The organism is Aeromonas sp. EERV15 (assembly GCF_900079845.1).
Lineage (GTDB): Bacteria > Pseudomonadota > Gammaproteobacteria > Enterobacterales > Aeromonadaceae > Aeromonas > Aeromonas sobria.
The window spans coordinates 1-56950 of record NZ_FKKY02000025.1; the positions used below are offsets into that span (position 1 = coordinate 1).

48 protein-coding genes, 6 tRNA genes and 1 other RNA gene are annotated in these 56950 nt (G+C 57.7%); 35 read left to right on the plus strand and 20 right to left on the minus strand.

Annotated features, from left to right (window positions below; translation table 11 throughout):
* Window positions 1–189: 189 nt before the first annotated feature.
* Window positions 190–567 carry a hypothetical protein gene (locus tag BN4575_RS21910; protein WP_141689869.1) on the minus strand — a complete coding sequence of 126 codons (378 nt, stop codon included), beginning with the start codon at window positions 565–567 and terminating at the stop codon, window positions 190–192.
* A gap of 378 nt (window positions 568–945) precedes the next feature.
* On the opposite strand from BN4575_RS21910, the gene radC reads away from it, so the two are divergent.
* The 6 genes from radC (at window position 946) to BN4575_RS18510 (ending at window position 3690) form a co-directional block, all read left to right on the plus strand.
* Complete coding sequence (radC, locus tag BN4575_RS18495) at window positions 946–1413, plus strand: RadC family protein (protein WP_060389230.1); 468 nt, start codon at window positions 946–948, stop codon at window positions 1411–1413.
* Window positions 1410–1778 carry a DUF2787 family protein gene (locus tag BN4575_RS18500; RefSeq protein WP_005345165.1) on the plus strand — a complete coding sequence of 123 codons (369 nt, stop codon included), beginning with the start codon at window positions 1410–1412 and terminating at the stop codon, window positions 1776–1778. The genes radC and BN4575_RS18500 overlap by 4 nt, the downstream gene beginning before the upstream one ends.
* 5 nt (window positions 1779–1783) lie before the next feature.
* Window positions 1784–1924 (plus strand): hypothetical protein, encoded by a 141-nt coding sequence (locus BN4575_RS22115; RefSeq protein WP_021230273.1) that lies wholly within the window; start codon window positions 1784–1786, stop codon window positions 1922–1924.
* Entirely contained in the window at window positions 1921–2064 is a 144-nt protein-coding gene (locus tag BN4575_RS22120) for a hypothetical protein (protein WP_005345168.1), read from the plus strand. The genes BN4575_RS22115 and BN4575_RS22120 overlap by 4 nt, the downstream gene beginning before the upstream one ends.
* A 241-nt stretch (window positions 2065–2305) precedes the next feature.
* Window positions 2306–2857, plus strand: a complete 552-nt coding sequence (locus tag BN4575_RS18505) for a recombinase family protein (protein ID WP_042650354.1) — start codon at window positions 2306–2308, stop codon at window positions 2855–2857.
* A 26-nt stretch (window positions 2858–2883) separates the two neighbouring features.
* Complete coding sequence (locus BN4575_RS18510; protein ID WP_068979289.1) at window positions 2884–3690, plus strand: hypothetical protein; 807 nt, start codon at window positions 2884–2886, stop codon at window positions 3688–3690.
* Window positions 3691–3968: 278 nt separating this feature from the next.
* Here the strand turns inward: BN4575_RS18510 and BN4575_RS18515 are convergent, their stop codons facing one another.
* Complete coding sequence (locus tag BN4575_RS18515) at window positions 3969–4151, minus strand: hypothetical protein (protein WP_021230269.1); 183 nt, start codon at window positions 4149–4151, stop codon at window positions 3969–3971.
* 269 nt (window positions 4152–4420) lie between these two features.
* Here BN4575_RS18515 and ffs point away from each other — a divergent pair.
* The 3 genes from ffs to BN4575_RS18530 all read left to right on the plus strand — a co-directional run bounded on the left by ffs (window position 4421) and on the right by BN4575_RS18530 (window position 7225).
* Window positions 4421–4514: signal recognition particle sRNA small type (ffs, locus tag BN4575_RS18520), an RNA gene on the plus strand.
* A gap of 84 nt (window positions 4515–4598) precedes the next feature.
* Window positions 4599–5738 carry a site-specific integrase gene (locus tag BN4575_RS18525; protein WP_068979290.1) on the plus strand — a complete coding sequence of 380 codons (1140 nt, stop codon included), beginning with the start codon at window positions 4599–4601 and terminating at the stop codon, window positions 5736–5738.
* Window positions 5739–6133: 395 nt separating this feature from the next.
* On the plus strand, window positions 6134–7225 hold the full coding sequence (locus BN4575_RS18530; RefSeq protein WP_218060779.1) for a M14 family metallopeptidase: 1092 nt from the start codon (window positions 6134–6136) through the stop codon (window positions 7223–7225).
* Window positions 7226–7433: 208 nt separating this feature from the next.
* Here the strand turns inward: BN4575_RS18530 and BN4575_RS18535 are convergent, their stop codons facing one another.
* Together BN4575_RS18535 and BN4575_RS18540 are read right to left on the minus strand one after the other, a co-directional pair.
* Window positions 7434–9257 (minus strand): response regulator, encoded by a 1824-nt coding sequence (locus BN4575_RS18535; RefSeq protein ID WP_068979291.1) that lies wholly within the window; start codon window positions 9255–9257, stop codon window positions 7434–7436.
* Between the two features lie 8 nt (window positions 9258–9265).
* Window positions 9266–9757 carry a molybdopterin-dependent oxidoreductase gene (locus BN4575_RS18540; RefSeq protein ID WP_042020835.1) on the minus strand — a complete coding sequence of 164 codons (492 nt, stop codon included), beginning with the start codon at window positions 9755–9757 and terminating at the stop codon, window positions 9266–9268.
* A gap of 377 nt (window positions 9758–10134) precedes the next feature.
* On the opposite strand from BN4575_RS18540, the gene BN4575_RS18545 reads away from it, so the two are divergent.
* From BN4575_RS18545 to BN4575_RS18565, 6 genes are all read left to right on the plus strand, one after another.
* Window positions 10135–10485: an STAS domain-containing protein gene (locus BN4575_RS18545; RefSeq protein ID WP_042020833.1), complete on the plus strand. Its 351-nt coding sequence runs from the start codon at window positions 10135–10137 to the stop codon at window positions 10483–10485.
* On the plus strand, window positions 10482–10898 hold the full coding sequence (locus tag BN4575_RS21365) for a hypothetical protein (protein WP_083221077.1): 417 nt from the start codon (window positions 10482–10484) through the stop codon (window positions 10896–10898). Before BN4575_RS18545 ends, BN4575_RS21365 begins: the two co-directional genes overlap by 4 nt.
* A gap of 18 nt (window positions 10899–10916) precedes the next feature.
* Window positions 10917–13022: an SLBB domain-containing protein gene (locus BN4575_RS18550; protein WP_083221078.1), complete on the plus strand. Its 2106-nt coding sequence runs from the start codon at window positions 10917–10919 to the stop codon at window positions 13020–13022.
* Between the two features lies 1 nt (window position 13023).
* Window positions 13024–13692 (plus strand): tyrosine-protein kinase family protein, encoded by a 669-nt coding sequence (locus tag BN4575_RS18555; RefSeq protein ID WP_068979293.1) that lies wholly within the window; start codon window positions 13024–13026, stop codon window positions 13690–13692.
* Between the two features lie 58 nt (window positions 13693–13750).
* Complete coding sequence (locus BN4575_RS18560; RefSeq protein ID WP_068979294.1) at window positions 13751–15241, plus strand: SpoIIE family protein phosphatase; 1491 nt, start codon at window positions 13751–13753, stop codon at window positions 15239–15241.
* 101 nt (window positions 15242–15342) lie between these two features.
* Window positions 15343–16344: a glycosyltransferase family 4 protein gene (locus tag BN4575_RS18565; RefSeq protein ID WP_068979295.1), complete on the plus strand. Its 1002-nt coding sequence runs from the start codon at window positions 15343–15345 to the stop codon at window positions 16342–16344.
* Between the two features lie 522 nt (window positions 16345–16866).
* Here the strand turns inward: BN4575_RS18565 and BN4575_RS18570 are convergent.
* Genes BN4575_RS18570 through BN4575_RS18580 form a run of 3 tightly spaced genes read right to left on the minus strand, consistent with a single transcriptional unit; the run spans window position 16867 to window position 19839 of the window.
* Window positions 16867–17502 (minus strand): sugar transferase, encoded by a 636-nt coding sequence (locus BN4575_RS18570; RefSeq protein WP_042020824.1) that lies wholly within the window; start codon window positions 17500–17502, stop codon window positions 16867–16869.
* Entirely contained in the window at window positions 17499–18692 is a 1194-nt protein-coding gene (locus BN4575_RS18575) for a glycosyltransferase family 2 protein (RefSeq protein WP_068979296.1), read from the minus strand. The genes BN4575_RS18570 and BN4575_RS18575 overlap by 4 nt, the downstream gene beginning before the upstream one ends.
* Before the next feature lie 31 nt (window positions 18693–18723).
* The gene (locus tag BN4575_RS18580; RefSeq protein WP_068979297.1) at window positions 18724–19839 is read right to left on the minus strand and encodes a glycosyltransferase; all 1116 of its coding nucleotides are present in this window, start codon (window positions 19837–19839) and stop codon (window positions 18724–18726) included.
* A gap of 191 nt (window positions 19840–20030) precedes the next feature.
* Between BN4575_RS18580 and BN4575_RS18585 the strand changes: the two genes are divergently transcribed.
* From BN4575_RS18585 to BN4575_RS18595, 3 genes are all read left to right on the plus strand, one after another.
* On the plus strand, window positions 20031–21446 hold the full coding sequence (locus BN4575_RS18585) for a GumC family protein (RefSeq protein WP_068979298.1): 1416 nt from the start codon (window positions 20031–20033) through the stop codon (window positions 21444–21446).
* A 385-nt stretch (window positions 21447–21831) separates the two neighbouring features.
* On the plus strand, window positions 21832–23043 hold the full coding sequence (locus tag BN4575_RS18590; RefSeq protein ID WP_218060780.1) for a DUF4365 domain-containing protein: 1212 nt from the start codon (window positions 21832–21834) through the stop codon (window positions 23041–23043).
* Between the two features lie 240 nt (window positions 23044–23283).
* The gene (locus BN4575_RS18595) at window positions 23284–24192 is read left to right on the plus strand and encodes a hypothetical protein (RefSeq protein ID WP_068979299.1); all 909 of its coding nucleotides are present in this window, start codon (window positions 23284–23286) and stop codon (window positions 24190–24192) included.
* A 180-nt stretch (window positions 24193–24372) separates the two neighbouring features.
* Here BN4575_RS18595 and BN4575_RS18600 read toward each other — a convergent pair whose 3' ends face one another.
* The gene (locus BN4575_RS18600) at window positions 24373–25218 is read right to left on the minus strand and encodes a DUF1194 domain-containing protein (protein ID WP_068979300.1); all 846 of its coding nucleotides are present in this window, start codon (window positions 25216–25218) and stop codon (window positions 24373–24375) included.
* A gap of 156 nt (window positions 25219–25374) precedes the next feature.
* Between BN4575_RS18600 and BN4575_RS18605 the strand changes: the two genes are divergently transcribed.
* Both BN4575_RS18605 and BN4575_RS18610 read left to right on the plus strand, forming a co-directional pair.
* Window positions 25375–26142, plus strand: coding sequence for a hypothetical protein (locus BN4575_RS18605; protein ID WP_068979301.1), 768 nt, complete (start codon window positions 25375–25377; stop codon window positions 26140–26142).
* Window positions 26129–26575 (plus strand): hypothetical protein, encoded by a 447-nt coding sequence (locus BN4575_RS18610; protein ID WP_068979321.1) that lies wholly within the window; start codon window positions 26129–26131, stop codon window positions 26573–26575. The genes BN4575_RS18605 and BN4575_RS18610 overlap by 14 nt, the downstream gene beginning before the upstream one ends.
* Here the strand turns inward: BN4575_RS18610 and BN4575_RS18615 are convergent.
* The 4 genes from BN4575_RS18615 to BN4575_RS18630 all read right to left on the minus strand — a co-directional run bounded on the left by BN4575_RS18615 (window position 26553) and on the right by BN4575_RS18630 (window position 31640).
* Window positions 26553–27029, minus strand: coding sequence for a hypothetical protein (locus BN4575_RS18615; protein WP_068979302.1), 477 nt, complete (start codon window positions 27027–27029; stop codon window positions 26553–26555). The genes BN4575_RS18610 and BN4575_RS18615 overlap by 23 nt on opposite strands.
* 11 nt (window positions 27030–27040) lie before the next feature.
* On the minus strand, window positions 27041–29521 hold the full coding sequence (locus tag BN4575_RS18620) for a hypothetical protein (RefSeq protein ID WP_306345532.1): 2481 nt from the start codon (window positions 29519–29521) through the stop codon (window positions 27041–27043).
* Between the two features lie 122 nt (window positions 29522–29643).
* The gene (locus BN4575_RS18625; RefSeq protein WP_068979303.1) at window positions 29644–30882 is read right to left on the minus strand and encodes a glycosyltransferase; all 1239 of its coding nucleotides are present in this window, start codon (window positions 30880–30882) and stop codon (window positions 29644–29646) included.
* Window positions 30879–31640: an acyltransferase gene (locus BN4575_RS18630; RefSeq protein WP_068979304.1), complete on the minus strand. Its 762-nt coding sequence runs from the start codon at window positions 31638–31640 to the stop codon at window positions 30879–30881. Before BN4575_RS18630 ends, BN4575_RS18625 begins: the two co-directional genes overlap by 4 nt.
* A gap of 350 nt (window positions 31641–31990) precedes the next feature.
* On the opposite strand from BN4575_RS18630, the gene BN4575_RS18635 reads away from it, so the two are divergent.
* From BN4575_RS18635 to BN4575_RS18650, 4 genes are read left to right on the plus strand one after another with little or no spacing between them, the layout of a single operon-like run.
* The gene (locus BN4575_RS18635) at window positions 31991–33295 is read left to right on the plus strand and encodes a lipopolysaccharide biosynthesis protein (RefSeq protein WP_068979305.1); all 1305 of its coding nucleotides are present in this window, start codon (window positions 31991–31993) and stop codon (window positions 33293–33295) included.
* Complete coding sequence (locus tag BN4575_RS18640) at window positions 33283–34701, plus strand: O-antigen ligase family protein (protein WP_083221080.1); 1419 nt, start codon at window positions 33283–33285, stop codon at window positions 34699–34701. Before BN4575_RS18635 ends, BN4575_RS18640 begins: the two co-directional genes overlap by 13 nt.
* Window positions 34664–35929: a glycosyltransferase family 4 protein gene (locus tag BN4575_RS18645; protein ID WP_068979306.1), complete on the plus strand. Its 1266-nt coding sequence runs from the start codon at window positions 34664–34666 to the stop codon at window positions 35927–35929. Before BN4575_RS18640 ends, BN4575_RS18645 begins: the two co-directional genes overlap by 38 nt.
* Window positions 35926–37053, plus strand: a complete 1128-nt coding sequence (locus tag BN4575_RS18650) for a glycosyltransferase family 4 protein (protein WP_068979307.1) — start codon at window positions 35926–35928, stop codon at window positions 37051–37053. Before BN4575_RS18645 ends, BN4575_RS18650 begins: the two co-directional genes overlap by 4 nt.
* A gap of 89 nt (window positions 37054–37142) precedes the next feature.
* Here the strand turns inward: BN4575_RS18650 and BN4575_RS18655 are convergent.
* Both BN4575_RS18655 and BN4575_RS18660 read right to left on the minus strand, forming a co-directional pair.
* A tRNA-Asn gene (locus BN4575_RS18655) sits at window positions 37143–37218 on the minus strand.
* A gap of 2 nt (window positions 37219–37220) precedes the next feature.
* Window positions 37221–37296: transfer RNA gene (locus BN4575_RS18660), tRNA-Asn, on the minus strand.
* Window positions 37297–37782: 486 nt separating this feature from the next.
* Between BN4575_RS18660 and dauA the strand changes: the two genes are divergently transcribed.
* A complete protein-coding gene (gene dauA, locus BN4575_RS18665; RefSeq protein ID WP_068979308.1) occupies window positions 37783–39519 on the plus strand; it encodes a C4-dicarboxylic acid transporter DauA in 1737 nt (578 codons plus the stop codon).
* A 183-nt stretch (window positions 39520–39702) separates the two neighbouring features.
* Window positions 39703–39790 (plus strand) — tRNA-Ser (locus tag BN4575_RS18670).
* Window positions 39791–40078: 288 nt separating this feature from the next.
* Here the strand turns inward: BN4575_RS18670 and glpC are convergent.
* The 4 genes from glpC to BN4575_RS18690 all read right to left on the minus strand — a co-directional run bounded on the left by glpC (window position 40079) and on the right by BN4575_RS18690 (window position 45025).
* A complete protein-coding gene (glpC, locus tag BN4575_RS18675) occupies window positions 40079–41281 on the minus strand; it encodes an anaerobic glycerol-3-phosphate dehydrogenase subunit GlpC (protein ID WP_042023660.1) in 1203 nt (400 codons plus the stop codon).
* A gap of 103 nt (window positions 41282–41384) precedes the next feature.
* Entirely contained in the window at window positions 41385–42662 is a 1278-nt protein-coding gene (glpB, locus tag BN4575_RS18680; protein ID WP_068979309.1) for a glycerol-3-phosphate dehydrogenase subunit GlpB, read from the minus strand.
* Window positions 42652–44325 (minus strand): anaerobic glycerol-3-phosphate dehydrogenase subunit A, encoded by a 1674-nt coding sequence (glpA, locus tag BN4575_RS18685; protein WP_068979310.1) that lies wholly within the window; start codon window positions 44323–44325, stop codon window positions 42652–42654. The genes glpB and glpA overlap by 11 nt, the downstream gene beginning before the upstream one ends.
* A gap of 244 nt (window positions 44326–44569) precedes the next feature.
* A complete protein-coding gene (locus tag BN4575_RS18690) occupies window positions 44570–45025 on the minus strand; it encodes a YchJ family protein (RefSeq protein WP_083221081.1) in 456 nt (151 codons plus the stop codon).
* Between the two features lie 125 nt (window positions 45026–45150).
* On the opposite strand from BN4575_RS18690, the gene BN4575_RS18695 reads away from it, so the two are divergent.
* From BN4575_RS18695 to BN4575_RS18710, 4 genes are all read left to right on the plus strand, one after another.
* The gene (locus BN4575_RS18695) at window positions 45151–46818 is read left to right on the plus strand and encodes a methyl-accepting chemotaxis protein (RefSeq protein ID WP_068979312.1); all 1668 of its coding nucleotides are present in this window, start codon (window positions 45151–45153) and stop codon (window positions 46816–46818) included.
* A gap of 132 nt (window positions 46819–46950) precedes the next feature.
* Window positions 46951–48162, plus strand: a complete 1212-nt coding sequence (locus tag BN4575_RS18700; protein WP_068979313.1) for an ROK family transcriptional regulator — start codon at window positions 46951–46953, stop codon at window positions 48160–48162.
* A gap of 179 nt (window positions 48163–48341) precedes the next feature.
* Window positions 48342–49106 (plus strand): tRNA-uridine aminocarboxypropyltransferase, encoded by a 765-nt coding sequence (locus tag BN4575_RS18705; protein WP_068979314.1) that lies wholly within the window; start codon window positions 48342–48344, stop codon window positions 49104–49106.
* Between the two features lie 203 nt (window positions 49107–49309).
* Window positions 49310–50086, plus strand: coding sequence for a TSUP family transporter (locus tag BN4575_RS18710; protein WP_068979315.1), 777 nt, complete (start codon window positions 49310–49312; stop codon window positions 50084–50086).
* 76 nt (window positions 50087–50162) lie between these two features.
* Here BN4575_RS18710 and BN4575_RS18715 read toward each other — a convergent pair whose 3' ends face one another.
* On the minus strand, window positions 50163–51029 hold the full coding sequence (locus BN4575_RS18715) for a LysR family transcriptional regulator (protein WP_068979316.1): 867 nt from the start codon (window positions 51027–51029) through the stop codon (window positions 50163–50165).
* A gap of 597 nt (window positions 51030–51626) precedes the next feature.
* On the opposite strand from BN4575_RS18715, the gene BN4575_RS18720 reads away from it, so the two are divergent.
* Both BN4575_RS18720 and BN4575_RS18725 read left to right on the plus strand, forming a co-directional pair.
* Window positions 51627–53264 carry an ATP-dependent endonuclease gene (locus BN4575_RS18720; protein ID WP_068979317.1) on the plus strand — a complete coding sequence of 546 codons (1638 nt, stop codon included), beginning with the start codon at window positions 51627–51629 and terminating at the stop codon, window positions 53262–53264.
* 180 nt (window positions 53265–53444) lie between these two features.
* Entirely contained in the window at window positions 53445–54164 is a 720-nt protein-coding gene (locus BN4575_RS18725) for a hypothetical protein (RefSeq protein ID WP_068979318.1), read from the plus strand.
* Window positions 54165–54235: 71 nt separating this feature from the next.
* Here BN4575_RS18725 and glgX read toward each other — a convergent pair whose 3' ends face one another.
* The gene (gene glgX / locus BN4575_RS18730; protein WP_068979319.1) at window positions 54236–56299 is read right to left on the minus strand and encodes a glycogen debranching protein GlgX; all 2064 of its coding nucleotides are present in this window, start codon (window positions 56297–56299) and stop codon (window positions 54236–54238) included.
* 197 nt (window positions 56300–56496) lie between these two features.
* Here glgX and BN4575_RS18735 point away from each other — a divergent pair.
* The 3 genes from BN4575_RS18735 (at window position 56497) to BN4575_RS18745 (ending at window position 56908) form a co-directional block, all read left to right on the plus strand.
* Window positions 56497–56573, plus strand: a tRNA-Met gene (locus BN4575_RS18735).
* 93 nt (window positions 56574–56666) lie between these two features.
* Window positions 56667–56743: transfer RNA gene (locus tag BN4575_RS18740), tRNA-Met, on the plus strand.
* Between the two features lie 88 nt (window positions 56744–56831).
* A tRNA-Met gene (locus tag BN4575_RS18745) sits at window positions 56832–56908 on the plus strand.
* Window positions 56909–56950 lie beyond the last annotated feature (42 nt).

The following is a 56950-nucleotide window of genomic DNA, read 5'->3' on the forward strand; positions in this document are numbered from 1 at the left end:
ATCATCAATGCAGAGGGATGGCCAACCTGCTGGCTCGAGTGAAACACTTCATGGATACCGTGTCTCCTTTCCCCGGGAATGGCTATGGCACAGCGAAGGTGTAGCACTATTAGGATCAGTTATTTAGCTGAATAAAAAGCCCTTTCCTTTAAGTCACGGGGAAAGGGCCAGGTTAAAATTCAGCAGCTATTAGTTATGTGGATTCCGCAGGGGACGCCAGATATACATAGACAACTCTTTTGGATTGCTTGATGGTAGAACTCCTGGATCATTCGGCTCATAGCCATAATGATCCATCATTTCAACTAATGAATAGAATTGATGTTCTCCGTTGACGTCTGTGAATGTTCCGTCATATCGCTGAATGAACAACGGATCTCGATTTTCTCCGACTGAACAGACTGGTAAGCTGAATACCATTACCTCCTCATTTTTTGTCTCAGAGAGATATATACAATATCCAATGATAGGGGTTCTTGCGATAATTACTTCATGGTTAGAATTTGGCTTTCCAATTGTATAGCCAAATTCACCATGTTGAGCAGGACTAAAATGTGTAATTTCCATGACAGTTCTCCTAAGTATTAAATAAAGGGGAGCAGTCAAATGAATTTTTGTAAAGACGCTTTTCGTTTCAAAAAGCAGGGTAAATACATAAACCTCACTTGTTAATTAAGTGGGCATGTATTTATTAATTTTATAGTTATTATAACAATGTTCATGCATTCATTATGTTCTGCTTATTCTCTCGTGACGTTGTCGAGAGAGATCTAAAGTTATCACTTTGTATTAATAAAATTCGTGATTCAGATCGGAAATTTTTAAGAAGGTGCCTTAAATATATTTCATCACAGCTTAACTTATACCAGCTTCATTCGGGATCAATAACACGGAGATATATTGGCATAAGTAACTCGTGTACCCAAATGATGCGAGGTTACTGTTATGACACACCACTATGATGATCACCCCGGACAGGGCGATCACATCATCAATCAGGCATTGGCCATTCTGGAAAGCCGACAGCGGCATCTGGGCCATGCCTTCACTCAACCCAAAGCGGCAGCAGACTTCCTTCGGCTCAAGATGGGGGAGTACGAGCGGGAAGTGTTCGCCGTCATGCTGCTCGACAATCAGCATCGGTTACTCGATTTCCAGGAGCTGTTCTTTGGCACCATCAATGCGGGCACTATTCATCCCCGTGAGGTGGTCAAGGCGGCCCTAAACAGAAACGCCGCAGCGGTCATTCTGGCCCACAATCATCCCTCCGGTATGGTCGACCCTTCAGACGCAGACAAAGCGATTACTACTCGTCTCAAGGATCTGCTCGAGATGGTAGACGTGCGAGTACTCGACCACTTTGTGGTGGGACAGCACGACATCGTCTCGTTTGCCGACAGGGGGCTGCTATGACCCCATCCAAACCGCTACAGGCCCTGTTCGCCAAGTTAATCGACCTCCACCCCGATGCCACTGCCCTGACCCTCAACTTCCGCAGCCCCGATTATTCCGCCGACACTGGTGGTTACCGTCCGGTCGAAATTCGTCTGGAGAAACGGGCTGGGAGCTGGGGGATGGCCTATGTCACCGAGTTCACTTACCTCGGTGGCGAGCTGGTCAAGGATCTCGATTTTGACTTCAACGCCGGGCTGGCCTCACAGCTCTGGTGTGGAGAGCGGCCGCTGGCCACCACCATGGACCTCTACCGGCTCTGGGAGAGGAACTTTCTCGACTATCACCGGATGGAGGTCTACCGCCTGAAGATAACCCCTGAGTAATCGTTATGAATGACTTCATGAAAACTTTGCTGCTGGACGCCTTGAAGGCAGCCCTGACGGCGTTCGCGTCTGTCATCGTCAACGCGATGATGGCCCGCTACATGCCGCCACACTTCTACAACATGAACGAAGAGGACTACCCATGAACAAAATGATCCTGACCTCGGTGACTCTGGTTGCCATTGCAGGGGGAACCCTGATGATCCGCCTAATCGCCCGTGACAAGGCTCACGCTGAGGAGCTGGCCAAGGTATTACGGATGCCTGGCGGGGCGACGCGTCATTGAGATCCCCCGGTCGGCACACAGTATGACCATTAGATAAAGCAGCCAGAGTCATCTGGTTGGCTACCCTTGCGGGCCCTCCATCACGGAGCGGCCCGTTTTCATTTGTATCACTGGCACAGGTCAATAGACCAAGGCCATGTGACGCGAGCGAAAGTAGGACTTTTTGCCGGTCACATGGGTTCCTTTGGACCTTTTGACAGGTCGCGTCAGTGTACCTTGCCCTATTGACCAGGAGGAGACCATGGCACTGGTGGGATATGCACGTGTCAGCACTGTGGGGCAGAGCCTGGATGCCCAGCTTCAGGCTCTGGCCGAGTGCAGCAAGATATTCCAGGAGAAAGTGAGCGGGGCCAAGGATGACCGCCCTCAGCTCTCGTTGATGCTGGATTTTGTTCGTGAGGGAGACGTAGTGATGGTGACCAAGCTGGATCGCTTGGCTCGCAACACTCGCCACCTGTTGGAGATCTCGGAGTACCTGCACGCTAAGCGGGTTGCTCTGAGGATTTTGAATCTGGGTATCGATACCTCGACACCGACCGGAAAACTGATGCTGACCATGATCGGTGCCATCGCCACGTTTGAGCGGGAGCTGATGCTGGAGCGTCAGGCAGAAGGGATTGAGCTGGCTAGGAGACGTGGGGTCTACAAGGGCCGCAAGCCGACAGCCATGGCGAAGGGGGATGAGGTGCAGGCGCTCGCAGCAAGAGGGCTCGCCAAGGCTGAAATCGCACGTCGAACGGGGATCAGTCTCTCCAGCGTTCAGCGGATCTTGCGTGGGCTGTCTGGCGAATGAGTGGTTTTGACAACAAGGATAACGACATGGAACAAGAGAAGACGAAACAAGATTCTGGCCGGTTCTTCGAGCAGAGGGAAACTGCATCGACACAGGTCGCGGGCAAGTGGGCACGTTATCGCGATTGGCTAAAGCACTCTGTGCGATTAGAACTTCCATCCAATTCAACCGAGGTCAATAACAACCCCTATCTGCGGGGAGGGATCTGCAGTTATAACGCCTATCTCTCGGGCATGCTGAGGGCTCACCTGTGGGGATTGTGGCTGACGGCACTTCTCGTGCTCGCCTGGCAGTTTCTATTGCCTCGAATGGACCTTGTTATTAACCACGATGCGGGGCTCTGGATCATCATGGGCACGGTTGTAGTTGGGACATTGCACTGGGCCATTCTGGTCTTTATTGGCTATGAGAAACGCCTCCAGGCAGCCGCACTCACAGACCCATTGAGCCGCATGATTGGCGTTGCTATCGTTACGATTACTGCGGCGGGAGTGATTCTTGGCTGGTATCTCAGTATCGAACGGTCGGCATGGTTCGCTCGCTTTGCCGAACATTCGAGAATTAATGCTGAGGTCTATGGACGGGGCTTTGATGTTACGGCCAAGACGGCAGAGCAGTTGTCTTCAATGGGTTACGATTCATGGATATTGGCAGGCCAAGTGATGGTCTACGTTGGCTTGGCTCTACTCTTCTTGATCCCAAGTTACCGCAACAGCGATAACCTTGCAGAGGAGATGAAAGAGGAGATTGGGAAGGTGCAGGGATATCCTACCCAGATCTTGTTATTGTTCCATTTGCTTCTGCTGTTTCCGGCAGTGGCGATTCTGGCCTAGTAGACTTGAAGGAGCTCACATCAGAGCTCCTTTTCTTTAGCAGGTATGCAAGGCATCAAGCCGGTAGCGGTGCTTGGCTCGGCAACCACGGCACCATGATTGTATCCTGGTTACACCAGCCATCCGCCTGAATCCGAACTCTCCTGCTCGATAGAACACATGAACGCCAGCCTGTTCTGAACAGTTCGGGCAGCTTTTGAGTTTCTGCCCATTTTGATGGAACACAACAGAATGATTGAGGGGCTGGCCACAAGAGCACTGGTCGGTCATCGATGAACTCACTTACGGCGGTTGTCGGTTTCTTTGGCTACCCCTTTGAAGGGCTCCCCACCTTGTTTCTGCTCGATAAACTTGCCGCTATCCGTATCGCGTTTCGTCCAGTTCCCGTTAACCGGGTTCTGAACTTGGGTACGGTCGTTGACGGAACCTTGTCGATAGCCTTTGCCTGTGTTCGTAGCCATATGTCACCTCGGGTTTAAGTGAGACCCAAAGTTACCATTAGATTTCATTTTGCTCAATATTGGGTTGATTGTTGAGCTGTCGAGGGAGGGGATGGGGTCTGTAATGAGGTGCTTGCAGGGTACGGGGGAGGGCGGGTAGGATTGGCCTGTTTGTTACCAATTTAAGCATGTCCACTTGATGTGGATGACCGTACTTGCGGCGGATTCTCGCTTGTTGAGGTTTCAGAACACTGTGATGGCAATCAGTTCCATCCCCAAGTGCCTGATTTATTTGGGCTCGCATTGATAACCCGTCGACCTGGTCAGGACCGGAAGGTAGCAGCCAAGGTGGGGGACTCGAGTGCCGGGATGTGGCTGGTAGGGCCACCACTTGTTTCTGCAATTCAATAAGTTACCTTTCTAAAGCCCTTGGTCATCCACTTTGTGTGGACGACAAGGAGCTCATCAATGAATCTCTGGCTCAGTCCCCACGGCATCTGGTATTACCGGAAAGTCACCACGCTCCCCTGTGGTCGTCGTAAAGAGATCAAAAAACCCCTGCATACCCGAGATAAGCTTTGTGCACGCCACAAGGTGACTCAGCTGCTTGCCTGCGTACGTTCCAGACCCAAGCCCATTCAGTTGCCTGCAGACGTCAATGTTGCCCCACATGAGCAATCAGTAGCCCAGCCGATGACTCCGGCGGCCAAACCGCTTGCTCCGCTCCTGTCGGTCCTGAGTGACCGCTATCTGAAAGAGAAGGCCCTCTCTTGGGCACCGAAAGAACTCAGCAACCAGAAGAACTACATCGGCTGCTTCATCAAGGCGCTGGGTGATAGACCGGCTACTGACTATGCGAAAGCGGATGTGGTCAAGTTCAAGGAGGACCTGCTGAACTCCGGCAAGAGTCCGACCACCATCAACAAGTATCTCCAGAAGCTCTCCCTGCTGTTTAACTGGCTGGCTAACCATCAGGAGGGGGTCATCAACCACTTCGCCGGATTGAAGCTGCAGCGAGCCAAGGAGGTGAACTCACGGAGTGGGTACACAGCGGAAGAACGTCGCAAGTTTATCGGGTGGGCTAAGCAGCAAGAGCCCCACCGTAGGTGGATTGCTCTGCTGGGTCTGTTCACCGGAGCTCGTGCCAACGAAATCTGTCAGCTCTATGCCGATGATGTGCAACAGGTTGACGGTATATGGTGCCTGAATATTCGCAGTGGACGGCCAGACCAGAAACTCAAGACGGCCAACAGTGCTCGTCTCGTTCCTCTCCATCGACACCTCCTCCAGAGCGGTTTCATCGAGTTTGTGAAGGAGAGGCGAGGGGGACGCCTCTTCCCTGAACTTCCCCATCGACAGGACGGTTACAGCCACCTGTGGGGGCAGTGGTTTAGCCGCCATCGTCCTGTAGATAAGGACTTCCACAGCCTGCGGCATACCGTGGGGGCAGCACTCAAAGAGCACGGAGTGCCATTGCAGTATGCGGCGGCGATCTTGGGTCACACCAACGGGGCGATCAGCTATGACCGATACGGTGGGGATGTCTCGCTGGATAAGCTCCATGAGGTGATAGAGACCGCCCTCTCATCCTTTTCTGATGCCAGTTAAAAGGGGGAGCCTGCCTAACTGCTGAAATATCGGCAGATCTAAGAACTTTTTCTACGAGATTTCATACAGGAAAAGTTCTATAACTAGCTGAAATTTCAGCAGATTGGCTGCTTGGTTTGGGCCCTTTGCCTTTGTTGGCGGGCAAAACGGGAAAATCAAAAACGGCAGATGTGATTTGGTTTTGTGGTCTTGCATGTCAGCACAAGGGAGAGTGGATTCATTCGTCTTCAATGTGCCCAAGACTATGTCTTTGCATCACATTTCTTCTAACCCAAAGTAGATACTCGACATATCTCCTTGATAGCTTAGTCACCTCGACATGTTTTAGCCTTGGACTGCCTGCCAGCTTATCGAGTCGGGATTTACTAATCATATTGAGCATCATGGAGAGTCGTATGCGTTATGTTGCGTTTGCTGTTGGATTAGCACTTTTTGGTTCGGTTGCTCAGGCTGCAACCCAATACACCGGCGATAAGGTCCAAGGCGTGCCAGTGATCTCGGCCCTGGATGTAGCAGATCTTGCTACAGGTCAGCACCGCTTTATGTTTGAGGGCGTCGAGACCGGAACCGGTCAGCGTTGGTATGTGCCGATCATGGTGGCCAAAGGTGCTGCTGATGGTAAAAAAGTATTGCTGCAGGTAGGCGTACATGGTGACGAGCTCAATGGTGTCCGGATCGTGCAAAAGGCGATGGCACAACTTGATCCGGCCAAGATGAAAGGGAGTGTTATTGGTGTGATTGGCCCCAATCGTTCCGGGCTGGAGCGTGTGTCACGTACTTGGGCGATCTCGACCGATGGTGGCGATGTGATCGATTACAACCGGATCCATCCAGGTAAAGAGGCAGGTAATTCCCCCGAGCGTCAGGCGTGGTTGATGTGGAACAAGATCTACAAAGGGAATGTCGATTTGGCCATCGACTACCACACCCAGTCTACCGGAACTGCGTACCCACTCTTTATCTATGCCGACTATCGCAATGCGGATGTGAAGACCATTGCTGAACTGTTCCCCGCTGACCAAATCAAAAAAGATCCTGGTGAAACCGGCTCGATGGAAACGACGTTTGTTGAGAATGGTATCCCGGCGATAACCGCAGAAGTGGGCGAGCCGCGCGTGTATCAACAGGACATGATAGATCGTGGGTTGCAGGGGGCTTTAAACGTATTAACCCACTACAAGGTGATAGACGGCAAGCTGGGTGCAACCGCCGAGAGCCACAAGGCATATATCGGTAATGAAATGAGCTCGATCCGGGCAACAACGGGTGGTTTTGCCGAGATCCTCGTCAAGTTGGGGGACGATGTGAAACAGGGGCAGAAAGTTGCGTTGCAGCGTAATGCCTTTGGGGATGTGGTGGCTGAATACACAGCGAACATGGACGGCAAAGTGCTCGCAGTGGGCACTGATGCTGTTCGTGAACCTCGTGCGTTACTGGTTCGGATATTGGGGAACAATCCCGCTGAAACCTGCACCAACGGCTGCTGAGTCATAGCGACATCGAATGGGCATCTGGCACAAGTCTGTCGTAGATGAACCCGCAAATGATGCCTGTTGGGCATAACGTGAAAATTAACCAATGAGGGGCCTGCGGGCCCCTCGTTCGGTTAGAGGGGGACGGGTCCAGGTGGAGGCAATCCGCCATCCACCCAAGCCCCTGCCCATGGCATACGGTTTTTGACCCCAACACTGGGCGCTATCCATGACGAGGGTGGGTGTGATTGCGCTGATACAGGCCCCGTGAGACTTGTCTGTTGATCTCGTTGAGCAGGGTTTCTTTATTGATCGGTTTGGTGATGTAGCCATTCATGCCGTGTGACAAGTAGTACTGCTTGGACTCGGGCATGGCATCGGCGGTTAAAGCGATAATGGGGATAGTTGCCCACGGGTGCTGGGAAGTCCGAATGTGTGTGGTTGCTGCCAGGCCATCCATGATGGGCATCTGTACGTCCATCAGCACCAGATCAAAGTCAGCGTCAGCCAGTTTCTCCAGCGCTTCAGCCCCCTGTACGGCAAGGGTGACCTGATGGCCAACCGAGTCGAGCATGGCGCCAATCACCTTGCGGTTGGTGGCATTATCATCCACCAGCAAGATACGGTAGCGCTCTTGATCCGCAGGCTTGGCGGGCAGGCAGACAATGGAGGGGGTGGTGGCTTGCGCTGGCCAGATATAGGTAAATAGGCTGCCTTTTCCCTCTTGGCTTGCCACCGAGATATCTCCGCCCATCAGTCGTGCCAGGTTGCGTGATATTTCAAGGCCCAAACCGGAGCCACCATATTGACGAGTAATAGACACATCTGCCTGAGCAAATCGCTGAAACAGGTTTTGCAGCTGGTACTTGCTCATACCAATGCCGGTATCCTGGATCGCTACCCGTATGGAGTAATGTTCCTGCTCCAGCCTGGTGCTATCAATATGGATGTTGACTTCGCCCTGATGGGTGAATTTGATGGCATTACTGAGCAGATTAAACAGGATCTGGCGTACTCTGAGCGGGTCGATCATCAACCATTCGGGGGTATCGTCGGCAATGGTGAGGGTGAGGGTGATCCCTTTTTCATTGCAGCTGCTTTGTAGCAATGCGCGAATATCTTCCAGCAGTTGTGGCAGGTGATGGGGGGTGAGCTGCAGCTCTATCTTGCCTTCTTCCAGTTTTGAGATATCCAGAATGTCGTTGAGCAGGCCGAGCAAGTGGTTGGCAGACTCGCGTGCTGTCTCAAGGTAATCCCGTTCCCGGGGGGCCATATCGCGATCGGCCAGCAGAGAAAGCATCCCGAGAATGCCATTCATCGGGGTGCGGATCTCATGGCTCATATTGGCCAAAAAGCTGCTTTTGGCTCGGGTGCCCGCCTCTGCCTCGCGGGTAGCCCGCGTCAGCTTATCATTGAGCTGCTGCATCAGTTTGTGTTGCTTCGACGAGATATTCATCTGCCGCGAGATTAACAAGGCCAGTATGAACAGCAGGGAAAATTGCAGGGCGGCGATCAGGGTGGTGGTGATGATCTGCTGTCTGACATCGTCACGACGCGCTACGTCAAACAGGGTGGCCTGTTGATTCACCTCCAGGGTCAGTTGATGCAACAAGGGAAGCAACAGCGCCAGTTGCTGATGTAATTGCTGATGAGCGGCAGGCCCTAACGGTTCAGCCCCTTCCGGCCCCAGCCAGCGATCGGCCAGCGCAATATAGTGGCGGATCCCCGTGCTGGCTTGCTGGTAGATCGCGGTTTGCTGTAGCAGCGAGCGATCCTTGCTCTGCAGAATAAGGTCCATGCGGCTCACCAAAATATCGTATCTGAGTTGATATTTGGCTTGCGGCTCATGGCGTAGCGAATTTTGAAAGCGCAGGGCTTCGTTGTAGAGCTGGAAGTAGTTCCACATCACATTATCTTCACCCTGGCTGGTGCTGCGCTGCAGATCCTGAAATTGCCGATATTGAATCGTGCCAATACCGGCAAAGGCGAGCAGCAATACGCACAGCACCACCGCCAGAAAACGCTGACTCGCCGCCAGGGATCGCATGGTGGGACCTACTCGACCTTGATCTGGCTGATCTGCCAGATGGCGCGACCGTAATAGAGCTTGTTGCGCAGCTCCGGATACTGATCGAATGGATAGATGAGAAATAGTGGGCCTTTATCGCGGATCGAGAGCGGTTTGCCATCGATGGTGCGGGCGAGGATCACCTGGTATTGCGCGGCATCACTGGCGGGCACCTGCACCGAGTAGTCGTTGAGTGCGGTGATGGTGAGTTGCGTGCCATTTGCTCCGACCTTGGCCAGAACGTCTTGCAGCCGCGGGCCGCGAAACGTCTTGGCCTTGTCATACCAGGGGGTATGGGTGTTGATTTCATACTGGGGCAACTGGTCCAGCATGGCGCTATCCCACAGATAAAACGTGTGATGAGTGGGGCTTTCGATCGCTCCCTCTACCTTGAGCAACGCATCTTCAAGGGACGGGGCGGCTTGTGTGATGCCGCAGAGGGCGCCCAGCAGTGGTGCGATATAAAGGCCTAGTCTCATAACATCCTCCTTGAACCTGTTCGATGATGACACGCAGAACAACCACTGTTGCTCCCGGTAACAGGAGGCAAGCAAAACTTGGGCCGAGTTACATATCACGTGTATCACCGCATTTTTAAGGCGAGTTCAGTCTATCTGTGGTCTTTGGTGACAGTTGTCGTTGCAGTTTGCAAGGAAATACGCAGTCTTGTTGCAAATTGGTAACTGAAATTGGGTTTGAATGTGTAAAGAGTAGGGTGGGGGGAGTACCATATGGAGAGCATGACGGGCTATCCGGTCGACTAATCTGGACTCGGCATAACACTTGCAACACGACAGCTGCAACGTGGCGGGTGCGATGACAGTGAACAGTCCGGGATATAGACAAGGAGTTAACCATGGAAAGTATGACTTACACCCTTAATGACACTCAGGTTGTGGTACTGGAAAATGAGTTCGATGCGATGGCGGTCAGTGCGTTGCGTCCGTTGTTCGAGGAGCTGGCTACCTATCATGGCAATGTGTTGGCAGATATCAGCGATGTGCACTTTATCGACTCGTCAGGGATCGGGGCATTGGTTTTTCTCTATAAAAGACTGATTATGAACGGGCATCAGATGGCCCTTGTTTGTGGGCCAGGTCAACCCCACGACCTGTTGGAAATGTTACATATAGACAGGGTGATCCCTTGTCATGACACGCTCAAAACCTATATGCGTGCTCGTAACATGATGGCGGCCGCATCATGAAACGATGGGGGCTATTGCTGTCATCTATCATGCTGTCGGGTTGTACTCAGTGGCCACCTGCGGGTTATGGCGGACTGGCCGAGGTAAGACCGACGCGTATTCCGGTGAATGAGGATGAACGAAAAGTCTGGTCTCGTTATGATGAGGCTCAGAAGACCCTTGATTCGCAGATTGTGCAGTTACAGCAATCTCATCTAAGGGAGTGTATGCCTGCTGAGCTTAAACAATTACAATCACAACGCATTGATATCGAACGGGATATGCATGGTCGGCTCTGGTCTGAGGTCGGTTGGCGTCAGACAGTGTTGGCACAGTCACTACAAAAAGTACGTTTGCGGCTGCAACAAACCACCGTTGCGGGCTGTAGCACTGATTGGTCAGGGCTCCCCTTGCGACAATGGGGGCAAACGTAACAGACAAAAAGGATGTCTATGAAACGGGGCGCTATCGAAGGATTGATCGGTTTTTTCTTGCTGCTATTTACTAGCCCGTTACTGGCTTCCTCCTTACTCGCTCCCGGTGATCGGTTGGCCATCGTGCAACCCGGTGAGCCTGCCTTTGATCAGCCTTTCCAGATCAACAAGCAAGGGGAGATTACGCTACCTGAAGTTGGCACTGTGGTAGTGGGGGGGAAGACTCTGCCACAGGCAGATGAGCTGATCCGCAGCGCCCTCACACCGGTTTACAACAACCTCTCTCAATTGACCGTCACCTTGCTGGAGAAGCGGCTGCTGATCAGCGTGATGGGCTATGTCAAAAAACCCGGCAGTTATGATTTGGCCCCTGATGGCAACGTACAGATGGCCCTCGATGCCGCTGGCGGTCTGGTCCCTGGGGCCCAGCTCAACAATATGCAAGTGCGCCGTGGCAGCACGGTCTCGAGTTTTGACTACAAGCGTTATCTCGATACCGGCGATGCCAGCGTGTTGCCGCCGCTGCAATCCCTTGATGTGGTGTTTGTGCCCGCATCCCCGTTGATCGGCAACGTACAGATCGATTTTGATGCGGCGACCCTGGCGGCTGGCGGGGATGGCGATACTGGCAAGGCGATCAAGGTGTTTGGGGAGGTCAACAGCCCCGGTGCCTTCAGTTTCAAGAGTGGCAACTCCATCGTGGATCTGCTGATGCGGGCCGGTGGGGTGACCCGTTTTGCCGGGGTGGAGCGGATCCGGGTGATCAATGGCGATGCCCCCGAGCTGTTCGATCTCAAAGCCTATCTCGACTCCGGCAACAACAAGCTGCTGCCCAATCTGGCACCGGGCGCCACCATCTTCGTGCCCAAGGATGAAGAGCAGATAAAACGGGGTGCCCGCACCATCTACATCATGGGCGAGGTGTTCAAGCCCGGCGCCTATGAGGGGCGGGAAGGGGACTCCTTCCTCGATATACTGGCCAATGCCGGTGGCCCGACCCGCTATGCCGAGAGTCGCCAAATCCGCTTGCTGCGCACCGATGGCAGTGTGGAGCCCATTGATCTGCAGGCCTATACCGAGGGCCTCCAAAAGGCATTGCCACAAATAAAACCCGGTGACGCGATCTTTGTGCCAGAGAAGACCGACATTAACGAGAAGTCCTGGTTAAAGGTGGCGCCCGGACGGGCGGTGATGGTGATGGGGGCGGTGCGTATCCCGGGTCGTTATGAATGGTCTGATGAGATGTCGCTGCTGGATCTGATAGCTCACGCCGGTGGCCCCAGCGAGCGGGCCGATATCGCTAAAGTCCAGATCCTCACCTCCGAGGGGGGCCAGGCCACGCCGACCCTGTTTGATCTCGACAAGTTTCTCCATCAGGGGGGGGCGCTGGCCAGCCTGCCCCGGATCCGTGCGGGTTTTACCATCATGATCCCCGAGCTGCCCACCGATCCCAGCGATAACAAATCTCAATGGGTGCGCCAGTCACCGGACAGCTCCATCTATATCTTCGGCCAGGTCGGCGCGCCGGGGCGTTATGCCTTTAATGACCAGCTGGGGTTCATCGATATCTTGTCGGCTGCCGATGGGCCAACGGCGGCCGCTGATCTGCGCAATGTGCGCATTGCCCACCGCAATGGCAGCACGGCGCGGGTCAGCAAGCTCGACCTTGCCATGTACTTTGAAACCGGTGATGAAACCTTGCTGCCCAAGGTGATGCCGGGCGACTCCATTTATCTGCCAGAGAAGAATCGCCCCTGGCTGGATGAACCCAAGGAGAACACCATTCGGGTACTGGGGGCGATTGCCCGCCCCGGTCGCTACCGCTTTGACTCTTCCATGACCCTGCTGGATCTGCTGGCTGAGGCCGGTGGCCCGACCAACACCGCCTATATCAAGAAGATCGTGGTGATCAACATGGCCACCAGCGGGCAGGGGGATCAGGCCCGCAGCTTTGATCTCGATGGCTTTGCCAAAGAACCCGACTTTAGTCAGTTGCCGGTGTTGCGGGCGGGGGACACCGTCTTTATCCCTGACAGCAAGAGCAGCAACTGGGCGATTTTCATGGATGGGATGCGGGATATTCTCACCACGATTTCGGTGGTGGCGCTGGTCGGGACCCTTTGATATGAGCATCCCCATTCAATATCTCGAGCTGGAGTCGCTCTACGCGGCGACTCTCGCACGGGGAATACGCTCGCTGGCCATTACCTCTGCCGAAGGGGGGGAAGGGGTCAGTTCTATCTGCGATGCGCTAGCCAGACGAGCAGAAGCCGATGGACTTCGCACCCTGCTGGTGGATCTCAATCTTTATCACCCGGGGCGTGCGACGGCGCTCGCCTGGGGGCCCAACGATGTGCCCGAGCCGGTAGCGCATGGTCGTTCACTCTCACTGTTGCCTGCACCCGGTAAAGATTTGATGGCGTTTCGCAACAAAGATACCTTGCGCCAACTGCTGCAGCGCTGGTTCGAACATTACGATGTGGTGATCTTCGATACCTCCCCCCTTAATGCCCTCAATCGGGGCAACATTCCTGCCGATCAGGTGTGTGGCGCCTGTGACGGGGCGTTGCTGGTGGTGTTGGCCGGGGTCACTCCGACCAGCTCCGTGCAGAGTGCGGTGGATAAACTCACGCGGGCCGACGCCAATCTGGTGGGGGCGGTTTATAACGACAAGCTCAATCCGGGCCTGGCCAGCGAGATCCTGCGGGAACTCAACCGGCTGCCCAGTAACCGGGTGACCGAATGGCTTAAACGCTGGTGTCGTCGCAGTTCGCTACTTAACTTCCGGATCTGATCGGGTGCAGTAGGAGCGGGTGGCGAGTGTGTCTGGAGATGGCTGATGGATAGCGTGTATGGATGATTGGTTGCGATCTGCCCCTGCCAGTTTGCAAGCGGTACGTGAACTGCGCCACCGGCTGGCACAAGGGTTGTCCCTGTTTCAGGTATCCCAGCAGGAGCAAGCCAACTGGCTGCTCTGTTTCAGTGAACTGGCGACCAATATTGTCCGCCATGCCATGCCGCCTGCCACTCAGCTGTGGCTCACCCTGAAACAAGACGAGCAGGGCTTGATCCTGTTGTTGGAGGACGATGGCGGGCCCCAGCCCACCCTTAGCGCTATGCCGTTACCCGATGAGCTGCAAGAGGGAGGCTATGGACTCGCCCTGGTGCACCAGCTGTTTGCCGAGGTGCGCTTTGCCCGCGAGGGGGAGCGCAATCGGGTCACCCTGCGCCCTCATGCGGTGATCAAGGCGTTACCCGTGATTGCCGTCATTGATGATGACAAGGTGATGCGCGCCCTGCTCACTGCTTATCTGCAGGAGCACTACCGGGTCGAATCCTATGCAGATCCCGACGCGGCCTTGCAGGTATTGGGAAGACAGCCGCCCGCCATAGTGCTGTCCGATATCGAGATGGAAGGTATCGACGGTTTTGCGCTGCGTCAGCAGCTGATGAAAGATCCCAAGATGAAGGGGGTTCCCTTTATTTTTCTCACCGGCCATCAGGATCAATGGACCAAGAGTCGTGCCGGTGCCTTGGGTATCGACGATTTTCTGGTCAAACCCATCACCAAGCAGGACTTGTTGATGGCGGTTTCGCGGGTGCTGCAACGCTCGCTGCAGCTCAAATCGCAATGGGGCGAGCAGCTTGATCAGCGGATGACCTCGGCGCTGCGTCCGTTATTGCCCGCCACCTCGATAAACGGATACCCGCTGGCGTTGCAAACCCGCGCGGCCACCGTGGGGGGCGGGGACTTTCTACTGGTCAAAGATCGGGTGCTGTGGCTTGGGGATGTGATGGGCCACGATGCGGAAGCCAAGTTTTTTGCCCATGCCTATGCCGGTTATTTGCGTGGTTTGCTGACCGCGCACGATCTGGAGCGCGCCCCCGCACGCTTGCTGACCATTTTGTCCAACGCGGTCCACAGTGATCCCTTGCTGGGGGCCACCCTGCTTACCACCTTGTGTATCGAGCTGGGTGACGAGGGGCGGGTGCAGTGGGCCAGTGCCGGTCATCCTGCCCCCTGGCTGATCGGGCCGGGCTCGGTGCGTCAGGTCGGGGTGACAGGCCCCTTGCCCGGTTTGCGCCCGGATCCCCATTTTGTGACCAATCAGCGTCAGCTTAAACCGGGAGAGCGCTTGCTGTTCTGGACCGACGGCTTGCTCGATAGCCGTGATGCCACCGAGCGTCAGCAGTGGGAAGATCAATTGCGGACATTGTGCCTGACGCCCGAGCCGAGCCTGGAGCGGCTGGCCCAGCGTATTGCCAACTGGTTTGATGAGCGGGCCGAGGGGGCCGCGCTGGATGATATGACCCTGTTACTGCTCGCTTATCCCGCCGCCTGATCCTGCCCTTCCTTGGTGTTGCTGGCCCGCTCTATGCATATCTACAGCAGTACGCAGTCGCCATGTTGCACATGGCGTGGAGCCACACGAGGAGGGCGCTTATGTTACCAACACAGCCGATCTTGCTTGCCATCGATGCCCGTCAAGTAGGCGGGATCGAGGTGCACATTACCCATTTGGCGCGCGATCTGCTGAGCAGGGGCCTCAACCCGACCATAGTGCTGGTGAGCAACCACGGAATGACCCCCTTTATTGCGCTGCTCAAGCAGCAGGAGCTGCCTTATAAGGTCTGTCGCAACAGCCGTGATTTTGTGCAGACGTTGGCGAGCCAATCCGGTGATGTGCTGGTTCACACCCATGGTTACAAGGCCGGGATCCTCGGTCGTCTGACCGCCTGGTGCAGCGGAAAATCAGTAGTCTCCACCTTTCACAGTGGTGATGAGGGGCAGGGGTTACTGAAGTTTTACAGCTGGCTGGATCGGGTCACCGCGGGTTTTGCGACCTGTATTGCAGTGAGTGAGGCGATTGCTCGCAGATTGCCAGTGCCGAGCACGGTGATCAGCAACTTCGTGCCGATGCCTGCGTTGCCGGCATCGGTGCAAGGCAATCGCATCGCGTTTGTTGGCAGACTGTCAGCTGAAAAGGGGCCTGCGAGCTTTTGCCAGTTGGCGGCGCTTTGTCCCGATGGCGAATTTCATCTCTACGGTGATGGGCCATTGAAAGATACCTTGTGGCAGCAATATGGTGACCGTGTGCAGCTCCACGGTTTTCGGCAAATGGCCAACGAGTGGCACCATATTGATCTGCTCTGTATCACCTCCCGGTTTGAGGGGTTGCCGCTGGTGGCGCTGGAGGCGATGGCCCACGGTATTCCGGTCTGTACCTTTGCGGTGGGTGGCCTGGTGCAGCTGATTGATAACAAGTCCAATGGCTGGCTGGTGGAGCCCGGCCATGTGCACGACATGGCTGAACTGGTCAATTATTGGCTGCGCAGTGATGAGGTGGTGCGTGGCAGGATGAGTCAGGCGGCACGCAGAACCATAGCGCGCGGTTACAGCGTCAATCACAGAGTGAGTGATATTCTGGCGCTCTATCCCCTCTAACCAGCCCGTGAGATTGACCAATGCGAGTGGCCTGGCCACTCGCTTTTTTATGGGCAATAGGTCATGAGTCATGAGCGTGCGCAGCGATCTTGATTGGCTGGCGTCTTAACGGGCTGTCACCTGCGGTAAAGGGTGGTTACCGGAAGGTGCCATCGCGCTTGATCCGCCGTGTGTAACCGCAGAAGTGCGCAGTCTCAAAAGTGTGCCGCCGCAGCGTGGCGAAGGCCCACCACCTCTACCGCGCCCCCGATTGAGGGTGCTGTGGTATCGAGGGTAGAGGGCTATTTAGGGATTCCTTTGGCGGGTGCTTTGCACTGCCGCTGATTGATGGTGGCGCAGTGGCATCGAGGGTAGCGAGCCATTCGCCCCTTGGTGGAGGCTGTGCTGGCAAGGGGCTGACACCATAGCGCTACATGGTTGCGAGGGGATCAAGAAAAAGGCCATTGCATCAGCAATGGCCAGCGCTATCTGGTTGGGATGTGGTGGCTGGTGGGGATCGTGAATCCACCAGTAGGTTGGGGCTCAGCGGCCCTTCTTGCCGACCATGATGGCAATGGTCTTGCCGATGATCTGGAGGTCTTGCACCAGCCAGCGCCACGGGTGGAGCAGGGCGACCGAGTAGGCCAGATCAAAGGCCAGCTTGCTGCGCACGTCATCGAGTGACTCATCATAGCCCTGATTGACCTGCGCCAATCCGGTAATGCCGGGGGCCACTTCATAGGTGCGTTCGATAAAGAACGGCACCGCATCTTCAAGCCGGTTGGCGATGCCGGGGCGTTCTGGCCGGGGGCCAATCAGCGACATCTCCCCCTTGAGCACATTGAGAAATTGCGGCAGCTCATCGAGCCGGGTTTTACGCAGAAAATCGCCGCTTCGGGTGATACGGCTATCCCCTTTACCACACCAGACCGGGCCTGTCCCCGCCTCGGCATCAGCCCGCATGGTGCGAAACTTGATCATAAAAAACAGCTCGGTATGGCTGGCGTGGCTGCGGCCAATCCGTAATTGGCGAAAGAACACCGGACCCGGACTATCGAGGCGGATAGCCAGCATGATCAGGGGCCACAGCGGCAGTGTCAGCAACAAGCCAAGGGATGCACCAGCCAGATCCATGATGCGTTTGACCACCAGGGTCACTGTCGGGATGGGGTGTTTCATGCTGCTCTCTCCTGAGTGGTGGAACGGATCAGTGTGCGCAAGCCGTAGTGGAGGGTGCCAATGCCGTTGTACCAATGGCCAAGCACCAGATAGTGGATAGTGCGAAGCGGGCCGGGCCAGCGGTAATTTGGGGTCAGCTGGATCAGTCCCACCAGGGCATAGCCCAGTAGTTGTGCGGCAAGTACGGCGCCAAAAAAGGCAGATGCAGTAGCCAGAGGGATAGCGCACAGCCACAGCAGCATCAGGCACAGGGGCATCAATACCCGAAGCCCTTTGCCACTGGCAAAATTAAAAGCCACCCAACCAAATTTGGGGTGCAGCAGCGGCAGCAGACGCAGCAGTTGCTGGGTATTGCCAGCCCCGATCCGCTTGCGCCGCACCGCCTCAAGGGCGGCATCAGATACTTCCAGCTCCAGTGCAGCGCAGCGATTGTCATAGACCGCCTTGTAACCCTTGGCGATGGCCTGCATCGGCAGGATGAAATCGTCGTTGATGGTATCGCTCGCCAGCGGAGTCAGGCAGTGGCTGCGGATCACATAGAAAGCACCATGGGCGCCCAGCATGCTGCCGAGGGCCGACTCGCACAGCTTGATCTGGCTCTGATAGCGCCAGTAGTGCTCTTCACCCTCGGAACCCGCTTGCCAGAACCGGTAGGCTTCGCCCACCACCCCCACCTTGGGATCTTGAAAATGGGCGGCGGCCAGCAGCAGGCTATCGATGGGGAGCAGGGCAGAGACATCGCTCAGGGCCACCAAATCGCTCTTGACCAGCGCCATGGCATCGTTGAGTACCGCGACCTTGCCGCGATTGAGGTCGTGATTAAACAGCCGGATCTGCAAATGCTGCAGGGCCGGATCCCCGAGTTGGAGCAGGGCAATCGGATAGCTATCGTCGCTGCAGCCATCGAAATGCACATGTACCCACAGCTTGTCGGCGGGGTAATCGAGGCTGGCGAGGTTTTGCAGTTTGGCCGCGATGGTCGCCGCCTCGTTATAGACCGGCATCAGCAGGGTGATGGTGGGGAGCGTCCCATCGCCATGGCTGTTGTTAAGGCCACGGGTCATAGGTTGCGGATGCGGGGTGATCTGACGAGCCCGCTGACCAAAATATTTGAGCAGCAGGGGGTAGCCAACATGGTGGTAGACCACCAGCGCTGCACAGAGCCAAAACGCCATCATGTACCACTCCATGGGATGCTCCTTTAATCCGGTAGCCGTCTGCTTAACGGCGGTAAAGTGCCTGATAGGCCTGCGCCATCTGGCTCAGGCTGCCTTGCTGGCAGACAAACTCGCGGGTGACTGCGCGCAGGCTACTGGAGTTGAGCAACCCCTGTGCCAGAAGTTGCGCCAACAGCTGCGGGTCTCGTTTATCGAACAGATAGCCGCTGGCCGGACAGACTATCTCGACCGCCGCGCCAACGGCACTCATCACCACAGGGACGCCGCAGGCCTGGGCCTCCAGCACACAGAGCGGCATCCCTTCTGCCAGTGACGGCAAGCAGAACAGATCCAGCCCCTGATAAAAGCGCGGCATCTGCTCAACCAGCCCGAGGAAGTGCACGCGATGGGCAATGGCTAACTCTTGGCACTGCTGCTGCAATGCATTTTGCAAACTGCCGACCCCTGCCAATGCAAGATGCACCTCTTCCGGCAAGGCGCTGAGCGCCTCCAGCAGCAAGCTATGGCCCTTGACCGATTCGAGGCGCGCGGCGCACCCAATCAATTTGACCCCTTGCGGCAGCCCCATCTCCTGACGGGCGAGGGCGGCATTGCCCAGGGTAAAGCGCTGTTCATCGATGCCATTCGGGATCACCTGTGCGGACAACTGCCCCAGCTTGGCCTGCAGCTGGTTGGCCACCGGGGTCGCATCCGCCACCAGGGTCGGCCTGAAGGTGCGCAGCCCCAGACTGGCCAGGGTACGTTGATGAGGGTCATCGAGATACCAGGCGTCATGTTCGGTGTGCACCAGGGTTGTCACTTGCGCCAAGCGACTGGCCAAGCCGCCATAGAGCAGGGGGCCAAGATGGTGGGTATGCACCGCCCCCGGTTTGAGTTGCCGTAGCAAGCGGGTCAGCCGCCCGAGGGTGGTCAGGGACCAACCGGCCGGTTTGGCCAGACAGTGGATCCGCGTGGCGAACGGGCGCAGGGCCGGCCATGCCGCCAATACCGCCGCCTTGTCCCCCTCAAGGGAGATGATATGCATCGGTTGGTGGCCCGCATTGGCCTGGGTCAGGTTGAGCACCATGGTCTCCAGCCCACCGGGCTGCAGGTGCTGAACGATTTGCACCACCGCCGGTTGGCGCTCTGATGGGATTAGGGGATCGGACGATGGCAGCATGGTGAGCACTCCTGCACAGGGAGGGGGCGCGGCCCCGGACCACCGGTTAATGCGAATCTTGTACCACTCTTGCCGTTCGCTAAGTCAGTGCCCGGCAATCACGGGAGCTAAACGGTGCTGGCACCGGCCTTGCACTGGCACCAGCCTTGCATAGGCATGACAGCCCTACCTGCTTCATCGGGAGTGATGTCATGCCAGTCCAGTTCTATTACAACCTCTACCTCATCTTGTTTGCAGCCTGGCGCCGTCGTTATCTGCTGGTGATCCCGGTGCTGGTGATGCCGCTGGTCGGCGGTGCCATTGGTTGGCTCACCCCCAAGGAGTATGAGAGTCGCACCACCTTTATGGTGCCGCAAGATGCCAACCAGACCCCGACCCTCAAGGATCTGATCACCCAGGAGAGCCTCAAAGATCGCTTTGCGGTGCTCGAAGCCCTGCTGCGCAGCCGCTATGTGCTCGATGGGGTGGCGCGGGATCGCGGCCTGGTCAATGACGAGACCCCACCGGTCAAGCGCGATGCCATCATGGACTGGCTGTCAGGGGCTGTCTCATTGCGGCTGATCGGGGACGAGGTGATTGAAATCAAGGTCAGGGCCGATTCGGCCGCCAACAGTGCCGGTCTGCTGGAGGCGATCTCACGGCGTTTCTTTTTCAACTTGCTCAGTAAGGGGCGCCAGTCAGCGGAATCCTCCGAGCGTTTTTTGCAAAGCCAGCTCGACAGCCGCCGTGGCGAATTGCAAGGGGCTGAGCAGCTGCTGGCCGACTTCAAACGGGAACATGCCAGCGCCTTGCCCCAGCAACAGAGTGCCAACGTCGCCCGGCTCTATGGTTTACAAGAGCGTTATGCCGAGAGCCTGATCCTCTTGCAGCAGGCCAGGGCCCGGGTCGATCAGCTATCGCTGGGGCAGGAGAGTCAGCTGGCCCGCCAACTGGATGAGAAGCTGCAGCTGATGCGCACCGAGCTGGTGCTGCTGCGGGCCCGCTACAGCGAGGAACACAGCAAGGTGCAGAGTCTGCGCTATCAGATTGACCAGTTGCAGCAGGAGTTTGAGCAGCTCAAATCCCAGCCGGATATGGCGCAGGGGCCCGAGTGGCAGCTGGCCCAGACGCAGCTGACTGATGCGCAGCAAAACGCCACAGGCTTGAAGACCCAGCTGGATGGACTGGACAAGGTGGTCGACTCCCAGGGCGATACCGAACGTCAGCTCGCCGAGCTGGAGCGGGATCTGGCGGTCAAGCGCACCCTCTATCAGGACTTGTTGCTGCGTTATGAGAAGGCCAAAGTGACCGGTGATCTGGGTAACTTTGAACAAGCTGCGCGGATCAAGGTGATCGACAAGCCGTTCGCCCCGAGCAAACCGAGCAACTACCCGCTGTGGCTATTTGTGCTGGCCGGGGTGATTGGCGGGCTGGGGTTGGGCGGCGGGTTGGCCCTGCTGACCGAGTTGGCGGATACCAGCTTGCGCCGCAGTGATCGACTGGCTTCCCTGATCAAGGCGCCGGTGCTAAGCCGGATCCCCTACTGTGAGCCGGTGCCGGACTATCCAGCCAACAGTTATCAGGCGCTGGATGGCCAGGTGCTGCCCTTGGCGCCCGAGCCGGGTTGATCGCCGTAAAACTGGCTACCAGCCTGAACCTGGATATTTCTATAAGGCCTCGTGATGAGGCCTTTTTTTTCGGTCGCAGTGAAATATATCACACCATCCATATTAAATTTGCTCTCTTGTGCTATCTGATATAATAGGGTTATATTTAATTTTCGTGACTGTGATTTTCATTAGTGGCGCGGCTGAAGTTAGTAAAGGGGGCGGTAGTATTTATATCAATCACAGCTGGGGTGGTAAGTTTTTTATAAAATATTTCTCTGCATGGGCAATGTATGATATCTTAGTTTCATATGGAGTCCATTACTAGCAAATTAATAGCAAGCCAAATCTAATCGCATTCTAAATGTCGTGTTAGAGTATGTGGAATAATTAAACAATGAAATATGTGAGTAGTTCACAAACTGAACGCTTAGGGGTTCAAATTGTCGGTTTATTGTTCGAAAAGTGTGGGTGCATTTTTCGCGAACAATCAATTGTCGATTGTGGTATCGATGCTCAAATTGAAATTGTTAATGACAATTACGCATCAGGAAAATTAATTGCGTTGCAAATAAAATCTGGGGGTTCTTGGTTTAAAGAAAAAATGAAGGACGGCTATGTTTTTCGTGGAGACAGAGAGCATCTTGATTATTGGCTTAGTCATTCATTACCAGTTGTAATCGTTCTATGTGATACGGACAAAGGTACCGCTTATTGGCAAGCGATAAGCAAATACACGGTTGTATATACAGGGAAGGGGTGGAAAGTAATAGTGCCTTTTCAGCAACAGATAAATGTTGGTATGAACAGCGACTTACGTCGTCTTGTGAATCAAGTCGAAATTATTCCAGATTACACGATTACTAAAATCTCAGATATTAGTCACGGCGCAGCCAAAAGATACTCGGCACGAGTAGTATTGTCAAAAGAGCATAGTCAATCAGAACTAATAAAAATAATCTCATCACTAACTAAAGAGATAAGGGTTTGTGAGTATCACCGAAGCTCTTTAACAAGGGTTGCTTGGCGAAATAAGCCTGCAGACGTTGTCTGGTTGTTTTTTTATCCGACGTCTCAAGATGAACGAAATAACAACTATCTATGTAAATCCGAATGGATCAATAGTGAGCTTGAAGAGACATTCCGTCCTTTTCCTCAAAATGGTCAAGATATTGGTGATGGCGTCAATGTTGAATGGAATGCTATGTATTTATCAACAGCTAAATATAACCATAAAAATGAAATTCCAAAAGAGTCATTTGTACAGTTTGTCGAAGAGTCGTTGGCTCAATCAGTGATGTTATTTTCAGCGTTAGAGCGAAAGTTTATACAGTTCTCAGATTCTGAAATATCGTTTGATGATTTGTGTAGGTTTATTAATGCCAACAAGTCTAAATCCCATGATATTTATCAAGGTGGATTATCCATTGGATTGTCATCTTATGAGTGCAAAGAAGTATCAATAAAGTTTCAAAATATGATTGCTCATTTAGATAACATATTTATGTTACTTGGGTATCCTAATGAGAAGACCACGATTTTTAATATAAGAGCGCAAGCAAAATATTTTTCTGAAGCCGTGGATGCTCTAAAGTATGAGTTGAATAAGATCGCTTAGCACGTAGGTTTGATTAGCCGGAAGGCGTAATCGGACGCTCGCGGTGAAAATTACCGCCAATGTGCCAAGTACGTCCCGATCGGTGCCAGTTAAAGAGTGAGTTTTTTGAGGGGCGAGAAGTAGCAAGATGGGATAGTTTTGGCGAGTTAAAGAAACATATTACAGAAAGGCCGCGAACGTCCGATTACGCTTCGCTAATCGAACCTACACCCTAGACTTGTTAGTCATACAAGGACACATGTGAATAAGATTCTTAACAATAAATTTGGTGTGGAGCATGCTCTTGATATGTATGCGAGTAGTTTCGTTACGCTGCCTGCTGAAGCAATATATGAGAAAGAAATGCTACAACAGCACAAGAACGTTATCGATAACTGTCATATCTATATTATTGGGTATTTGCCAAGAGTTGATTTTCAAGGTGCAGAACAAATTGGTGATGACTTGAAATTGTCATTTTTGGTATGCAATCAAGAAAAAGAGCTTTGGATTCCTTCAATCCCTTCGCACTTGAGTTTCAATGTTGAAGATGGGTACCATTATTTAGAAGATGAAAGTGGAAACAGGTTTTGGTGGAATGACATGCAGATGATGCAAATGCTTCATAAGCAGTCAGGGATGATGTACTTTGAAGTCAAGTATATTGGTCAAGCTTATGGGAAAAATGGTTCAAGAAGCGCTTTGGATCGTTTGGTTAAACATGAGACTCTTCAAAGAATTGCGATAAAAGGAGTCCCTGATGGATATAAGCTTTCGTTGCTCTTGCTTGAGGTAGAACCAAACACAAGTATGGTCACCGCTTTTACTCCAAATGCTGAATCAAAAGATACGGATGCATCTAGGATTAAAGCTGGCTTAGATAAGTTATTTGGCACTTCTGATTCAGAGAGAATATCGTTATATGAAGCTGCGATGATTCGATATTTTTCTCCAGAATATAACAAAGAGTTTAAAAATAGCTTTCCATCAACAAACCTAAAAATATTACAAGAATGCTATGAAAAAGATTTTTCAGCTGTATTTGCTCAAATTTGTATTGATGAGCTTCCTTTCATGTTGTTCTCAGATGCTGTGGAGCCGAAGAAATATCATATATCGAAGCATGATCTTCACGAAGACAGCGACAGAAAGGTTTTCTTCTGTGTCTAATGTCGCCTAACAAACTGAGCGACCGCTGAAACTGAGTGCATCATCATCAATATAATAAGCGTCTCAATGGGGACCGTCTGTCAACGCGTGGCGTTTCCAGCCCTTATGGCCCATCTTGCCATGGCTTCGCCAAAAATCAGGGAGCCATGGCTCCCTAATCGCGACACACGGGGTGATCAGCTAGCCGATGGCGGGTGCCAGTTGCCCGTTGGCGGGCTGCAGGCGTCCCTGGTTACGGCGTTGATAGCGCCAGGCCAGCAGTAGCGGCATGCCGAGCAGCAGCTGGGCGGCCAGCGGGATCTCCTCGAGGGGGGCGGCCAGTGCCCCTTCCGGAATAATGCCCCCCTCAATTTCGGCCGCCAGTTTGAGTTCCAGCGCATTGCCAAAGTCGGCGAAGGTGGTGGCGTTGATAACAAACGCATCCTGACCACCGGCGATATTGTCCACATACCACTCTTGCAGCACGCCATCGGGATAGTCCTGACCGATGGTGATGCCGTTGATGGTGTCGATGCCGGAAGCGAGCAGTTGATCCCGCACGGTGGAGGTATCCAGCCCGTTGTTCTGGATGCCGTCTCCCGACACATCCATCACCTGGCGGGCGGCGGTGTAGTTGTTGGTATCAAACTGTTGGGCACCAAAGGCCATCGCCGAGCCGGGGGCCGTCATCCCCGCATAGGGGCGCACCAGGTTGTCCAGGGTGGCGGCGAAGTTGTTGATGGAGGTCATGTCGTAGAGGTGGAACCAGTCGGTCATCACTCTTTGCTGGTTGCCACTGCTCCACATGATCATCTGTACGGCAATAGAGCCCAGCTTGCCGCCACTGGTGTTGAGGATGGCGCTCTGTACATCCTGGTTATAAAAGGCGTCCACATAGCCTTGTAACTGCAGATTGAATTCCGATGAACTGACGCTGCCAGACACATCCATCAGCAGTTGCAGTTCGGTATCGACTTCGGTCAAGGCGTATGCGGGGGAGGTTACCAACAACATCCCCAGCAGCCCTGCCAACGGTTTGAGTTTCATCGCTCACTCCTTTCCTTGGCTGTAGTGCCAACAGGGTGAATGAATAAACCGTGCCAGCTTTGTTGAATCCTCTGACTTGGCTTGATCAGGGGGAGGCCGGACAGGCATGGAACTTGCGACAGCGGTCAAGAGAGCTGATAACCGGCAGGAGTTGCGATGGAGATCCGTCCTTGGCAGTGGGCACCCAACTGGCTGCTGCTTGGTTTGGCCAATCAGTGGGGCATGGTGTGGCTCAATATGGGCCACTTCAACCTGCTGGTGGTGTTGCTGATTGCTATCTGGTGGCAAATTGCATCGCGGGTTGCGCCAAGCTGGCGCCCGCATCCGCTGGCGCTCGCCCTGTTTATCCTGCTGATCCTGATCCCCAGCGCCAGTTGCAAGGCGCTGGCCTGTCTGTTGTTGGTGGCCTCGCTGTGGCGCCGCTGCCAGGGTAGTGATGAGCGGGCGGTGTTGCAGATCGTGCTCGCCTTTACCGTGGCGGTGTTGTGGGGGCAGCAGGTGTTTGCGTTGCTCTCCGGCCCGGTGCTGGCGCTCGACGCCTGGGGGGTGGGCCAGTGGTTGCAACTGCTGGGCTGGGACATCCGGCTGGATGGCAATCGCATCGAGCGGTTGGGGGGCCATGCCCTCATCGTGCTCAAGGGGTGCTCCTCGTTTTCTCAACTCTATCTGGTGGTGCTCTCCTGGCTGGTCTCCTGCTGCTGGCTGGCGCCGGAGCGCCCCCTCTACCGGCAGTGGCCCATGTTGCTGCTGGTCTGCCTGCTCTATATCGGGGCCAATCAGTTGCGGTTGGTGCTGATGAGCCTGGATCTGCGCTGGTATGGCTGGCTGCACACTGGCAGTTGGGCCCAGCTCTACCAATGGGCCATCATGCTGCTGGTGATGACGCTTCTTTTCGTCAGGGGGCGCCATGATGCAACTCTCTAGGGGATATCTGCTGCTGTTGCTGGTGGCGCTGCTCAGTGCTGCCGCTATGGGCTGGCGTTATCAGAACCGGGCAGTTATTGAGGGGGCAAAGCCGATGTTGATGGAGCTGGTCCAGCAGGGTTGGCGCTTGCGGGTGGCCACGCCGGTATTGGGCGGCACCTATGTCAGCTATCAGCTGGCCCATCCCCGCTGTGATGGCCTGTTGCAGGCGATGCTGGTGGCACCGGATAGCGAGGCGATGTCAGTGACGCTGGCGGGTGTGGGGATGAGTCAGGGGGTGATGTTTTTAGGCGAGCTGCACCAGCGCCCGCCGCTGCTCTCTTACCGCTTTACTCAGGGCTGGCGCAAATTGTGGGGGCTGGCCCCTTATCCCCTCTATCGGGTAGCCTTGCCGACCTCCTGCCTTGGTCTTATTGCGCCGCCGCTGGGGTGACAGACCCCGGTTCACCGTTTGGCAGAATGCGGATCAGCAAGGTGTTGGGGGCCAGCATGGGGTCATAGCGGGGTTCCAGCTCAATGGCGCGAGACCCCAGCAAGCGGGTCAGAGTGGTCAGCCGCACGCTCGCCATCCGCGCACTCTCCAGCATGTCTGTTTGCAGCCCGGGGCCGCTCACCAGCGCAATCCGGGCCGGATCCTTGCGTCCCAAAAACTGATGCAGCTGCTGCTCCTGATCCGCCGGCAGTTGCGTCTCTGCTTGCTGGTATTGCAGTTGCAGCTGGGGCTGTTCGGTCAACTGTTGTTCCCGTAACTGGTTGAGGATCGGCAGGGTCTCATTGACCGGCTCCTGACGGGCGCAACCGCTGAGGATCAGCAGTGGCAGCAAAAGGGGTAACAGCCGCGGCAGGGCGCTGCCTTTGGCGGTGGAGCGGGGAGTCTGGTTGGCCATACGCAGTCACTTCAGGAGGAGGAGTTGGCACCAGTTTGCAATGTTTTCAATCGCTTGGCCAGTTGTTCAATCTCGCGGCGCCACTGGATCCAGGCGGCAGAGGGCAGTTGCTCCGCCACTCGCCAGCGGGTCGGCAGCTGATCCCGCAGGCGCTCCAGCAGCAGGGCGGCCTCCACCTGATAACGGGCCTCCTGCTCCAGCCAGGCGAGCCAGCGCAGATCCTCGATGGCTTGCTGTAGCAACAAGAGGTCGTGGGAGAGGCGGTGCGCCTCGCAGGCTTGCGGGCCGAGCAGCATAAAGTCGCTCTCCCGCCCGTCGGTGGGGTCATAGGGCAGGGCGGTGGGCATGCGGCCATGCCATTGCAAATAGCCCTCGGCGCCGCTCTGCCACAGGTAAAAACCGGCGGCTCTCGGGGTGCCCAGATTGTAAAACCAGGGGGTGACCTTGTGCTGGCGCACCCGCGCCACATCGGCCTTGTCGGCGCCAAAGCCTGCGTTGATCAGGGCAATCTCCACCTCTGCCAGCAAACCAACCTGACCCGGGTGATTGAAGTGGCCCGCGCGGATCACCGCCGGATCCCGCCGTTTCATCTCCCGCGCCAGGGTGGTGATGGCGGGCAGGGTGGCGAGATCCGGCTCATCAAACAGGCTCCATGCCAGTGGCGGCAAGCCGCTGGCGGTCAGCGCCTGTTGCCGCGCCTGCCACTGTTCGAGCTGGTTGGCAGGGTCGCCCCCCCAGCGTTTGAGCGGGGTATAGGCCAGCAGGGGTGGCACAAAGCCGAGCCCGGCCGCCTCTCCCATGATCTCCCGCATCCCCGCCTCATCTTGTGGCAGGGCGGGCGAGAGGCCGCTGATCCCGAGCTTGGCGAGCCGCTGCAGATCGCAGCGACTGGCTGTGGCGATCTGCTGTTTCAGCGCCTCGGGGTTGGGGCTCAGCCAATTCAGATAAGGGGGCGCTTCGACGTAGATGCCGACCGGCTTGCTGGCCGCAGGCAGGGTCAGCGGCAGCACCTCGATAGTCAGTGGCAGTTGCACCAGTTGCTGTTGGCTCAGCAGCTGAATATTGCCCAGATAGCGACCGGCAGGAGCATCGCGGGGGACGGTGATTTGCAGCACCAGACGCCGTGGCACGCCTGCCAGTAGGGTGAGCCCGGCCACGCCTTCGACCAGCTCCTGATCCGAGGGGGCCAGCAGGGTACCGCTCGCCTGCGGGCGAACCAGATGCCATTGACCGTAATAGGGGGTCAGCGTCAGCGGCGAGCCTGCCTGCTCGGGGGGCTGGATCACCAGCAAGGGGGCCGGATCATCGGTGGCGGCGTGGATGGCAAACTCCAGCAGCAGCTGGCTGCCACGGGCGGCCAGCACAGGCAGGGAAGCGTGCTGCAACGCATCGGCGGCGGATGCCGGGGCGATCTGCAGGGTCGGGGCGGCATCCGCAATCGGCGTAAGGCTGAGCTGCGCCGGAACAGGCGCTGGGGAATAGGGGGCCAGGGTCCACTTTTCCAAAAACAGCTGGCGCTGCTTGGTCAGCACCCGGGCGGTGGCATCAGCCAGCCCACGGGCGTTAGCCTCGGCCTGCATGCCGTGGCCTTTATCACCACTCGGGGTAGCGGCCTTGCCGGTGTCGGCTGGGTAGGGGGCAAGCAGCAGCCCAGCCAGGTATTTGGCATCCGGTGAGTGGCCCAGCAAGGTAAGGGTGAGCGGGCCGCCGGGGTGGTTCAGGGTGACATGAACTGGCCCCCCCTGACGCGCCCCGAACAGCTGCCAGGGATCCGGATTTGGCAGCGCCTCGCGGGATTGCCCCGCCAGATAGCGCTGCGTTAGCCATTCCTGCGGTTGCCACTGCTCGGCCCAGATGGGCTCGCCATTGACCAGCACGCTGCGCTCGAAGGGGTGGGGCAGATACTCCCACTCGCCGGGGTCATCGAGCCAGAGGGTGAGCTGGTAGCGCCCTTTGGCCACCTCAAGGCGTACTCCGTCGAGATTGCGTAGGCCATCGCGCACAAGGGCATCGCCGGAGGGACGCAACACCGGAGTGGGGTGGCCAATCAGCCGGGGATCCCCCGGGCTCAGGGCCTCAAAGCCGGTAAAGCGGGGAGCTGCGGCCGCCCCCAGATCCAGTGCAATAGAGCCCTCGGGCAGGGTCAAGCCGGGTTCCCAGAACCAGCGTTTAATGGTCAGTGGGGGCGCGTCATCGGCCATAAACAGGTAGATCTTGGTTATCTCATCAAGGGCCAGTGGCCGTGGTTGGCTGGTGCGCCAATCACTTAAGGCAAAGCGCAGGGTGAAGGGGCCCGGGGCGACCATCCGCTCCTGATTGACCCGGCTGCGGTAGTTGACCGAGGCCTTGTCATCGACCCGTAAAATCAGCGTTTGCGGTTGTGTGCCCGGATTATGACCCTCGATCACCAGCTCATCGTCGCTGCCCACAGGCCAGGGCACATGGGTCAGATTGAGGCGCTGGGGGGTCTGGGGGCCAGTGAGGGGCAGCATGATGGGGGCAGGCAACTGCGTGGCGCTGAACAATGATGCGCAATAGAGCAGCGAACAGCCGCAGAGCAGGGTGGCCAAGCCTCCCCTGTGCCCATGTCGTCTCCCGAATGTGGCGCTGCCCATCAGCAGATCGCTGCCAACCAGGATTTAAGATCCGCGGCCTTGTCATCCCAGCTCTGGCCCGCGACCAGCTGTTGCCGACCCTGACGCCCGCCCTGCTCCGTCAGGGCTTCCCATTCGTTGGCTTGAAACCAATTTTGGCGAGGGCCATCGCAGGCGGCCTGATTGATGGCGTGGGCCAGATTGTCACCGGCTCGCGGCAGATGCACCAGTTCACGGTAACCCGCCAGTGCCGGGAAATCAGTGCTGACGATAGGGCGGCCTACCGCCAGATACTCGCGCAATTTCAGCGGGTTACAGGCACGAATTTGCGCATTGTCGACAAACGGCAGCAGGCTGACCTGCCAGTGCTGGGCATAGGCCGCCAGGGTATGGTGTGGTCTGGGCCCCAGCAGATGGATGTTGGGGATCCCCTCCAGCGCGCTGAGGTCAGTCTGCTTGGGGCCAATCAATACCAGATCCCAGTGGGGCAGGGCGCGGGCCGTGTCAGCCAGCAGCGGCACATCGATCCATTCACTCAGGCTGCCATAAAATCCGGCAATCGGCCGACCGCTGGGGAGATCTGCCGGACGAGGCTGTGGCGGCATAAACAGATCCAGATCCACCCCGTGGCTCAGCAGGCGGGTTTTGTGGGGGGGGAAGCGACTGGCCAGTGCCGGGCTGGCCACCAGGATCAAATCGGCTTGTGCTACCAGTCTGGCTTCACAGCGGGCAATGGCTTGATGATCGACCCCCGCCAGCGCAGAGAAATCATCACCGCAGTAGTAGATCACCGCCCGCTCACCCAGTTTGCCAATCAGATCCACCGCGCTTGGCAAGGAGATCCACAGCAGCGGACGATCCAGCTGGGGTAAGCGCCGACGGATCTGGGCGGCCAGCCAGTGGCCATTGATCTTGCCTGCAAGCCGACTGCCGGGCAGTGGCAGCGCCAATGGCGGCAGTATCTCGGGCATCTGTTGAGCTTGCACCTGATGCTGGCCTTGGCCCTGGCCCTGGCCTTGGCTCTGGTTCGGTTCGAGTTGACTGGCGGGGGCGGCGCGCTGCACCACGGCGCCCAGCTTGCGCACGATGCGGGTGATGTCACGCAAGTTAAAGCGAGGACGGCGCAGCCCGATGGAGTTGACCCACAGTACCTGATAATCGGGCAGCAGGCGTTTGATCAGATGCTGGGTACTGGAGGGGTGTTGGCCCCAGTCTTCCCCTAATACCACCAATTGCGGTTTGCTATGATGCTGCGTCATTGCGGGCTCTCCTCGCTATTGTTGCACAGGGTTTCCCTGTCATCCTGACTCCCCAACTGCCGGAACACCCGGGCAGGCACGCCACCCGCCAGCACCCCGGCAGGCAGACTGCGGGTGACTATGCTGCCTGCGGCAACCACAGTGCCTGCACCTATGGTGACACCGGCCATCACCATGGCGCCGGTGCCCAGCCAGACATCCCGTTCGAGCACGATCTCGCCGACCTGTTCATCAGCATCCGGTAGCCCCCGGGCACGGGCACTGGCATCCAGCGGATGGCCGGGATAGCCAGCCAAAAAGGCGCGCCCGGCAATCCTGACGTTATCTCCCAGCACTATTTTGCTGCCCACCGCCAGGGTGGTCTGCCAGCCAATCCCGACATTATTGCCGATCACCAGGCTTGGGGCCTTGCTCGCCGTGCGGCCGCTAATGGTCATAGCGGCGCTCAGGCGGCAATCGGCCCCTATTGCTATGGCGACGGGGCCGCTGATATAGGGGATGCCGCCATAGAGATAGAGGCGGGGAGCGGGTGCTGTCAGGCGAGATTGAAACAGGGGAGTCCACCAGAGGGTGCGCATCAGGGTGGCAATGCCATGGCTACTCACCAGATAGAGGCGATAGAGCAGGCGATGAAGCGGCGGGATCAGTGGCAAAGACCAGCTGCGAGCCCCTTTGGCGAGTCGCCACACTCTGCGGGCCAGCGGGGTTTCCCCTTGTTTGGCCCACGCTTTGACCCGGTACAGACTGAGGGTGTTCATGATGATATCTCCCTGTTTATCTGGTGCTGCGAGGTACTAGCAGGGATCGGGCCAACCGCGCACATTGTCCTTTCGTGGTCAAGGGGGGCGGTGAAACAGGGATTGCGGGCGATGATCCCGCAGCAGGGTGCAATTTGCGTCGGTGGTTGTGCAAAACGCAATCGTTCACCCAATATGCAGTCTCATTGTGGGCTTGCTGGTCGCAGCGTACTGAGGCGCAATGAGGCGCATAGGCAGGGGGGCAGGGATCTGTCTCATTCGGGTTAACTGGCGTGCCCTTTGCATTATTGCAGCAGTGAGATAAGCAATGATGCCCGGCGGCTAAGCCACCAGGGTGGCTGGGAGGCCTTATGAGACTGGGTGTGAACCAAATTGCCATTGTCTATTATGCCGCGGGCTTGTTGTTGATGAAGGGGATCTCTTTGTTGATGCTGCCGGTGCTGACTCATCTGCTGGTTCCTCGTGAATATGGTCAGCTGGAGGTGTTACTGACCCTGATTAATCTGGGCTCATTGATCCTCGGGTTCGGGCTGGTGGATGCGCTCTATCGCTTTGCCGGACTGGCTACCGATGAGCAGGCACGCCAGCAGGTGGTCGCCCGGATGTTCGGTCTGGTCTGGATCATTGCGCTGGCCAGTCTGGTGCTGCTCTGGGTGCTGGCGCCGGTGGTGCAAGCCTGGCTGCCGGTTGAAACCCGTCTTGCGGATGTGCGCTGGGTACTCTGCGCCCTGCCATTTGAAGGGGTGATCGGGGTGCCGCTGGCGTGGCTGCGGATGCGCAATCAGGCCAAGCTCTTTTTCGTGGCGACCGCAGGCAAGGCGCTGATCCAGTCGCTGCTGACCGGCTGGTGGCTCTGGCTTGGCTGGGGGGTGAGCGGGGTGCTGGCTTCCGGTACCCTGACCTGCATCGCCCTGGCCCTGCTGCTGAGCCTGTGGCAATGGCGTGATAGCGGGATCCGCTTTGATTGGCAGCACTATCGGCCGGTGCTGCGCTATGGCTTGCCACTGGTGGTGAGCGGGTTGGCGGGTTTCTCCTTAAGCGGCCTTGATCGTCTGCTGCTGGCCGATGTGGTGGGCGAGGCATTGCTCGCCTATTACGCGGTGGCGGGCAAGCTGGCGCTGGCGGTGGGTCTGTTGCTGCAACCTTTTGCCCTGTGGTGGTATCCCCGCCGTTTTATGCTGCTCAAAGAGCCCGATGGTCTGCGCCTCAATGCCCACTACAGCGTGCTGGGTTCGGTGCTGGGCTTTGCCACTGCCGGGGTGGTCGGGCTCACCGCCCCCTTGTTGATCCGGCTGCTCACGCCGGAAAGCTATCACGGGGCGATTGCCTATATCCCGCTGCTGGTACTGGGGATGGCGGTGCGCAACGTCTCCGATCTGCTCAATGTCGGCTGTTTTAGCGGCGAAGAGAGCAAGGCGCAGATGGTTATCAATCTGGGATGCAGTTTGCTCGGGGTCGTTGGCTTTTTGCTTGCCATCCCCCGGTTTGGGGTGGATGGGGTGATCTGGACCCTGCTGCTGGTCTATCTGGTACGGGCTCTGGCGTTTTATCTGGTGAGCCAGCGGTTATTGCCGTTGCCCTATCGGCTGACCCCCCTTTGGGCCAGCTCAGGTTGTGCCTTGGCCATGGTGTGGGGTGGGCAATGGGTCGCCTGAGTCATGCCCTGTGGGCATTGGCGATTTGCCTCGTCGTTGCCCTGTTGTGGTGGCGATTACCCCATCCGTTACTGCTGCCGGTGATTGGGCTGGCGATCCCCGCCATCTGGTTTGCCCTGCGCTGGCCATTTCTGATGGTATTGGGCTTTGTCACCTTCTCGTTTTTCCGCTTGCACGAGGTGTTTCCCCAGCTCTATCCCCTCAAAATCCCGTTGCTGTTCTCACTGGCGGCCATTGGCGCCCTGGCCTGGCACATCCTGCTGACTGGTCGGATCAAGCCCTACTGGCACCCGGCTCTGAGCTGGTTGAGCGCATTTTTCCTGATGGTCTCCATCGGCGTGCTGTTTGCCAGCAACCGGGGGGAGGCGATCGCCACCTGGACTGGCAGCTACAGCAAGATCTACCTGATGACCCTGGCCACCGCCTGGCTGGTGCGCACTCCCGCTGATTTTGCCCTGGCGGTCCGGGTATTTGTCTTGGCCGGCTGCATGGTGGCGCTGGTGGCCCTCTACAACAAGGCGAGCGGGATCGGGCTGGTGGAGGAAACCCGGGTGACCATTGGGCGTGAGCTGGGTTCGGTGCTGGGGGACCCCAATGATCTGGCGCTGGTGCTGCTCTTTCCTGCCGGCTTTTCGCTGAGCTTGTTGCTCAATCAGGGCAATGGGTTGGGGGGGCGCTTGCTGGGGGGGCTCGGCTTTGCCTTGACCGCCGCCGCCATTATTGCCACCCAGAGTCGCGGGGGCTTGCTGGGCATTTGCGCGGTCTGTGGCCTGTTTGCCTGGCAGCGGGTGAAGTCGAAAACCTTGCTGATCATGGCGGGTACGCTGGCACTGAGCGTGTTGTTTGTGGCTGCCGGGATCAGCGACCGGGCATCTGGCGGCGCCGCCGAGAGCGGGGTCGATGCCTCGGCCATGGGCCGCATCTATGCCTGGCAAGCGGCCTGGGGGATGGCGCTGGGCCATCCGCTGGTGGGGGTGGGGTTATCCAATTTTTACTACAACTACTTCTTCTACAGCCCCCACTGGGACGGGCTTAATCACGCCGTCCATTCGACCTGGTTCGGGGTGCTGGCTGAAACCGGTTTTGTCGGGTTGGCACTGTTTATCGGCATGGTGGCGTTGACGTTGCGCCGTTGCTGGCAGTGTCAGCTAGTTGGCATGCCCCCTGCAGTGATCACCGCTATGCAAGGGGTGATGGCCAGCATGGTCGGGTTTGTCATCTCGGGCTCATTTTTAACCCAGGGTTTTACCTGGCCCATCTATCTGGAGTTGGCGCTGGCGGTCGCGGCCATCAAGTATGTGCAGCAAGCCCGCGTTGCCACTGATGAGGCGGCAGATCGGTCAGAACCCGCAATGCAGGAGCATAATCATGAGCGCAATTCCGGTTCTGTTGGTGCATTACGGTGAGAACTGGATCCGCGGTAGCGAGCGTTGCTTGCTGGATCTGCTGGCCCATCTTGATCGCGACAGCTTTACCCCCTTGCTCTGGTGCAATAGCCAGCGGCTGGCAGATGAGGCCGCGCTGCTGGGAGTGAAGGCGCTGGTCGAGCCTTTTTCTCTGTTGCTCGGCTGGCAAGCTCCCCGCTTTGATGTAGCGGCATATCGCCAGTTGCAACGGCGTGCCGCCAGCTTGATCCAGCAACACCGGATTGCACTGGTGCATGCCAATAGCGCGGCCCCTTGCCAGTGGCTGGCGGGTGTATGTCGCGATGTGCAGGTTCCGCTGGTGTGCCATCTGCATGCCCGTTATCAACCCAGAGACAGATTCACCCTGCGGGTGCACCAGGCAAGCGTGCTGATCGGGGTGAGCGAACCTGTGTTGACCGCTTGGCAGCAAGATGGTTGTGGTACAGAGCGGCTGATCCGGGTACCCAATGGTGTGGATGCTGCCAGGCTGAACGAGGGCCCCCGGTGGCCTGTCATGGGTATGCTGAGTTTGTCACCGGGGGAGTTGATCATCGCGACTGTCGGTTCACTGATCAAACGCAAGGGGGTGGATCTGCTGCTCCGTTCCCTTGCAGAACTGACCCGGTTGGGCGAGGAGGCGCAACTGCTGGTGATCGGCAGTGGCCCCGAGCAGCAGGCATTAGTCAGCTTGGCCAGCGAACTGGGGGTCGCAGCGCGGGTGCACTTCTTGGGGGAGCGGGCTGACAGCGCAGCCATCTTGCGCGGTGGCGTTGATGTTCTGGTATCCGGTGCCCGCGAGGAGGTGTTTGGTCTGACTCTGGCGGAAGCAGGGATGCTGGGGCTTGCGGTCAGTGCCTATCGGGTGGGCGGTATCCCTGAGGTGGTCGAAGACGGGGTGAGCGGGCTGCTGGCCGAGCCGGGAGACTGGCGTCAGATGGCCTGCCATTGGCAGCGTTTGCACAACCCGCAAATAAGGTGTGCGATGGGGCGAGCAGGGCAGCAACGGGCGGCGCAGCATTTCACCGTGGCCCGTTATGTCAGCAAGGTGACCGAGGTGTGGTCTGATGCGCTGGCGGGGCGATGGGCGGGGGAGGGACGCCAACCTTACCGGGTTATCGCCGGTTGGCTGCGGCAGCGAGTCGCGGCGCAAGGGCAGGCCATGCTGGCCAGGTTATCGACCCTCATGGCAGGGTGTGGCGGCAAGTTAATGGGAGATAAACAGCGATGAGCAGCCAGATGGGTACGGACAAGGTGCTGATTGTGGACCCTATCGCGTTTCGGGGGGGATCCAAGGTGGCTACCGAGGTGGTGCTTGCGGAGCTGAACAAGCGGATGCCTGCGATGGCGTGTCATGTGATGACCGAAGATGGCGACTCCTGGCCCCATTGCCCACATCATCGGCTGTGGATCCCCGCCATCGTGCGAGGGCGGGAGTCTGGTTGGCGCTATCTGCTCAAGCAAGGGTGGCAGACCTTGTTGATCCTGTGGCAAGTGTGGCGCTTGGGGGGCGTCAGCTGCCTCGTCGCAGCGTCTGGCCCCGGGGTCGACCTCTGTTGTTACTGGGCTGGCCAGTTACTGGGGATCCCGGTGGTGCAATTTATTCACGGCCCTGTCGGCTGCTCGGGGTTATCTGCTCGCGCCTTGTGGCGCGCGCGCGCGGTGTTTTACCTCGACAGTTGCCGTCCCTCGTTGACGGCGATCCTGACCCGGCTCGGTCAATCCCATTTCCCGCCCCATTGGCACTCATTTACCAATGGCTTGAGCGACCACTCTTGGCCGACCGTTACCTCTGGTGGCACCGATATCTTGTGGGCAGCCTCACTGCTGCGCTGGAAGGGCCTGGAGACCATGCTGGCGGCTCATCAACAGATGCGCGGCGAGCGCCCCGAGCTGGTGGTGTGCTATCTGCAGCCGAAAAACAGTTTGCAACCCTGCAGCCCCATTGCGCCCGAGCTGCCGGGCACCCGCTGGCATGCAAATCCGGTGAATCTCGATGAGATCAGGTCTGAGTGCGGCATTTTTGTATCGACCAGCCAGCAAGAGCCTTTTGGACTCTCGATCCTGGAGGCGATGGCAGCGGGATTGTGTGTGGTGATCCCCGCCGATGGCGCCTGGTGGGATCAACGCCTGCACGATGGGGTGGAGTGTTGTAAGTATCAGCCCGATGATCCGGACGATCTTGCCCGGGTATTGGGGACGTTAAATGCCATGCCAGATGTGGTCGCGACACTTGGGCGCAATGCGCAGGCGCATGCGGCAACCCATTACAAAGCAGCTGATACCTATCAAGGCATCATTGACCAGTGGGAAGCCCTACTGCGCCGGGAGTCACCCTCATTGTGCAAGGAGTGAGCGAACCGCGTTGGCAAGGGCTTAATCGGCTGGTAACGAGCAAACGATAGATGTGAAAAAGCCCAGCCAAAAGGCTGGGCTTTAGAATGTGGCTCCCTCGACAGGACTTGAACCTGTGACATACGGATTAACAGTCCGCCGTTCTACCGACTGAACTACGAGGGAATTGGCTCCTCCTACTGGACTTGAACCAGTGACATACGGATTAACAGTCCGCCGTTCTACCGACTGAACTAAGGAGGAATTGCCTGTCTCGTTGAGACGGGGCGAATATTAATGACCCCGGGGGCGGGTGTCAACCTGCGATCTCGTTGAAAACCCTATTTTCAGACTGTTTGCCCAAAACTTGCGCTTTACGGTTTATTTTCAGCACAATCAGTCTCTTGTCATCCCTCACGGCAACCGGTGTCACGCCGCTGTGCCATATTGGCGTTTGCCTGAAAATGCGACTTGTTGCCTCGAACGTGCCAGTTATAAATAAAGGCTCAAATGGTTATCTTTGTAGTTAAAAGAGCCGTCGTAGCGGGAAAGATCGCCGATTTGGCGGCAAATAGGCCAAATAAGGGGTGAGCGCGCGTTTCATTGATCCTGCCCATCGAAAAAATGGCCGGTGTGGAGTAAGGTTACGCAGGATACCATCGCCGTGTCGACAGCCCTGCCGGCCCTTGATGATGATCGGGCGCCGGATCTCTCCGGCCTTTGTCTCCCTCTTCTGGTATTACGATATACATGCACAAGCAAGCCTCTTTAAATAGCGTGAAGCTCGCCATAGCCTTACGCCAGTCCTGTATTGATGAACCCTACAGCATGGCCCGCTTCGGCCGTGATCTCATCGCCGGTGTGACGGTGGGCATCATCGCCATCCCGCTCGCCATGGCGCTGGCCATCGCCAGCGGTGTGCCGCCGCAACACGGTCTCTATACCGCCATCATCGCCGGTATCGTGATCGCCGTGACCGGTGGCTCCCGTTACTCCATCTCCGGCCCGACCGCCGCCTTTGTGGTGATCCTCTATCCGGTTGCCCAGCAGTTTGGCGTGGGTGGCCTGTTGATGGCGACCCTCATCTCCGGCTTCTTTTTGGTGGCGATGGGGATGGCCCGTCTTGGTCGCCTGATCGAGTACATTCCCCCGTCAGTGACGCTGGGCTTTACCGGTGGTATCGCCATCGTGATCGCCACCTTGCAGATCAAGGACTTCTTTGGCCTGAGCGTGCCCGAGATGCCGGAAAACTATCTGGGCAAGGTCGAGGCGCTGGCCGCCGCCCTGCCAAGCTGGCAGTGGGGCGATACCCTGGTGGGGGTCGCAACGCTGGCCGTGCTGCTGCTCTGGCCGCGCCTGCGTCTGCCGGTGCCTGGCCACCTGCCCGCTGTGCTGGTCGGGGTGGGCCTGGGTTTTGGCCTCCATTACTTTGGGGTGGATGTGGCTACCATAGGTAGCAAGTTCAGCTATACCCTGGCCGATGGCACCCAGGGGATGGGGATCCCGCCCATCGCGCCAACCCTGGTGATGCCTTGGGCCTTGCCAGGGCCGGATGGCGCCCCGGTGGTGTGGGATCTGGCCGCCCTTGAGCGGCTGCTGCCTGCCGCCTTCTCCATGGCGATGCTGGGTGCGATCGAATCGCTGCTCTGCGCCGTGGTGCTGGATGGCATGACCGGTCGCAAACACAGCTCCAACGCAGAGCTGGTGGGGCAGGGGCTTGGCAACATCTTTGCTCCCTTCTTTGGCGGCATTACCGCCACCGCCGCCATTGCCCGCTCCGCCGCCAACGTGCGCGCCGGGGCCACCTCGCCCATTTCGGGGATCGTCCATGCGCTGGTGGTGCTGGCCGCCATTCTGGTGCTGGCGCCCTGGCTCTCCTGGTTGCCGCTCTCAGCCATGGCTGCGCTGTTGCTTATCGTGGCCTGGAACATGAGTGAAGCGCACAAGGTGGTGGAGCTGATCCGTCGCGCCCCCAAATCCGATGTGCTGGTGCTGCTGGTCTGCCTGTCACTCACCGTCATCTTCGACATGGTTATCGCCATCACCTTCGGGGTGATCCTAGCGTCCCTGCTCTTTATGCGCGAAATCGCCAAGATGACCAAACTGCACGATTTGGCCGAGCACAAGCGCTATGCCCATGAGGTGCCGGACAACGGCCTACTTTACAAGATCAACGGCCCGCTCTTCTTTGCTGCGGCCGAACGGGTCTTTGCCGAGCTGGAAGCACAAGTGAAAGGGCACCAGGTGCTGGTATTGCAGATGGAGGCGGTCTCCATCCTTGATGCGGGTGGTCTCTCTGCCTTCCTTCAGTTTGGCAAGCAGATGGCAAAAGCCGGTGTCGAGTTGCGGGTGGCCGAATTGCAGTTCCAGCCGCTCAAGACCCTGGCCCGCGCCAAGGTGCGGCCGCAGCCCGGCAAACTGGAATTCTACGGCTCGCTGGAAGAAGCGCTCAAAGGTGAACATTTGCACGAAGCGGCAGTAAATTGATTTAAAGGGATACGAAACGGCATATTTTTGGTCACTTGGTTCGGATATTGAGCAAACGAACGCAAAAAGTAAAAAATTGCATTGACCAAAAGCCATCGTATCCCGTACATTACGCCCCGTTCCAGCGCAACAGCGCAGCGAACAAGGTGTTGGCTGAACACGTTAAACCACAGACCAAAATTTGGTGAGGTGTCCGAGTGGCTGAAGGAGCACGCCTGGAAAGTGTGTATACGGCAACGTATCGAGGGTTCGAATCCCTCCCTCACCGCCATATTGAAAGCGAAAGCCCCATGAACTTCATGGGGCTTTTTCTTTTTACCGAAAAAGGCCAGTGCCAAGATGCTGTGTCACCATCATGCTGAGTTCACCATGCCGGGTTCATCCTGTCTGGTTCACGGCCCACATCGGCACGATAACGCCCTTTCGCGCGTTGATATCGAACCCCAATAAAAGAGCCCCTCTTGTGCAAAGAGGGGCTCTTTTATTATCTGGGCAGGCCATAGGCCCGCACTCTGTTATGACGGTGTCTCCTTGCGCCATTGCGCAAGGTACTCATATCTCATGCGAGCGCTTGGGCCAGCAGGTGGATGGGATGTTCGCAGCGAAATGCCGTGCTCATCTCGATCTGCCATTTGCAGGTTTCGCAATCGGTGATCACCAGATCGGGGGCCAGGCGGTTAATTTGATCAAACAGCCCTTCGCCGATGGTCTGGCTGGTTTCGTAGTTTTCCGACTTGAAGCCGTAGGTGCCGGCGATGCCGCAGCATTGGGACTCCAGCACGGTCACCTTGACCCCAGGAATGGCGCGCAGCAATTCGAGGGTGTAGATGACGCCGCCCATCTTCTCCATGTGGCAAGGGGTGTGGTAGGCGATGTGCAGATTGAGCGGCTTCATCGCCGGTTTGTTGCCTTTGTAGAACTCGTTCCACAGGAAGCGGGTCACCAGCGAGATGCGATCCCGCACCTTGTGGTTGTCTTGCTCCAGCAGGTGGGGGTATTCGTCCCGCAGGGTAAAGCCGCAGGTGGAGGAGGTGGCCAGCAGCGGCATCTCGTTGCCGAGCAGAGTGTTCTCCAGCTGCTTGATGTTGAAGGCCGCCTGCTGCTTGGCCTTGTCCATAAAGCCGTTGGCGATCAGCGGCACGCCGCAGCACTTTTCCCGCTCCAGCAACTGTACACCGATGTTCATGGCGTTGAGCACCTGCACCAGCTCCTTGCCAAGCTGCGGGTGGTTGTAGTTGACGTAGCAGCCGTGGAAGTAGGCGATCTGGCGCGCATAACTGGCCTGCGTAGCCTTCTGCTTTTTGTACCAGCCGCGAAAGGTGCCCTGGGAGTATTTGGGCAGATCGCGGTGGGAGGAGACCCCCAGCGCCTTGTCCAACACCATTTTCATTGGCTTGAGGCCGGTGGTGAAGTTGACCACCGGGGCCATCAGGGTAGACATGCTGCCCATCAGATCGGTGTGGGAGAGCACGAATTCGCGGATCCCCGGTTTGAAGCCGCTGTATTTATCTTTGGCCTTGGCGATGATGTCGCCGATGCGGACCCCGCTCGGGCAGGCCACTTCACAGCGCTTGCAGTTGGTGCAGTGCTTGAGGGCGCTGTCAAACAGCTCCGGGCTCTTGATTCGCAGCCGCTCTCCATCCGGGCCCGCCTGTTTGGGGCCGGGGTAGGCGGGGTTGGCCTTGGCCACCGGGCAGTAGGCGGTACAGACGGTGCACTTGATGCACTGATCGAAAGTTTGGTTGGCGTGATCCAGTAGCATGATTTACTCCTCCCGGGCCGGATTGAAAGCAACAGGGATGCGGCAATGGGATTGTCGAGCGGGCAGCGCTCTGCCCGCAGTCAGAAAACAGAGGGTTGGCATCTCAGACTCCAGCCAGAATATGGCCAGCGGCTTGCCAGCCGGTGGCAACGGCAACACCTGAGCCGGAGCCCTCTTTAATGGGGTCGTAATGGGCCAATACACTGCCCGCACCATAGAGGTTGGTCAGCGGCTTGCCACCGCGCAGTACCCGTAGCTTGTCGTCAGTCTTGACCCCGAAGCCCATGAAGGGGTGGTGGTCGAACAGGCGGCGACCGGCCCAGGCGTCACGCTCCTCCAGACTCAGCACATCGGCATCGAAGATGGGTTCGCGAATGCCACGCAGACGGGATTCCAGCCCGCGACTGAAGAAGCTGCCGGAGGCGAGCACGAAGTTGTCCGCCTCAAACAGCTGGTCGTCGCCATTCTGGCTGTGTACGCCGATGACTTTATCCCCCTCATAGCGAGCGCCCAGCACCCGTTCACTGGTGAGGAAGGTGCCGCCAAGGGCCATGAAACGGCGCTTGAGCGCCTCCTGCATCCGCATGCCGATCAGTGACGGCGGCATGGTTGCCACCTCCTTGATGGTGCAGCCGGTGCGCTGCTCCAGCTCCGCGAGACGGGGACCGACCAGACCCAGCGACAGGCAGGCGGGCAGCACGATATGGCAGCAATCGGGTACGCCGCTCTCTTGCACCATGCGGCTGATCTCGCGGGCCAGTTCGGCCACCAGCGGGTGTTTGCCCCCGCTCTGTTTATCAAACAAACGGGCGATATCGGCGGAGCGAAATTCGTGGGGATTGCGGCTGAACTCCGCCAGCTGTGGCAGGCGTATTTCGCCAGTCAGGACGCGGCAGTGGGCGAAGCGCGGATGGGTCGCCAGATTGGCTGCGGCCAGCGCCGGATGGAAGTCGCGAAAGCCTTCCATGGTGGCGAGCAGCAGGGCATCCGGGATCGGGGCATCGGTGACGCAGGCGCAGGTATCGGGGGAGAGCCAGGTGCGCTTGAGGGTGCCGATGGGGGTCAGGCGCTGGTGGTTGGTCTCGTTGTGCACCAGCGGCAATCCCTGCTCGGCGCAGTGGCGCTGCAGATCGGCCAGGCTCGCCTCGATATTCTCCATCCCGACTTTGCTGTAGGGGTGATCCGGATGGGCTGCCATAAAGGCGGGCAGTGTGGTGCGGGGATCTCCCTCGCTTTCCAGCAGATCGACCGAGCCAGAGGAGAAGTGCAGCGCGCTCTGGCCGGAGGCCATCAGCAGGGTCTTCTGGCCCGCCTCCACCAGCCGCAGGGCGGCAGAGAGCCCGGCCATGCCGCCGCCGATAACGATATTGTCAAACTTCATGACGGCTCTCCTTGTGAGTGGTCTCGCTGGTTGGGCTGCGAGGGGCATCGGCAACCAGCTGCGGCGCCGTCCATTCCCCCAGGCCAAACAGCCCTTCGTAGATCCAGTAGGTAAACTCGGCCTCGCGCAGGGCATCGCCCCACAGTACCGGGCGGGTCCCTTTGTAACGCTCCTCGAGGAACTGGCGCAGCATGACGCAGGCCTGACGACCGTCAGCCTTGCCATACTCCTGCATCAGACCAGCGGCGCGATAGGCGCACAGCTCCCCCTGACAGGGGCCCATGCCCAGACGGGTGCGGCGGCGCAGGTCGATGAGGTTGTCCACATCCAGCTCGCGCAGGGCATATTCGATTTCGCCTGCGGTGACCATTTCGCATTCGCAGATAAGGGCGTTGGCCTTGGGGTTATCGCGGAAGAAGGCGATGACTCGCTCGCCATGGCGATATTGGGCCGAACCTTCCGCGGGGGCCGAGAGCCCGGGGGCCGAGACTTTCTCCGGATCCCGCGAGCCGGGCAGGTTCAGTTCGGCGGTCTGGCAGGGTTTGCTGTTGCCGAGCTTCTTGGCCAGCAGATCGGTGGCCCACTCGGCCATCAGGCGGTAGGTCATCAGCTTGCCGCCGGTGATGGTGTTGAAGCCCTTGAGGCCGTCGCGTTCGGCGTGATCCAGCAGCACGATACCGCGACTGATGTTGCGGCCGGTTTCGTCACCGTCTACCGCCACCAGCGGGCGAACCCCAGCGTAGGCGCGCAGCAGACGGGTGCGGGCCATGATGGGGGCGAGCTTGATCCCCTCTCGCAGCAGCACCTCCACCTCTTCTGGATCGACGGTGAGCTGGTCAATCTTGTTGTAATCAATGCGGCTGGAGGTGGTACCGATGAGGGAGATGGTATCGCCCGGCACCAGAATGTCCGCATCCGCCGGTTTGCGGGCGCGGTTGAGCACCAACTGGTTGATGCGGTAATCCATGATGAGCAATGAGCCCTTGGCCGGGAACATGCGGATGCCGAGATCGGCGTATTCGCAAATTTGCTGGCCCCAGATGCCGGCGGCGTTGATCACCTCCTGACACTCTACCTCGAACGCTTCGCCGGTGCGGGTGTTGATGGCCTTGACCCCGTGTACCCGATCCTGACTGCGCAGCAGCCCCAGCACCTTGCTGTGGGTGAAGATACGTGCGCCATGTTCTTTGGCATCCAAGACGTTTGCGGCGGCGAGGCGGAACGGATCGACCGTGCCATCCGGCACATGGATGGCGCCGATCATCGCCGGGTTGGCATTGGGCTCGAGCAGCAGCGCTTCGCGGGGATCGAGCTGGCGGGTGTCGATACCGGCCAGGGCGCAGGCATCCATAAAGGTACTTTGGAAATTGATGTCATCTTCCGGCAGGGTGAGGAAGAGGCCGCCGGTATCCTCGACACAGTGGCTGGCAATCCGCTTGAGGATGCGGTTTTCCTGGATGCATTCACGGGCGGACTCTTGATCCGTCACCGCGTAGCGGGCACCGGAGTGGAGCAGGCCGTGGTTGCGGCCGGTGGTGCCTGCGGCGATATCATCGCGCTCGAGCAGGATGCAGTCGATGCCGCGCAGTGCGCAATCGCGCATGATGCCGGCTCCTGTTGCCCCGCCGCCTATGATGACGACTTGTGTGGTTATTCTTTTCATTGTTGCCCGTCTCATCTCTTCCAGATGAGGCCAGTGTGGCCTACTTCTGAGTGGAAATGTTTGATATGGGCCAAATTTGCGTTCGCAAACGCGCATTTGTTTGCGCGTTAATGAGCATTCTGTGACATTTGTCACGCTGCTATCGCGTCGGTGACCTGGCTGGTGGTGGATGGCAGGCACAAAAAAGGGGCATCGGATGCCCCTGTTCGTTTCTGTTTGACGCATCAGGTAGGTGTGTGACGCGTCAGCCGCAGCACTTCTTGTGCTTTTTGCCGCTGCCACAGGGGCAGGGATCGTTACGACCCGCCTTGAGGGGCGCTGGATCCTGCTCCCCCTCGGTGTAGACCCAGCGCCCTTGATAACGCACGAAGCGGGAGCGCTCATGCAGGCTGTGGCGCTCATCCCCCTCCAGAAACCAGGCTTTAAACTCCACCATACCGGTTTCATCCTCCGGGCCGCCCTGGCTGGCGATGATCTCGAGACCATCCCACTGAGTGTCGATGCGAGAGAGCTCTGCGGCGCTGAGGCCGCCGAGGTGGGCCGGATGCCAGCTATGGACCAGATACTCCCCCAAACCGAGCACGAACGCGCTGTAGCGCGAGCGCATCAGCTGCTCCGGGGTGTCAGCCACAGCACCACTGTGACGTGAGCCACAGCACAATTCGAGAGAAAGGGTGGAACCACAAGGGCAAAGAGTCATGTTTTTCACTAAATGGCCGATTAATTAAGGGCACAATTGTAACGAAAGCTGGCCTCGCCCTGCCAGCACCTATACTGATGAGTAGGCTAGGAATTCCAATAAAAACAGCTGCAAGGATGTGAAAGATGACACTAAAACAGAAAATCCTGTTACTGGGTGCAGTACCCGTGCTGCTGATGGCCCTGGTGGTCAACCTCAGTAACTACATGGTCTCCAAAAGCGCTCTGGAGTCAGAGTTGGTGGTGGCGAGGGAAGATGCCATCAAGGAGCGCAAGGCGCTGCTCAGCAGTTACATCATGATGGCCAAAACAGCTGTCGATGCCGTATATGCCCTGCCGGATTCACCGGAAAATCGTCAGAAGGTCAAAGAGTTGCTCAGGCCGCTGCGTTACAGCAGTGACGGCTACTTCTTTGTCTATGACTTCGAGGGCAACACAGTGCTGCTGCCGACCCGTGCCGAGCTGGAGGGAAAAAACCGCTGGAACGACAAGGATGCCAAGGGCAAGTTGCTGATCCAGGACATTCTAAAGGTGGCCCGTCAGGGGGATGGCTTCTCCGAGTACTGGACGGCCAAACCCTCCATCGGCCGCGATGCCCCCAAACTGGCGTTCAACATGGTGCTGGACAAGTATCAGTGGGTCATCGGTACCGGCTTCTATATCGATGATATCGACAACGATCTGGCAGCTCTGCGCGCAGAGCGCGAGAGCAACATGCATGCCTCGCTGCAGAGCAGCGTGCTGGTGATCCTGTTGATCCTCGGCATAACCCTTTCGGTGACAGTGATCGTGGGCAACCGGGTCACCAAACCACTGGCGGATGCGGTGCTGGCGTTGAACGATATCGCTAACGGGGAGGGGGACCTGACCCAGCGCCTCAAGGTGCAGAGCAAGGATGAAATTGGCCAGCTGGCCAGTGCCTTCAACCGCTTTGTCGAGCGGATCCAGTCGGTGGTGAGTCAGGTGGGAGAGACCAGTAATCACCTGCTCGGTGCTGTCGACAAGCTGCACCATCTGAGCGAACACTACGATCATCAGATGCAGGGTCACAGTCGCGAGACCGATCAGGTAGTCACCGCGGTGACCGAGATGAGCTCTACCGCGCAGGAGGTGGCAGCCAGTGCTTCCAATGCGGCGACAGCGACCAGCGATGCCGCTCGTGAATCTGACGCCGCCCGTGGTGTGGTCAGCGGGGCCATCAACAGTATCAACCGGTTGGTGGGGGAGGTGCATACCGCCTCCGGTGTCATCGAACAACTGGCACAAGAGACCGCCAAGATTGGTTCGGTGGTCGAGGTCATTCGTGGCATTGCCGATCAGACCAACCTGCTGGCGCTGAACGCGGCCATCGAGGCGGCCCGCGCCGGTGAGCAGGGACGGGGCTTTGCGGTGGTGGCAGACGAAGTGCGCTCGCTCGCCGGTCGTACCCAGCAGAGCACCAAGGAGATCAATCAGATGCTGCAGCGCCTGCAAGGGGGCGTCAAACAGGCGGTGGACGTTATGCAGGCGAGCGAGGAACGCAGCCAGGAGACGGTGCAGGAGGCGAGTCACATTGCCAGCTCTCTCGACAGCATGGTGATGGCGGTCAGTACCATCAACGACATGAATATCCAGATTGCAACGGCTGCCGAGGAGCAACATGCGGTGTCGGAGGAGATCAACAAGAACCTGGTGGCGATTCAACAGATTGTCAGCGAGCTGACCGATGCGGCGCTGGAGTCCAACAGCACCACCCGCGATCTGGCCAATACCGGTGACAAGTTGCGCAAACTGGTGTCGCAATTCCGTTACTGATCCTGTGATGGTTCGTGACACTAGCCACAAGATGCGGTCTGAATCCCGGTTCAGACCGCTCTTTATTTGGGGATTGACTAATAATGTGTGAAAATTGGCGGCCTCTTTTTTTCAGCCTTTGTCCCATACCCTATGAATGAGATCGTGAAAGGTAGTATCGATTTGATCCGGCAGCTCAACTACGGCCTGGTCTATGCCAGCCTGGAAGAGCACAAGGAGCTGTCGCGCACCGATCTCTCCCGCTTGACTGGCCTCTCGCCTGCCAGCATCACCAAGATCACCCGTGAACTGCTTGATGGCGGTCTGGTGGTGACCTGTGGTGAAAGCTCGGTGGGGCGCGGTCGTCGCCAGACCCTGTTGCGTATCAACGAGCGTCGCTTCCAGTTTCTCTCGATGCGCCTTGGTCGCGGTTATGTGGATATGGCACTGTTTGACTTCTCCGGCCGCTCGCTGGCCCGCCAGCGCCACCTGTTCACCGAGGAAGAGCGCGCCGATCTGCTGGCTAGTTTGGTGCATGCCATCCAGGTGTTTCTGCCGAAAAAGGCCCTCAGTCTGGCTTGTATCGCTCTCTGTCTGCCCGGCCAGGTGGAACGCCACTCCGGCATGGTCAAGCACTTTCCCTTTTACGATCTGCGCAACTGGCCCCTTGGCCCCACTCTGCAACAGGCGTTCTCGGTACCTGTGCTGGTCAGTGGTGATGTGCGAACCTGGATCCAGGCCGAACGTGAGTGGGGAGCGGCCAAAAATTGCGCAGATGCGGTGCTGGTGTTCGTTCACAACGACATCGGGGTGGGCATGGTAGTCAATGGCCAGCTGATAGAGAGTGAGAATTCACTGCTAGGGGATCTTAGCCATCTGCAGCTCGAGCCTTACGGACAGCGTTGCTACTGCGGCGGCTTTGGCTGTGCCTGCACCCTGGTGACCAATCAGGCGCTGGAGGCGCAATACCGTGATATGCGTGAGCGGATGCAGGAGCATGATCTGCCACCCAGCGTCACCATCCGCGAGCTGTGCGAGCTGGCGCTGGCGGGTAACAGCCTCTGTCAGGATATTCTCCATCAGGCGGCGGGGCGCCTCTCCAAGGTGCTCTCCAACCTCATCTGCCTGCTCAATCCGGGCAAGCTGCTGCTGGGGGGCGAGATCACTCGTGCCGATCGCTTGCTCTTTCCCATGCTGCACCAGTCGCTGGCCAGCCAGTTGCCCGCTGAATATCTGGTGCGGCTGCAGATCGAATCCACCCACTTCTACGAAGATCCCACCAAGCCCACCTCGGTGCAGGTGCACAAGGCGCTGCGCGATGGCAGCCTGTTGCTGGAGCTGCTGCGCGGCTGTCAGGAGTCGTAAGACAAGGGTGTGTTGCCCTGTGTCTGGCGAAAGGGGCAGGGATTGCTGTTCCGCCAGCGTGTAACTCGGTACAATCTTGCGCTTTTCTGGCGGCACCCCTGTTATTGGGCTCCTTGGAGCCATGGCAGTTGGCATTGTTGCCGTTTTGGCCCCTGTTTTGACTTCAGTTGTGAACCTAGATGAAGCCTGTTCCTGATCACGCCGTCAACCGCCTGCGGGCCTGGCGCAAGAGTATCTCTACCCGACCGTTCCTCGCCCGTGGCGGCACCCTGGCCCGCTGTCCTGCCTGTCAGCTGCGGGAGGATTGGTGCGCCTGCGAGTGGCGCCCCGAGCTCAAAGCCGAGGCCGGTTTCTGCCTGCTGATGTATGACAGTGAGCCGATGAAGCCCTCCAACACCGGCCGTCTGATTGCCGATGTGTTGCCGGATACCACCTGGGCCTTTCTCTGGTCGCGCACCCAGCCCCATCCCGAGTTGCTGGCCTTGCTGGCTGACCCGGTCTGGCAGCCTTATGTGGTGTTTCCCGCCTGCGAGAAGGAGCCTGCCCGCCTGACCGGGGAGGTGACGTTGGCGCCCGGCAAAAAGCCGCTCTTTATCCTGCTCGACGGCACCTGGCCCGAGGCGCGCAAGATGTTTAACATGAGCCCCTATCTGGATGGCTTCCCGGTGCTTGCCATCAAGCCTGATGCGCTCTCAACCTACGGCATGCGGGTGGCCAACTGTGACGAGCACCTCTGCACTGCCGAAGTGGCTGCCTGCGTGCTGGAAGTGGCGGGGGAGTTGCAGGCCGGACAGGCATTGCAGCTCTGGTTCAATCTTTTTAGTCGCCGTTATATGGCGGGTCGGGTCAGTCGTAGCCCCGGTGACGATGAACACCACTTGCAGCAGGCGCTGGCCTTTATCAAACAGGGTGGTCAGGACGATCTGACGGATAGCGCTGATTAATCGTTCTGGCGGTTGGTGCTGGCAGGAACGTTACAGGGTTGATTGATGAGAATGTGGAATCAATTGGCTGCCATTGTTTCGTTAGTCTCATCAACTGTTGCTCAGTAGGATAGCGGTTCTCAGCTGCGGCACCTTGTAAATGCTGTTTTTATGATCCCGGTTGCCTGACTCTGTCGGGCAACTCAATCCTGTGAGGTCTATGGATGGAATTGGAACTGGTTACCCTGTTTTCCCTGTTTGGTGTGGCACTGATCGCCGGTTTTATTGATGCTATCGCTGGCGGCGGTGGCCTGTTGACGGTGCCTGCGCTGCTTGCCGCTGGCATGCCGCCTGCGCTGGTACTTGGCACCAACAAGCTGCAGAGCAGTTTCGGCTCCTTCTCCGCCACCTGGTTCTACGCCCGCAAAGGGTTGCTGGAGTGGGGGATGATCTGGCCTGCGGTGATCTGCACTTTTATCGGTGCTGCCATCGGCACCCTGGCGGTGCAGACTATCGACGCCGCTATTCTGGAGCGCTTGCTCCCCTTCCTGCTGATGGCCTTTGCCTGCTACTTCTTCTTCTCGCCACGGGTGAGCGATGCCGAAAGCTCCCGCCGTCTCACACCCATGCTGTTTGCGCTGCTGGTGGGTGGCGGGGTCGGCTTTTATGATGGCTTTTTCGGGCCGGGTACTGGTTCATTCTTTGCCATCGGGTTTGTGGCGCTGGCAGGGTTTGGCATGGCGCGGGCCACCGCCCACACCAAGTTACTCAACTTCACCTCCAACATCGCCTCGCTGCTGTTTTTCGCACTGGGTGGCAAGGTGGTGTGGAGCGTCGGTTTCTGCATGGCGCTGGGGCAGTTTATCGGTGCCCGTTTCGGCTCGAAGATGGTGCTCAAGCAAGGAGTGAAGCTGATCAAACCGCTGCTGGTGACCGTCTCTTTGCTGATGTCTGCCAAGCTGGTTTGGAGTCAGTACCCCGAGCTATTTGCCTGGATTTGATGCGCGCTTGTTCGCGACAACGCGGACTTTAACGGGGCCTTTGGGCCCCGTTGTCACATCTGGCGGGTTTACACAACTAGCGCGGCGTGTCGTTGTAGTGGCGAAAGTGCTGGTGCAGGGCGCTGACCAGCCGGGCGATCCGCTCGCGCTTGAGACTGCTCTGTCGATAAACCAGATAGAGCGGGCGCCCCACCCCGGGCAGTGGGCATGCCATTTCTCCCTGTTCTCCCACCAACGCCAGCAGGCCTGCGGGTAACAGCACGGGTCCCATCCCCGCCTTGGCAAGCTCGATCAACGCCAAGTAGGAGTCGAGCTCCATGGCGGGCTCCAGTCCCATCCCGGCCAGCGGCTCGCGCAGGTAGCGGTTGGCCGGGTTCTCCAGATCCATGGTGAGGATCTTGCGCATTGCCCCCGCAGTGGTTGGCCGCTTTGGATTCGGTTCGTTACCCACCAGATAAAATGGCTCCTCCAGCAGCAGTTCGGCATCGAGTCCGTGGCCCGGTGGCAGGCGACCGGCACAGATACCGAGCAGAGCCTCGCCACTGCGCACCCTGGTCAGGATCACCGGCGTGTGGTGGGTGGAGAGGGCCAGATGGGGATCCTGACCTAGATAGTCGTGCATAAAACGGGCAAGGTAGCCTGCCAGCAGGGTTTCGGAGCAGGCGATGGGAAGTGGGGTCTGATCGAACAGGGTCTGGCTGTCCGCCAGCACCCCCTTCATCTCGGCAAGGCTGGGCGCGAGCCGTTCCAGTAGCTCCTGCGCCTGCGGGGTGAGCCGGATCTGGCGCCCATCAGGTTCGATCAGTTTTTTGCCAAGGCGAAGCTCCAGCTGGGCAATGCGCTTGCTCACCGCCGACTGGCTGATATAGAGACGGCTGGCTACCTTGGCCATGGTCCCTTCGCTCGCCAGCAAGCTGAGCGTCTCCAGTCCTTCCAGTAACATAGAGTCCCCTTGCCATCGTTACTTATTGAATGTGCGCTACCTTAGGGGCTGCCTGCCTCAGGAGCAAGGGTCATTTGCTGCCTTGGGCGGGTGAAATCGCCACCGCTTGAGGGGAAACGCCAAGATTACCAAGTTACCGATAATGCTGATCACCAGACCCACCAAATGGCTTGCCAGACCGATGGCGCATTAAAGCGCAGGCGAGTGGACGCTATGATGAGCAACCGGCGTGCGCGTGTCATCCCACCTTCTTTGTTAGCAACCGTTTTCGCGCCGCCGTTGCTATTACGCCGAGACAGTGGTGTGCGCCATTGTCATCTTTCTGTCACAGATAACCCTGAGACTTTGAGCAAAAGAGGTGTACTCTTGACCACTTATATTTTGAAAGGAATGCCCATTGAATTATCGCAAACGTCAAATTCGTACCCGCCATCTCTGGTTTAGCCACTGGAATGCCCCCCAAGATCGCACCGCTGTCGTCACCCCTCCCGAACCTGCAGTGCCTCACAGTTCACGTTGAAAAAGCCCAGCATCCGATAGGATTTTTCCGGTAACTTTGCCACTATTGCCCCATCACAATGATGTGGACATGGCTGGATGTTTCTGGAACGTATTGAAGTAAAAGGTTTTCGCGGGATTAATCGCCTGTCGCTCGGGCTCGATCAGACAACGGTGCTGATTGGTGAAAATACCTGGGGCAAATCAAGCCTGTTGCGCGCCCTCTGGTGCCTGCTGGGGCAAAATGCCGAGCCCTACCAATTTACCGCCGAGGATTTCCATCAGCCGGAAGATCCCGAGCTAGCGCCGACACGCCACTTGCAACTGGTGCTCACCTTCAGTGAGCACAGACCCCAGGTGTGTCAGCACTCCCATCGTTTGGCCCGCCTTCGCCCCTCCTGGGTGCTGCATAAAGATAGATTCCACCGTATTCACTATCGCGCCAGCGCGGAGTTGCAAGCCGATGGCTCCATTCTGACGCTTCATGATTTTCTCGACGGAACAGGTAAAATCCTACCCATCGCCAATGCTGATGAGCTGGTCAGTCTGCTGATCACCATGAACCCGGTTTTTCGTCTGCGCGACGCGCGCAGCACGCGCAACGGAGTGGAGACTGTGGCGTGGGGAGATCTGTCGGAGCAACGGTTAAGCGAGTTGGCCGACAAGCTGATTGACGAGCCCCAGCGGATCGGTGAACCCGAGCTGAAGGAAGCACTGCAGGCGGTGCGCCAGCTTATGGATCACTACTTTAATGCGCTGGCTCCGATGAAAAATAAGCCACGAAGTCAGCGCGATATTGTCAATCGCCCTATGACCCTGCGCAATCCGGGTAACCTGCACACCCTGCTGCGCCATGCAGATAATCGTGCTTTGCAACTGGCCATGGCCGGGATGGCGGCGACCTTGCTGCAGGCGCGGGGCAACCGCGAGCTGGAGGAGGGGGCCCGGCCGATCCTGATCCTGGAAGATCCCGAAAGTCGGCTGCACCCGACCATGCTGGCATTGGCGTGGGGCTTGCTGGATCAATTGCCAGGCCAGAAGCTGCTCACCACCAACTCGGGGGATCTGCTCTCCTCTTTGCCGCTTAATCAGGTTCGCCGCTTGGTGCGGCGCCAGCAAGATATTCTTTGCCAGCAACTGGGGGGAGAGCGCTATAGCAGCGATGACTTGCGCAAAATCGCCTTCCATGTACGGATCAATCGCCCTATGTCGCTGTTTGCCCGCTGCTGGCTGCTGGTGGAGGGCGAGACCGAGATCTGGCTGCTCTCGGAGTTGGCCCAGATCTGTGGTTACAGCTTGCGGGCCGAGGGGGTGCGGGTCATCGAGTTTGCCCAGTGTGGCCAGTCGCCACTGATCAAGGTTGCGCGGGATTTTGGTATCGAATGGCATCTACTGACTGATGGTGATGAAGCCGGGCTCAAGTATGCGGCGTCGGCCCGTTCCTTGTTAAAAGGTGATAGGGAGCGGGACAGACTGACCCAGCTACCGGCGGCAGACATCGAACATTACCTTTATCACAACGGTTTCGAGGCGGTATTTCGCCGTGAGGCGGGGGTGGGGGGGCGCACTATGTGGAGTGCCCGTCACATCATTAACAAGGCAATCCATAAACGCAGCAAACCGGGTATGGCGCTGGCCGTCGTTGAAGAAGCCGAGCGTCTCGGTGGCGAGCATATTCCACCGGTGATCCGTCAGATGTTTGCCAAGGTGGTTGCGCTGGCGCGAGGCCAGGGATAAGCGGACGTTAGTCTGTGCTGCCTTGTTGTCGCGCATGGTCACAGTGCAAGTGCGCGTGGCCTGGGCGTCAGATGCTTCCAGTATTGCTTGCAGAGATTGGGGATAGCGGCGGGGTTGGGTATACTCCGCCTCTCTTTGGCGCCGCGTTGGCGCATTTCGAAACACTCTGCTGGAGGCGTCATGTTCGTCCAACTCCCTTTTTGGCTTTTCCCCCTGACCGGGCTGATGGCGCTGGGCGCCCTGATCGCCCTCGGTATCGTGTTGTGGCGCGGTGATATTTGCCCGGGACAACGGGCCAGAGTCAACCAGCAACTCTTCTCTGTTTGGGTCATTACTGCCCTGTCGCTGATGCTAGCGATTGAAGCAAAGGCGGCCAGCTGGCTTATCTGGAGTGGTGGCGCCAGTCTGGTGCTCGGGGTGGCATTGTCGCTGCTCCAGTCGCGGTTGGAAGGCAAGCGTTCTATCCCTTCGGCCCTGCTCTGGTTACCGGGCATGCCGCTGGCGCTGTATGGTGTGGGATTGTTGCAGGTGCAGGGCTGGATCAGTGGCTTGCTGCAGATGACCATGTTGGGGGCGGCCTTTGCCCACTTGATGTTGCTGCGAGCCCGGCATCGCCTCACCGCATTTAACACCTTATTGCCCCTGGCGGGGTTGGCAGGGGCCATCATCAGCCTGATCTGGTTGGCGGTGTTGGTGGCATGGCAAGGCGGGGCGGCCAACCTTGATGCACTGATCCCGGCGGTACTCACTCAGGCTGGCTTGTTGGTGGTCTCTCTGTTGCTCTGGTTCAGCCCGCTTTATCTGCAGCGGGAGACGGCTCCGGTGGTGGTATCGACCGCACTGTGCGGTCTGTTAATCGCCCAGATCGCCGCCACCAGTGTGTGGCACCAACTGGTCTGATCCAGATGTTTAAATGAAAAAGCCCCCCCGAGCCAGGCTCGGGGGGGCTTTTCGTTTTTTGCGCCAGCCTATTAATAGAAGTCGTCAGCCCCACAGATAAAGAGGCAACTGCTGCGCGGCTGGGCCAGATACTCCCGGGTCAACCCTTCAAGCGGCATGCCGAAGGTGCAGATGTCCTGTGGCGAGGGCAGGGCGGTATCGAGGATCCGTCGCCAATAACCACCCACACCTTTGGGTGGGCTGGGCAGGTTGAAGGTCAGGGGCTCCCAGTAAGCGTTAAACAGCACATAGAGTGCAAGCTTGGTTTCGCTCGAGAGGGCCGACATGGCGATAGCATGGGAGTGGGGGCCAAAATCGGGCTGTCCTGCGTTGACCCCGTGCCAGCAGAGCTCGCTATGGCGCAGGATCTCGGTGAGCGATAACGGCATGCTCTCCTGTTCCGGGCGCTGGAACAGATGTTTGCGGTACTGGATCAGCTCCTTCATAAAGCGGAACATCTCCTGACTGCGAGCGTTGGGCTGCCAGTCCATCCAGCAGGTGGCGTTATCCTGACAGTAGCCATTATTGTTGCCGTGCTGGGTTCGCAACAGCTCATCCCCCATCAGCAGCATGGGGGATCCGACCGAGAGCAAGGTCGCCACCATCATATTTTTGGATTGGCGCATCCGCAGGGCATTGATCTGCGGATCCTCGGTCACCCCTTCATGGCCATGATTCCAGCTGAAGTTGTGATCGCAACCATCACGGTTATCCTCGCCATTCGCCTCGTTGTGCTTACCGTTGTAACTGGCCCAGTCCCACAGGGTAAAACCGTCGTGGCAGGTGACGAAGTTAATGCTTTTTTCGGGATCAGCGTGGTGATAGTGGTAGATATCGGGGCTGCCGCACAGCCGCTCGACAAAGGTGGTGACACTGTTCTCATCGCCGCGCAAAAAGCAGCGCACATCATCGCGGAACTGCCCATTCCACTCACGCCAGCGGGCGCCGGCGAGTGATCCCACCTGATAGAGCCCCCCTGCATCCCAGGCTTCGGCAATCAGTTTGATGTCAGCGATATTGGGGTCGGTGTCAATGGTGCGCAAGGTGGGCGCATTGGCCTGGGGTTGACCTGATTCATCCCGTGACAAGATCGCGGCCAGATCAAAACGGAAGCCGTCGACGTGCATCTCCTGACGCCAGAAGTGGAGGCTGTCCATGATCATCCGCAGCACCACCGGGTGGGCGCCGTTAAAGGTGTTGCCGCAGCCTGAGTAGTTGGTGTCTTTCTGGTTGTTGTCGAGGATGTAGTAGGCCTCGTTGTCGATACCGCGAAACGAAAAGATAGGGCCATCATCCCCTCCTTCGGCGGTATGGTTATAAACCACATCCAGGATCACCTCGATATTGGCCCGGTGCAGCGCCTTTACCATGTCGCGAAATTCGGTGAGAGGATCATCGCCGCAGGCGTATTGCGCGTGCGGGGCGAAAAAGGACATCGGGCTATAGCCCCAATAGTTGGAGAGTCCCTTGGGTGCGTCTTGGGGGTCAAACTGGAAGATGGGGAGTAGCTCAACGGCGGTGATACCCAGCGACTGCAGATAGGGGATCTTCTCGATAAGCCCCAGATAAGTGCCGCGCAGCGCCGGATCCACTCCCGAGCTGGGTGAATTGGTAAATCCCCCCAGATGCAGCTCATAGATCACCGAGCGGGAGAGTGAGTGGGCGGGTAATTTATCCTCTTCCCAATCGTAATCACGGGTATCGACCACTCGATTTTTGGCACAGCAGCCGATATTGCTGCCTGGGCGCGCCGCAGCCCACCGATCGTAATTGGGGCCAAGTTCAATGCGGCGGGCATAGGGGTCAAGCAGCACTTTCTCCGCATCAAAGCGGGTGCCACAGTAGGGGCGCCACGGTCCCTGGATACGATAGGCGTAACGCTGACCTATCGGCAGCCCCTCAATATAGACATGCCAATAGTAGGCAGTCCGATTGCGGCGGGGGGATAGCAGGATCACCTCCGGGTTACTGTCATCCTCGCTGGCGAACAGCAGTAACTCAACCCGGCTGGCCAATCTGGCCCAGATCGCGAAGTTGACGCCGTGGCTGTCGGGTGTGGCCCCCAACTGACGGCAATGACCGGCGGAGATGCGCATATTTTACCTACCCAGAATGAAGGAGTGATCACCTTACTGAGTGTAGTGCCGGATGCGTCGCCCAGACGCTATTGCCTGAAAAAACAGCATGATGCTGATAATGACCGCACAGTCTGTCCGATTAAGCGGCGATTAAACTTATTTTGATATAATTACTTGCATTCTGTGCGCTGGCGCCTATTATTGGCCACCTCAGACGCGGGGTGGAGCAGCCCGGTAGCTCGTCGGGCTCATAACCCGAAGGTCGTCAGTTCAAATCTGGCCCCCGCAACCATCTGAGTTTCTTACTTTTTCAAACCAGTTAATGGGGATGAGAAAGAGAAAAATCGAACTGGCTACTGCTCGGCCACTTCGAGAAAAATTCGGACGCGGGGTGGAGCAGCTCGGTAGCTCGTCGGGCTCATAACCCGAAGGTCGTCAGTTCAAATCTGGCCCCCGCAACCAACTTTTTAGTCAGTATGGTGTTGTGCAAACAACAGGATGCAGACAAACGCACTCAAGCCGCTGCTCAGCTTGAGAGTGACAATTCGGACGCGGGGTGGAGCAGCTCGGTAGCTCGTCGGGCTCATAACCCGAAGGTCGTCAGTTCAAATCTGGCCCCCGCAACCAACTTTTTAGTCAGTATGGTGTTGTGCAAACAACAGGATGCAG

Coding starts and splice junctions, on each gene's coding strand:
- BN4575_RS21910 (WP_141689869.1), bottom strand. CDS start 567: ATGGAAATTACACATTTTAGTCCTGCTCAACATGGTGAATTTGGCTAT.
- radC (WP_060389230.1), top strand. CDS start 946: ATGACACACCACTATGATGATCACCCCGGACAGGGCGATCACATCATC.
- BN4575_RS18500 (WP_005345165.1), top strand. CDS start 1,410: ATGACCCCATCCAAACCGCTACAGGCCCTGTTCGCCAAGTTAATCGAC.
- BN4575_RS22115 (WP_021230273.1), top strand. CDS start 1,784: ATGAATGACTTCATGAAAACTTTGCTGCTGGACGCCTTGAAGGCAGCC.
- BN4575_RS22120 (WP_005345168.1), top strand. CDS start 1,921: ATGAACAAAATGATCCTGACCTCGGTGACTCTGGTTGCCATTGCAGGG.
- BN4575_RS18505 (WP_042650354.1), top strand. CDS start 2,306: ATGGCACTGGTGGGATATGCACGTGTCAGCACTGTGGGGCAGAGCCTG.
- BN4575_RS18510 (WP_068979289.1), top strand. CDS start 2,884: ATGGAACAAGAGAAGACGAAACAAGATTCTGGCCGGTTCTTCGAGCAG.
- BN4575_RS18515 (WP_021230269.1), bottom strand. CDS start 4,151: ATGGCTACGAACACAGGCAAAGGCTATCGACAAGGTTCCGTCAACGAC.
- BN4575_RS18525 (WP_068979290.1), top strand. CDS start 4,599: ATGAATCTCTGGCTCAGTCCCCACGGCATCTGGTATTACCGGAAAGTC.
- BN4575_RS18530 (WP_218060779.1), top strand. CDS start 6,134: ATGCGTTATGTTGCGTTTGCTGTTGGATTAGCACTTTTTGGTTCGGTT.
- BN4575_RS18535 (WP_068979291.1), bottom strand. CDS start 9,257: ATGCGATCCCTGGCGGCGAGTCAGCGTTTTCTGGCGGTGGTGCTGTGC.
- BN4575_RS18540 (WP_042020835.1), bottom strand. CDS start 9,757: ATGAGACTAGGCCTTTATATCGCACCACTGCTGGGCGCCCTCTGCGGC.
- BN4575_RS18545 (WP_042020833.1), top strand. CDS start 10,135: ATGGAAAGTATGACTTACACCCTTAATGACACTCAGGTTGTGGTACTG.
- BN4575_RS21365 (WP_083221077.1), top strand. CDS start 10,482: ATGAAACGATGGGGGCTATTGCTGTCATCTATCATGCTGTCGGGTTGT.
- BN4575_RS18550 (WP_083221078.1), top strand. CDS start 10,917: ATGAAACGGGGCGCTATCGAAGGATTGATCGGTTTTTTCTTGCTGCTA.
- BN4575_RS18555 (WP_068979293.1), top strand. CDS start 13,024: ATGAGCATCCCCATTCAATATCTCGAGCTGGAGTCGCTCTACGCGGCG.
- BN4575_RS18560 (WP_068979294.1), top strand. CDS start 13,751: ATGGATGATTGGTTGCGATCTGCCCCTGCCAGTTTGCAAGCGGTACGT.
- BN4575_RS18565 (WP_068979295.1), top strand. CDS start 15,343: ATGTTACCAACACAGCCGATCTTGCTTGCCATCGATGCCCGTCAAGTA.
- BN4575_RS18570 (WP_042020824.1), bottom strand. CDS start 17,502: ATGAAACACCCCATCCCGACAGTGACCCTGGTGGTCAAACGCATCATG.
- BN4575_RS18575 (WP_068979296.1), bottom strand. CDS start 18,692: ATGGAGTGGTACATGATGGCGTTTTGGCTCTGTGCAGCGCTGGTGGTC.
- BN4575_RS18580 (WP_068979297.1), bottom strand. CDS start 19,839: ATGCTGCCATCGTCCGATCCCCTAATCCCATCAGAGCGCCAACCGGCG.
- BN4575_RS18585 (WP_068979298.1), top strand. CDS start 20,031: ATGCCAGTCCAGTTCTATTACAACCTCTACCTCATCTTGTTTGCAGCC.
- BN4575_RS18600 (WP_068979300.1), bottom strand. CDS start 25,218: ATGAAACTCAAACCGTTGGCAGGGCTGCTGGGGATGTTGTTGGTAACC.
- BN4575_RS18605 (WP_068979301.1), top strand. CDS start 25,375: ATGGAGATCCGTCCTTGGCAGTGGGCACCCAACTGGCTGCTGCTTGGT.
- BN4575_RS18610 (WP_068979321.1), top strand. CDS start 26,129: ATGCAACTCTCTAGGGGATATCTGCTGCTGTTGCTGGTGGCGCTGCTC.
- BN4575_RS18615 (WP_068979302.1), bottom strand. CDS start 27,029: ATGGCCAACCAGACTCCCCGCTCCACCGCCAAAGGCAGCGCCCTGCCG.
- BN4575_RS18620 (WP_306345532.1), bottom strand. CDS start 29,521: ATGCTGCCCCTCACTGGCCCCCAGACCCCCCAGCGCCTCAATCTGACC.
- BN4575_RS18625 (WP_068979303.1), bottom strand. CDS start 30,882: ATGACGCAGCATCATAGCAAACCGCAATTGGTGGTATTAGGGGAAGAC.
- BN4575_RS18630 (WP_068979304.1), bottom strand. CDS start 31,640: ATGAACACCCTCAGTCTGTACCGGGTCAAAGCGTGGGCCAAACAAGGG.
- BN4575_RS18635 (WP_068979305.1), top strand. CDS start 31,991: ATGAGACTGGGTGTGAACCAAATTGCCATTGTCTATTATGCCGCGGGC.
- BN4575_RS18640 (WP_083221080.1), top strand. CDS start 33,283: ATGGGTCGCCTGAGTCATGCCCTGTGGGCATTGGCGATTTGCCTCGTC.
- BN4575_RS18645 (WP_068979306.1), top strand. CDS start 34,664: ATGAGCGCAATTCCGGTTCTGTTGGTGCATTACGGTGAGAACTGGATC.
- BN4575_RS18650 (WP_068979307.1), top strand. CDS start 35,926: ATGAGCAGCCAGATGGGTACGGACAAGGTGCTGATTGTGGACCCTATC.
- dauA (WP_068979308.1), top strand. CDS start 37,783: ATGCACAAGCAAGCCTCTTTAAATAGCGTGAAGCTCGCCATAGCCTTA.
- glpC (WP_042023660.1), bottom strand. CDS start 41,281: ATGCTACTGGATCACGCCAACCAAACTTTCGATCAGTGCATCAAGTGC.
- glpB (WP_068979309.1), bottom strand. CDS start 42,662: ATGAAGTTTGACAATATCGTTATCGGCGGCGGCATGGCCGGGCTCTCT.
- glpA (WP_068979310.1), bottom strand. CDS start 44,325: ATGAAAAGAATAACCACACAAGTCGTCATCATAGGCGGCGGGGCAACA.
- BN4575_RS18690 (WP_083221081.1), bottom strand. CDS start 45,025: ATGACTCTTTGCCCTTGTGGTTCCACCCTTTCTCTCGAATTGTGCTGT.
- BN4575_RS18695 (WP_068979312.1), top strand. CDS start 45,151: ATGACACTAAAACAGAAAATCCTGTTACTGGGTGCAGTACCCGTGCTG.
- BN4575_RS18700 (WP_068979313.1), top strand. CDS start 46,951: ATGAATGAGATCGTGAAAGGTAGTATCGATTTGATCCGGCAGCTCAAC.
- BN4575_RS18705 (WP_068979314.1), top strand. CDS start 48,342: ATGAAGCCTGTTCCTGATCACGCCGTCAACCGCCTGCGGGCCTGGCGC.
- BN4575_RS18710 (WP_068979315.1), top strand. CDS start 49,310: ATGGAATTGGAACTGGTTACCCTGTTTTCCCTGTTTGGTGTGGCACTG.
- BN4575_RS18715 (WP_068979316.1), bottom strand. CDS start 51,029: ATGTTACTGGAAGGACTGGAGACGCTCAGCTTGCTGGCGAGCGAAGGG.
- BN4575_RS18720 (WP_068979317.1), top strand. CDS start 51,627: ATGTTTCTGGAACGTATTGAAGTAAAAGGTTTTCGCGGGATTAATCGC.
- BN4575_RS18725 (WP_068979318.1), top strand. CDS start 53,445: ATGTTCGTCCAACTCCCTTTTTGGCTTTTCCCCCTGACCGGGCTGATG.
- glgX (WP_068979319.1), bottom strand. CDS start 56,299: ATGCGCATCTCCGCCGGTCATTGCCGTCAGTTGGGGGCCACACCCGAC.